The following is a 57671-nucleotide window of genomic DNA, read 5'->3' as shown; positions in this document are numbered from 1 at the left end:
GAACGAACAAGCCTACGGCCTGCTGATCAATTACGAGTTTTGCACAGGCTGCCATTCGTGCGAAGTCTCTTGCCAGATGGAGCACGATCTGCCGGTCGACCGTTGGGGCATCAAGATCCAGAAGATCGGCCCCTGGCATATCGGCGGTGACGATTACCAGTACGATTTCGTGCCGGTGCCGACCGACCAATGCAACCTTTGCGCCGAGCGCACGGCAAAAGGCAAAAAGCCGTTGTGCGTGAAGCATTGCCAGAGCCTGGTCATGCAGTACGGGCCGGTCGACGAACTGGTTGCCAATTTCGACGGCAAGAGCAAGTACGCGATTTTCGTACCGAAAGCGGGTACGGCGCAATAAGGTCGATGCGCATCGCGCGCTTTCGCGCCGGGGGCTTGCGGGCCCCCGGCGGACCTTGCGCAGAAAACCGAAAGGAGCGAGACGATGACGAGCTATGGGAAGACGGCAGTTGTCGAGTACGTTGGAAGGCTCGACGACGGTACGGTGTTCGACAGTACCGAGGGGATCGAGCCGCTCGAGTTCGTGGTGGGATCGGGTACGGTCATACACGGGTTCGACGAAGCGGTTCTGCATATGAACGTCGGCGACCGTACGACAGTGGTCGTACCCGCCCGCGAGGCGTACGGCGAATACGACGAAGGCAGGATCGAACACGGTCCCATGTATGCGATCCCGAACGCGAAGGATACCGAGGTCGGCAAACTGTTTTATTTCGTCGATGAGGGCGATATGCGTTTTCCTGCCAGGGTACTCGAGGTGAACGAAGGCATCGCGACCATCGATTTCAACCATCCCCTTGCCGGGAAGGATCTGACGTTCGACATAGCGCTCGTCGGCGAGAAGGGCTGATGCCCGGGCTATGGTTCTCAGCCGCTCTGGTCGGGCTTAGACGAAGGCGCGCGTGCGATTGAACCGCGCGCGGAGCAGATCGGTTATCTTGTAGTGGTTCGACGAGATTCCCTTTTCGTTCGACCAGGCAACCGATACGAGCGGCCGGATGATCTCCTCTTCGGGATGGAATCTGAGGATTGCGGCTCTCTCTCGATCGACGTGCTTGGCGTTGCACCTGTCGATGGGCATGGCGGCTTCGTCCGAATACACGTATGCCAGCGCAACGGCGGGGGACGCATCGTGGGGAACCAGCGATGCATCGAAGCCCCGTTGACGGCAAATCGATCCGATCATATCCCTCATGCGCGGCTCGCCTCGGGGAACAACGATGCGCTGGCCCCTCAGATCGCTCCACGAAACCGCCTCGCTTCGGGCGAGCGCGCTTGCGCGGGCGACGGCGAGATCGATACGGAGTTCGTGCAGCGTGATGCTGCAGCAGGTGGCAGGCACCTCGCCTGAGAAGACGCCCAAATCGAGCTCTTTCTCGCAGGTCATCTTACGAATGCGCTCGTTGGTGTCCTCGAAGATGTGGAGGGCGATCTCGGGGTGGTCGTTCTGGAATGCGATGAGCATCTCGGTCGACAGCGGCGCCTCGTCGCCGCCGAGAAACCCCTCGAAGAAACCGATTCTGATCGGCTGGGCGTCATGCCCTTCCCTGATCTTCGCTGCCGTGCGTTTGAGCTGGACGACCTCGTCTACCGCTTCGGCGGCAATGCACCGCATCGTTTCGCCGGCAGGGGTGAGCGCAACGCCTTTTCGGTCTCGGACGAACAGCGAGAACCCGAATTCCTTTTCAAGGGCGACGATCGATTTCGAAAGCGCTTGTTCGGTGATGAAGAGCTCTCGAGCCGCCGCCGAAAGATTTTTGTGTTCGCCCGCTTTGAGAAAATACTCGAGCTGCCTGATTTCCATGAGCGTCCTTTCCCCATGCCCTATCTTTGCCGAAGGGTGGGGCGGCGGCAAGTATGGTTTTCCTCATCTGCGATAAGTTAGTACTCAGAGTATGCAGCGGACTATATACCTTGGGATTGAAAGTTGGATCATACAGCCAATGGGTGTTGGCGTTTGCCGGCAATGCCGCGCTATCATAAGGCCGAGGAAAGGCTGGGGCGCAGACGACTCCGGCACGAAGGACGCGTTCATATTCCTACAATCGGGCATGTTTCAACCTACCGAAAAGGGGGATTGCGCGTCATGATTACGCGAGCTCAAGATATCGTACTCAATGTTCAGCCCATCTTCTTCGAAATCAAGCACCTGTACCGCTACGAGGGACCGTGTCGCAGCGGTGTCGGCGATCAGCTCGAGCCGGAGTTCGATCTTCTGCGAAACGAGGAATGGTGGAATACGTTTACGGAAGACATGGCGACGCGTCTTCCGTCTTGTGTCAACGTTATGGAGCCCCTGCGGTTTACCAGGACGGATAACTGGGATGACGAGGAGTCCATGTGGGAGGAGATCGGCAGGACCACAGCCGAAGCCGATTTCTACATCTTCCATTCGTTTTTAGGCCTCGACGGACTCGTCGTCGAGTTCGCCGAACGTTTCGGCAAGCCGTGCTGCGTCGAACCCGAATACATCAATCCCTGTTCAGCCACGTCGATCGGCGCAGCGCTTGCAGCCCGCGATAAAGACTACGAATTCTACGGGTTCAGGAATTGGGCCGATCTGTCCAAGCAGCTCGAAGTGCTTCGTGCGCGAAAGGTTATCGGGAACACGCGCATCCTCCTTCCTGTACGGTTCAGCTCATCGGTCTCGATGAGCTCGGTCGATGCGTTTCCCGATCAGACGGCGATCACCGAGAAACTCGGCATTCGCTTCAAACCCATCAATCTCCACGAACTGCTCGACCAGATGTCGCCTGCCGTTGCAGGCGGAAATCCAACCACGCCTGGTCGCGATACATGGGACATCACCGACGAGGACATGGCTGAGGCCGAAAGGCTCACCGACGGGCTTATCGCCGACGCTTGCGAAGTCGATGTCGAGCGACGGTGGGTGCTTAACTCCGTCATCGCCTACCTCACGGTGAAAAAGCAGATGTGCCGGCTCGATTGCAACGGGTTTACGGCTCCCTGCCCCGATTCGTGTTCGACGCGGAGGCTCCATGAACAGGGATTTACGTTCTGCTTTACCCATTCGCTCCTCATGCGCCAGGGCATTCCCTCTTCGTGCGAGTTCGATACGTGCACCGTCGCCTCGCAGCAGGCTCTTATCGCCATGACGGGAATGAATCCGTATATGGGCAATACGTTTCCCGTTATCAAGGAAGGCGGCGAGTGGGTTACGCCGCTCGGAGTCGAAGAAGAGGATATGCCGAAGCTCGAGGCCAACGAGGGTTCTCTTTACGTCATCCATCATTCGGTTCCCCACAACCGCATGAGGGATCCCGAAAAAGACGGTCCGTATGCGCTGCGCCACTTCTCGGAAGACAAGGGCTTCGGTGCCGTATTTCGGTATAACTTCAATGCCGATGAGGGCCAGCGGATAACGTTGTGCCGCATAGCGCCCGATGGAGAGCGCATGTTCATCGGTCGTGGAACGATCGTTTGCGACGGCGGTTACAATCTACACAACTGCAACGGGGAGGTCGTCTTCAAGGTAGATGATCAGAGGGATTTCTACGAAAAGCAACTGACGTTCGGAAACCACCTTGCCATGGTGTACGGCGACTATGTCGATGATATGACGGCCCTTGCCCATGCTCTGGGTATGGATGTTGTCGTTGCGTAAAGGACGGGACGGGACGCGCTCGAGCGGGCGCGTCCCGATTGGGGTGAACCATGGGCGAATCGCTGAAAGAAACGATAGCTCGTTCAAACGAGCTGGCGTACACATGCCTCGAGCAGATTGCACAAGCCGGGTGTGACCGAGATGCCGTTCATGCGCTGTTGAAAGCGTATATCGGCTACAAGTTCCTCCTTGCCGACGATGAGATGGGAAGCGAAGACATCGCCGCTCTTTCGAAAGCGAGTGTCGATAAGCTGCTTGCGAACCATCGGAAAGAGGCTTTGCAGGATGTTTCATCGGTGTGTGCCGGTGCGTCTTCGGCATCGACGAAAAAAGTACTGCTTATAATGGCTCTGCAGAAGGGCCTCGGCATCCGATTCGACGCAAGGGCATCGGGAGCCGTGAAGACCATCGACGATCTTGCCCGGGAGGTTTGCGCGCGGATTTGCGATCGATGACCTCGGTTCAGCGGTCTTGCAGGTTCTCGAGACCGTACAGGTCGATAAGCTTGAACGATATGTTCAAGAGCAGTCGCACGTCGGGGTCTTCCAAGTCCATGCCGAGAAGTCTCTTTATCTTTTCGAGGCGGTAGACGAAGCTGTTCCTCTGGAGGGAGAGCGCCTTGCTCGCCATGCTCGAATTGCAGTTCGCCTTGAGGTAGGCGTCGAGCGATCGGTACAGTTCTGGCTCGGATCGGGCGAGGGAGACCAGCGCCTTCGGGCAGAATCGTTCGGGGTTCATCTCGTTGAGGATATAGCTCATGCCGATTTCGAGCGTGTTGTCCTCGAAGCGGACGATGCGCTCGCTTTGCTCCGCGTAGCTTTTTTCGAGGGCGGCGATCGCTTGACGGTAGCTTCCGGGCAGGCTTTTTATTCCCGGGTACAACGAGCTTGCGCCGATGGCGAGACCGTACTCGTGCGCGAACTGCTCGGTCTGGTCGAGAAGGTCTTCTTCGGTCATATTCGAGCGAGTGCAGTTCACGACAACGACGATTCGGTTTTCGAGGATGAATGCCAAGCAGTCGAAGCAATCCTGGATACGGTTGCATACCGAAGCGAGGGGCTTCATGAGAATGCCGTCTTCGACGCGCATGGTGGGTATGAAATCGATGCAGAGGCAGAGGAATTCGTCGGTTTCCCTGCTCCAATCGAACGCGATAGCGCATTGGATGAGCATGGAATCGGGAACGTTTTTACCCTGTATGAACGATCGCATCGTCGCGCGCACGTCGACGTAGCGCTCGTTGCTGTCGAGTACCCCGTACGACGAATAGAGCTTTTTGATCGTAGCCGCAAAAACAAGGAGGGGGGCGCAATCGTAAGGGCCGATCTCTTGGTAATTCGAGTGGACCGAGAGGATGAGAGAGTATCCTTGCGAGACCTTGATGGTCGATCTCAGCACGGTGCAGCGAAATGCGTGCATCGTTGCGAACGTTGGCTCTTGGGAAGAGAAATCCATGCCCCCTTGCTCGTCGAGCACCCCATCGAACACCATGTTCTTCGGCAGGTACTTGCCCTCCTCGATCTGGTCGGTCTGTTCGCGCAGCAGCTGTCCGGTGCGGTAGACCCGATGGACGAGGACGCGGCTGAACTGATCGGTGATGCAGATGTCGTTCTTGAAGATGCCGAGGCTCGCATTGACGAGGTCGGATAGGCCCCCGCCGCCGTTGACGATCTCTTCGAGTCCCCGCTCCCATGAGGTAAAGCGCTGGAATATCTTCTGGATCGTATTGAACAGGCGGGTACGGCTCTGGCTCGAATCGACCCAGGCGATATCGCAGTTCGGTATCGCGCCCGTATAACTCGGCGGCGTGCCGATGCAGATGCAGGAGAAGGAAAGGTTCGGGTTCCGGCTGAGGTATCGCTGAACGCGGTCTTTCGCTTCCTCAAGATGTTTGTCGATGGTTACATACAGGACGTTGTTGTAGAAATGATACTCGTTTACGCTGAACAAGACGGGATATTCGATGCTCGGTTTGTTGGGGTCGGAACCGATGATCTCGCCGATAACGATATCGTCGAGTTCGTGGGCGATGGTGTGCAGATTGAGTTTCAAAGGCTACCCCCGAATACCGCAGAATGTATAGGATTCCATTTTAGTATATGAGGGAGTGGAAGTTCATGCGATCGTGCGTTTTGCCGGAGGCACGCTTTGGCTGCAATGAGCACGGGCCCACGTAATGGATGCCGTGGGCCCGTATTGTCGTTTGATGCTCGGTATCGAATCCTATCCCAGCATGCTCTTCGCAGCGTAGCGGCCGAAGGTGACGGCGCGTCCGCAGCTGGCGGCGCCGAGCCAGAGCGGGTAGTCGTTGCCGAAGAAGTTGCCCGATACGTTACCGGCGGCGTACAGTCCCTCGATCGGCTGCTCTTCGAGGTCGAGCACCTGCAGGTTCTGGTTCACGTGGAGGCCGCCTAAGATCGTGAGCACGCCCGGCACGCGTTTGATGGCGTAAAACGGCGCTTTCTCGATCTTCGAGATCTTGAGGTAATCGGGGTTCTTGCCGAAATCCTCGTCCTCGCCTTTGTCGACCAGCGCGTTGTAGCGCTCGACGGTCTTGAGGAAGTCGTCTTTCGGCACGCCCATCATATCGGCGAGCTCTTCGAGGGAATCGGCTTTCATGATGGCGCCGCGCTCGAGGGCGTCGTCCCATTCCGCCTGGTTGTCTCCCGAAACGGTCCAGCGCATGAAATCGCCGCCGAAATCGTTCCAGTGCTGGCTGCAATTGGCATCGGTGATCTGGAACCGGGTGCTTTCGGGTTGCAGGATGCACTGGTTGACGATGTAAGGGTAGTCGGTGTCTTCGTTCTGGAAACGCTGCCCCAGCTTGTTGACCGCAAGCCACGGGGTGCCGGAGAGCGGTGCGTCGCCTTCGGGCAACGGGCTCGGGTCGAAGTGGATCATCGGCGCATGGGCCGGCTTATCGATCGAGGCGCCTGCCCACATGGCCATCTTGTGCCCGCCGCCGGTATTGGAGGCGGGGAAGTAGGTGTTGGGGAGATCGACGCAGAACGGTGCGAACGCCTTGACCATCTCGGGGTCGTTGCCGTAGTCGCCCGTGGCGAGCAATACGCCCTTGCCTGCATTGAACTTGACGTATCCCTTGGGGTCTCCCTTGGTGCGGTTGCCGATGACGCCCGTCACGCGATCGCCTTCCTTGACGAGCTGTACGCCTTCGGTGTTGTAGTAAACCTGGGCGCCGCCTTCGACAGCCTTGTCGAGGATGGCTTCGAGCATGGCGGTCTGCTGGCCGACCCATGCGTGGGCGAACGGCGGCTCGCCCATCATGCCCGCGAACTCGACGGTGCCATCGGTCTCGGCCATAAGCCAGTCGACGGTTTCGCCGCTGTTGTCCATGAAAATCTTGAGCACGCGCTCATCGGCCTTGCCGCCGTTGAGCTTGGCGTAGTGCGCTTGCACTTCGGCCACGTCGTATTCGACGCCGATGGAAGCCTGGTACTTCGAGTTGATAGCTCCGGTACTCCAGCCATGGCCGATGAATACCGCCTCGTTTTGCAGGATGGCAACGCTGGCACCCTCCTGCACAGCCGTGAGCGCTGCGGTGATGCCTGCCGTGCCCGCCCCGACGATCACCACGTCTGCGTCGACCGTCTCGACGATGTCGGCGTCGGCGATGGGCGCGGGTGCGTTTTCGACCGTCCATGTTTTGACCAGCTCGCCGGCGGCATCAGTGGAGCCTGCTTGCGGCTGCTGGTCCGTGCCGGCTGGGGCGCTTTCACCCTGCGCTCCCGGGGCGCATCCGCCGAGCAGCCCCAGAGCGGCGAAGCTCGCCACACCGATGCCTGTACCCTGCAAGAAGCTGCGGCGCGAGATGGATGCACGCTGATTGGTATCCTTGTTTTCCATGATTCTTCCTCCCTTTTCCTCGGCCGAACCGTTCGGCCGGTGCATGGGAAGACCTTACGATGATCTCAATCCGAGAGCTAGTGGATCGAGCTCTGGTTTTATTTGTATGATCCTACAAAACAACTTCTTGAGCAGGAGATCCGGCAACCGGACGCCCCGATGCGGGCTGTTGGCGGCTAAGAGCTTTGCTGCTCGCTGTTCAACAGATCGTACAGCTTGACGATGATGAAGTAGTTTGCCCGCACGGCCTGTTCCGAGAAGTCGGAGTCGAGCAGTTCTGCAATCTTGTCCATGCGGTAGCGCAGCGTGTTCACGTGGATGAACAGAAGCTTCGAAACGTCGGTCCAGCGAAACGAATGGTCGAGCATGAGCCTGAGCGTGTTCATGAGCGGGGTGCCGTGCGCCGCTTCAAAGTCGATGACGGGTTTGAGAGCCTGTTCGCAGTGGCTTCTCAGCGCGTCGTGGTCGGTGTCGAGCAGAATGGCGAGGATGCCGAGCTGCGCGTAGCGGATGATGTCGTCCTCCTTGCCGAGCAGCCATCCGAGCTCGAGCGCTTCCTTCGCTTCCTTCAGACTCGTGCCGAGCTGGGCAAACGGATAGCTGCGACCGATGCCGATAGAGGTGACGATGCCGTTGTAGCGATCGTGAACCGCTTTGTGGTATGCGAGATCGTAGAAGTGGCGATGAGGCATCTTGCGGCCCTCGTCATCGACCGCGTAATCGCTCGGGAAGATATGAATGAACCCCTCGTCGATGCCGATGTCGATAACGTCGGAAGCGTGCTGTTCTCGCAGGTACTGTCGTACCGATTCGGAGGTTGACGCCCAATCGTAGCGCTGGTTGCCGCCTCCGATCCGCGTGATCGTGATGAAGTAGGAGCCGGTTTCGTCGATCTGCAGTTGGCGGGTCGCGAGGTAATCGGCCAGCCCTCGCGCGCCGTTCTCGAAAAGACGGGCCGAAGCATCGTCTTTCATGGCCCTGATCATGCGCTGCGATGAGAGGTAGCTTGCCAGATGGTAGGTGAGGGGAGCGCTCACTTCGTCGAGAATCGAGACGGTCTCTTCGACCGAGGCTTTCCTTACGGGAGCGAGCACGATGGACGCGGATGCGCGGCCGAGCGGAATGAAGTAGGTGAGGCGGCAGTGCGATGCGTCGAAGCGGTAGCGAGCCTCATCTGGCCCGGGATCGGCGATATCGGCCGGACTTCCAGTGGAGCCGTTCTCGATGACCACGGCGGGGTAGAGCAATTCGCGGTCGGGACCGACGATGAGCGCGCTGCATCGGCAAGCCTGCTCAAGGTATGCTCCCGCGTAGCCGAATCCCTGCTCGGCCAAACGCTCCATAAAACGAAACGATGCATCGCGCGTTCCCTGCGGCATGGTGTCCTCCTCGTTTGTCAGGCATGCCATCGCATACGACCGTTTCATCAGGGTAGCAGAATCCGCTTCGCAGATGCCGTCCGAATGGATTTTGAAACTGATTGCTTGATTTAGTACTGGATAATGTCTTATAGTGGCAATATACAAATAAGATACATGGTCTTATCAAATTAAAGGATCGACAGACGAGGATCGGTGAGCGCATGGAGCTGGACAAGAGGGTAGTGGAGATCATTGCTAAGGCGTATGCGGGGGATGCGGCAACCGAAGAGGAATGCGTATACCTGCTCGGGTTCGGCGCGGCTTCGCCGGAGGCGTTTTCCGTTCGGGCGGCTGCGGCAAGCATCGTGCGCGCCCGCACCGACAACACGGCCGTCATCTTCGGGCAGATCGGCGTCGAGTGCTCGCCGTGTCCCGCCGATTGCGATTTCTGCTCGTTTGCGGCGAGCACGACCGGCTTTGCTCCCATGCGCCTCACCGACGAGGAGATCGTCGAGAAGGTCGACGGTTTCTGCAAGGACGGCGATCTGTACGGGCTGTGGCTCATGGCCATGCATGAGTACGATCTCGAGTACTACCTCCATGTGCTCCGGCTCGCCCGCGAGCACGCACCCGCCGAAACGAATATCTACACCAACGTGGGCGATACGAGCTACGAGGATTTCTGCAGGATGAAAGAGGCGGGAGCCTCGGGCGTCTACCACATCTGCCGCCTGGGCGAGGGCACCCATACCAAACTCGATCCCGAAGCGCGCTACGCTACGATGGAAAACGCACGTCGCGCGGGCCTGGCGATACTCGATGCCGTCGAGCCGATCGGTCCCGAGCACACGCCTGCCGAGCTTGTCGAGAAGATGTTTCTCACCAAGCGCTTCCAGTCCATTCAAACCGGATCGATGAAGCGCATCGCCGTGCCGGGAACTCCGTTCGCCGACAAGGGCGAAATCAACCACTTCGAGCTTTCGCAGATCGTCTCGGTGCAGTGCCTTGCCCTGCTCGACATGGACGAGCTTCCGTGGATCGGCATCCATGAGCCGTGCGAGGCGGGCTACCTTTCGGGGGCGAACCTCATCTCGGCCGAGACCGGCGTGAACCCCCGCGATACCGAAGCGGACACCTCGGCTAGCCGCGGCCTCGATATGGATGCGAGCCGTCGGGTGCTCTACGAGGCGGGCTTCACGCAGCTGTGCAAGGGCGACGGCGCAAAGGTACCGCTTACCATGGACTACATCGAAAGCTGCAATCGGTAGCGACGGGAAGGCGAGGGCGCTTGGCGCCAGATAGGAGACGAATAATGGCAAAAGCGAGATTCATGGTGGTGAGCGGATTTCTCGGCGCAGGAAAAACGACTTCGATGATCGCGTTTTCCAGAGCAATCAACGAAAAGTACGGAAAATCGGCCATCATCGCGAACGACCTCGGCGCGAAGAACCTCGTCGATGCCGATTACACGGCGACGACCGACCTGTCCATCACCGAGATCGCCGGCGATTGCATCTGCTACCAGACCGAGAACCTCGTCGACAAGCTCAATCGCCTGGCCGCAGGCGGTGCCGACGTCATCATGTCCGACATCCCCGGGTGCGGCATCGGCGCGCTCGACCATGTGTATCTCAAACTCAAAGATCAGTATCCGGGCGAATTCGACCTCATGCCCTTCACCTGCGTGGTCGATCCCGAGCGCTTGCGCATGATCCTGCCCGAGCGCGCGACCATCAACCTGCCCGAGGAGATGCGCTTTCTGCTCGACGCGCAGATGGCCGAAGCCGACCTCATCGTGCTCAACAAGATCGACATGCTGAGCGAAGAGGAGATTGCGGCCGACGTCGAGTTCATCAGGACCGCCTATCCTGACACTCCGATCATGGCCATGTCGGCGAAGACGGGCGAGGGCGCAGGCGCGGTCGTCGATTACCTCATGAGCCACGCTGCCGCAGCCGAGCATCGCGAGATAGGCTACGGTTCATCCGAATTCATCGCCGCCGAGGAGAAGATGTGCTGGTACAACCGCCGCTTTTTCGCCAAACGCACCGACAACGCGAACATCGATTTCAACGAAGTCGTCGACGACTTCATGGAGGCCATTCGCGACGGACTCATCGAGGCGAAGCGCAACGTGCCGCACCTGAAGCTGTTCGCTGCAGGCGAGGGGGAGGATTTCGTCAAGGCGTCGCTTGTGGGCGTCGACTACGACATCGATTACGAGCGAAAGCTCGAGCACGACTACACGGCCATGTCCATCGTTGTGAACGCGCGTGCGGTATGCGAATCGGAGACGATGGCCGCCATCGTCGACGAAGCCCTGGCGGCGATCGGGGAGAAGCACGGCCTCGCCTGCCATGTGCTGTTCACCGAGTGCTTCGGCATGATGGACGAAGGCCGTGGCAACGGCGGGCGTGCAAGCAGGTAGACGAGACGAATGGGGGTACTGTGCCGATCGGGAAGACAACGACCCATGATCAGGTTCGCGAATACTACGGGCGCGTGCTCGGGAGCTCGGACGACCTGAAGACCAACGCGTGCTGCTGCGCCACCGAGGCGCCGCCGAAGTACGTGCTCGATGTCATGGGGCTCATCGCCGACGAGATCGTCGAGCGGTTCTACGGGTGCGGATCGCCCATCCCGCCCGCCCTCGAGGGCGCGACCGTGCTCGACCTGGGCTGCGGCACCGGACGCGACGTGTTCGTCATCTCTAAGCTCGTCGGCGAGACGGGCCGGGTGATCGGCGTCGATATGACGCCCGAGCAGCTTGCCGTAGCCGAGCGCTACCGCGAAGAACAGGCAAGGCGGTTCGGGTTCGCGGAGTCGAACGTCGGGCTTGCGTGCGGCTACATCGAAGACCTCGCCTCGCTCGGCATCGCCGACGAGAGCATCGATGTGGTCGTGTCGAACTGCGTGATCAACCTGTCCCCGTTCAAGGATCTCGTGTTCTCCGAGATATACCGGGTGCTCAAGCCCGGCGGTGAACTGTACTTCTCCGATGTGTTTTCCGACCGCCGCATACCCGTTGCGCTGCGCGACGATCCCGTCCTGCGCGGAGAATGCTTGGGCGGCGCGCTCTATCTCGAAGACTTCCGGCGCATGATGGCGAGACACGGCTGGGAGAGCTACGCGTTCACGGCTGTGGACGACATCCATGTGGGTGATTTCACGCTTGAGACCAAACTCGGCTTCATTGGTTTCACTTCGCGTACCGTGCGCGCTATCAAGGCGAGCGGCCTCGAGGACGGTGAAGAGGACTTCGGGCAGAGCGCAACCTACACGGGTGCGATACCCGAGGTGCCGCGCTACTTCGATTTTGACGTCGAGACGCGGTTCGTCAAAGGAAAACCACGTGCGATCAGTGGAAACACGGCGCGTATGCTTGAGCAGTCGCGCTACGGGGCGGCGTTTGAGATAACGCGGCCGGGCAGGCACCGCGGAAGGTTCGACGCAGCCCGAGCGCAGGAGGCGCTCGAGATACGCACTGGTGCGAAGAAGGTTGACCTTGCGCTGCTCGAGCGGGCGTGCGAGCGCTGCGGCATCATCCCGTTCGACGAGCGGGTGGGCGAGCCGACGCTGCTCGGAGCCCATGCGGCACCCTCGACCATGCAGGTCAATGTTTGCTATGCCTGCAACCTCGCTTGCCGGCACTGCTACCTCGAATGCGGCCCCTCGCGCGCCGAGCGTATGGGGCGATCGATCATGGAAGACTGCCTCGAGGCGTTTCGGACGGGCGGCTTTTCGGTGCTCGACATCACGGGGGGATCTCCCGAATACAACCCCGACTTCGAATGGTTTCTCCGCGAGGGGGCGAAGCTCGGCAGCACTATCGTCCGCACGAACGGCACGCTTCTGTGCGAGCCCGAGTACGAGCACCTCATGGAGGCATTCGCGGAAACGAGATCGCGCGTGGTCATATCGTTGCCGTTCTACAACGGCGACGGTGCCGACGCGCAGCGCGGGCGCGGCGTGTTCGCAAAAGCGGTAGCTTCTATCAGACGCCTCAACGAGCTCGGGTACGGGAGCGACGAGACGCTGCCGCTCGACATCGTGTACAACGTGGCCGGTCCGTTTCTGCCTCCGCCCCAAGAGCTCGTCGAGGAAGCGTACAAGCACGTGCTTGCCCAAGAACAGGGTATCGAGTTCGACAGCCTGCTCGCGTTCAACAACTACGCGCTCGGACGCTTCGCCGCCGACCTCATGGAGGCAGGTATGCTGGACGAGTACCTAAGGCTTCTGGCCGATAACTTCAACGCGCTTGCGGTGACGAGGATGATGTGCCTCGACCAGGTGAACGTCGATGTCGACGGCAGGCTTTACGACTGCGAGTGCAACCACGTGCTCGGGCTGCCTCTGATCATCGACGGCCGGGACGCCACCATAGCCGACATCACCGAGAAGCCTTTGGCGTCGCGCACGGTCAGGACGAACCCCGTCTGCTACAGCTGTGCCGCCGGCTCCGGGTCGAGCTGCGGCGGGAGTCTGGTGTAAAAGCCTGTCCGTGAACGCTTTCGCCCGCTTGCGCTAACGCGCCCTCGGATCGTATCCGGGGGCGTTCCTTTTTTGCCGTGCGCCATACGGTATTCCGACGTGATCGCTAACTTTCCTTTTTGGAATAGCCCATGTCTTTTGTGATACGCCATCGTATCCCGAGCGCCCATACAATGCTCGCAGCGGTAACGAACGAAAGCCGAGAAGTTCGGCCGAGCACCGATGCGGACGTTCCGCGCAGCGCGCAGCTTGGGGTAGGGCGCTGTTCGGGTGCTCCCGATGTACGCGATACAACCGGTATTGAGCTATGGGGGTGGTTTGGTGTCTATGCTTGCGCACGAAGCCGATCAGACGAAATCTGCTGCAACGCCGATCGACGGCCTTTCCTTGCCGAAGGAGAGCGACGGGGCGGCGGCTTCGACGGGTCATCTGCAACCGAAAGGGGCGTTTCCCCTCAAGCGCGTTATCGGCGCTGCGCTTGCGGTGGCGTTCATCGTCGCTTCGTATTGCATACCGGGATCGGAAAGCCTTTCCCGCGAGGGCATTATGGCCATCGGTGTACTGCTGGCGTCGGTTGCCATGTGGTTCTGCGGCACGATGCCGCAGGGCGTTGTCGGTCTGGTGGGCGTTGTGCTGCTCGTCTTTCTCGGCGTCGTCCCCTCGCTGACCGAAGCGCTTTCCGGATTCACTTCGGCAACCACCTGGTTCATTTTGTGCGTGTTCTGTATGACGGCGATCATGCAGAAGAGTACCCTGGGCCTCAGGCTCACGCGTGCGCTGATCGGGTGGGCGGGTGCCAATTCTCGCAAGCTCGTGTTCGCCTTCATGCTGGGAACCGCCGTCGCCTCGTTCTTCATGACCGATACCGGAGCGGTGGTTTTGGGCATGAGCATGGCCCTGCCGTTGCTGAAGGCCGTCGATGCGAAGCCGGGGGCTTCGAATTTGGGCAAGTGCCTCATGCTGGGCGTTGCGTTTGCCGGCGTGCTCGGCGGATTCGCATTGCCGTGCGGGCATTCGCTCAATATCCTCGGCATCGGGATCATGGAATCGACCGTGGGCGAAACGGTGAGCTTCCTCGGATGGATGCTTGTGGGCATTCCCATTTTCGCCGTAATGCTTCCCTTGACATGGTGGATCCTGACACGGGTGTTTCCGCCGGAGAGCATCGCCGACAAGCGCGACGTCATCGAGGCGAACACCGCTTCGTGCGGCGCGTGGAGCGCCAAGGACAAGAAGTCCATCTGCATCGTCATCCTGTTGCCGGTTCTGTGGATCGCGGGCAACTGGATCGGCGCTCTGAACACCACCATCGTCGCCATGGTGGGCGTGGCGCTGCTGTTTTTACCCGGCATGGATCTCATGTCGTGGCGCGAATTTCAGGACATCGCGGGATGGAACGTGTTTCTGTTCTTCGGTACCGTCATGTGCCTCGGCAACGCCGTATCGTCGACGGGCGGCACCGACTTCATTGCCACCTTGTTCCTGAACAGCGGGGTTCTGGACATCCATCCGTTCCTTGTGCTGCTCGTCGTGGGGTACGTGATGTACCTCATCCATACGTTCTGCCCGGTGGCGCCTGCGCTTTGCCTGTTGTTCTTGCCGCCGCTTTTGCTGTGGGCCCAGACGGTCGGGGTTCCGACGGTCATCCCGGTGTTCGTGGTCGCGTCCATTACTGCGGGCAGCTTCCTCGTGCCGCTGAATCCGACCATCGTGATCACCTACGACCAGGGCTATTACCGGTTCGGCGAAGTTGCCAAGGGCGGTTGGCTTTCCGCGGCTATCTTCGTGTTCGTAACGGTGTGCTGGTCGTTTTTCGTATGCGACGTCATGGGGCTGGTGCAGGCGATTCCGCTGTAGGCACAAGATCGAAAGGAGCTGTTGATGGAACAGAGCATTGCAACGTATGTCATCGGGCTTGCCGTGGTTATCGTTCTCGGCGTCAGCTATCTGCGCTTCAAGCGGCACGAGGGCGAAGACGAGCAGGAGCCGTCTGTGAGCATCAAGCAGACCATGGCCGAGGCGCGGGAGTATTTCGGCATGTCGCCACAAGGCGAAGACGATCGCTTCGCGCGAGCGTTGGACCTGACGCCGGTGAGGATGCTTTCGGGCATGTTCGCCTCGGCGGATAAGAAGAGGTCGGTTCGGCACGAGAAGAAGGGAAGAAGTGATTGAGAAAAGTGCTTCATCGATACTGTCGTTCATTGAGATTGAGGGGTGTGAAATATGAGTAAGGAAGCGGTTGCGCCGACGAGCGCAGCGAAGAAGGGTTTGACCAAGCGGCTCATCGGTTTCGTGCTTGGCGTCGTCGTGCTGATCGTTTCGATGATGATCCCCGGAAGCGAGGAGCTTTCCCATGAAGCCGTTATGTCGCTCGGCATCCTGTTGTTTGCCGTAGTGTTCTGGATATTCGATACGTTGCCGGTGGGCGTTACCGGCCTTTTGGGAGCCATTCTGCTTTCGGTGTTCGGAGTTGTTCCCGATTTCGCGACGGCGTGGAGCGGGTTTACCGCAACGACCGTGTGGTTCATTTTCGGCGTGTTCGTTATGACCGCCATCATGATCAAGACGACGCTCGGACGCCGCTTGGTGCGCGGACTCGTGGCGAAAGCCGGCACGAAATCGAAGTCCGTCGTCTTGGCCTACATGATAGCGACGGCCATCGTGTCGATGTTCATGACCGATACCGGCGCGGTAGCCGTGGGTATGGCGTTGGCCTTGCCGTTCCTCAACGCCATCAACGCGAAGGAAAAGAAGAAGAACCTCGGGCGCTGCTTGGCGATAGGCATTGCGTTTGCAGCCATTATCGGCGGTTTCATCACGCCGTTCGGCCATTCGCTCAACATCCTGTGCGCCGGATTGCTTACCTCCGCGTATGGCGTTACGATCGGGTTCTTCGAATGGGTCGTCCCTGGCCTCATCATCGCGCTCATCATGATACCCGTGCTGTGGGTCATCCTGTGCAAAGTCTTCCCGCCCGAGGATCTGACCGTCGAAGAGGCGGCACTCGTCGCCGACAAGGACGACGCGCCCATGACCGCGCTCGACAAGAAATCGCTCGTGTACATGATCGTGCTCATCGCCGGGTTCATCGCGGGCAACTGGGTTCCCATCCTCTCGAACGTGAACGTCATCATGGTCATGCTGGCGGTGGCGTTCGTTCCCGGCATCGATATCCTCAACTGGAAGGAATTCCAGGATGCCGAGGGATGGGGTGTTATCCTCATGGTCGGCGGCGTTATGTGCATGGCCAACGCAGCCGCTTCCACCGGTGCCGCAGCTTACATGGTCAACCTGTTCTTGAACAGCGGAATCATGGGAATCAACACGCTGCTCGCCCTTATCATCATCATGGCGGTCGCCTACCTGGTCCATACGGTCGTGCCTGCGGCACCCGCGCTCTGCGCCCTGTTCGTGCCGCCGGTTATGGGCTTCTGCGTTGCCTCCGGCATCTCCCCGGCCATCTTCGCCATGCTCATGGCATCGGTTACCGCGGGCAGCTTCCTGCTTCCGCTGAGCCCGCCCATGATGGTGTCGTACAGTGAGGGCTACTACACCACCGCCGAGCTGACGAAAGCCGGTTGGTTGAGTTCCATCGTCTACGTGCTCGTCGAAGTGCTCGTACTGTACTTCATCGGCGGCTTGCTGCTTCCGATCGTGCCGGCGTAACGGCGACGAGCGTTTCGCTTCCGTAGGTTTTGCGAAGGCTGCGGTCTGGTTCTCAGCCAGGCTGCAGCCTTTTCGGTTAGTATGATCGATGAAGGAGGTTGGTATGCTGGCATTCGTGGGAGCGAACCTCATCGACGGTACGGGCGCTGCCCCCGTTGTCGATGCTACCGTTTTGATTCAGGGAAAGGCCATCGTGGCGGTCGGATGCGGCATCGAGGTGCCCGAAGACGCGACGGTCGTAAACCTGCGCGGTAAAACGCTGCTCCCCGGTTTCATCGATGCCCATGTGCACCTCGGGGGATCGGATGCGCTTGACGACCGCATGGGCAACCGCGGGCGGCATGCTACGGGGGATTACGCGTACAACGTGAACCAACTGCTCTCGTGGGGCGTGACGGCCGTCCGCTCCGGCGGAGATTGGACGCCCGATATCCTCTCGTTTCGTGACGAGGCGGAGGCGGGGCTGGTTCGCGCTCCGCACATCGTCGCGTCGGGTCGGTTCGTACAGGCTTGCGGAGGCCACCCGCTCAGCACGGTGTACGGCGACGATGCCCTCGTCATGCAGAACGCCTGCGTGCTCATTCACAAGGAAGATGGGGCGGGTCGCATCGAAGCAGCGGTTCGGCGCGCCGTTGGCGAAGGCGTCGATGTCGTCAAGGTGTTTTGCGGAGACGACAACAAGCTCTTGTACCCCGAAGACACGACGGTGCCCACGATGACCGACGAGCAGCTTCGCCTTGTGGTCCGGTTCGCCCATGAATCGGGCAAGCGAGTTATGGCCCACATCGACGATCTGGACGACATGGACAGGGCGCTCGATGCGGGGGTCGATGCGATCGAACACGTCTGCAACGTGTGCACCGACCCCGATCAGGAGATCGGCGACGGACTCTTAGCCAAGCTCGTGAGCCGGGGCGCATACGTGACGCCCACCATCGTGGCCACCGCCGAGCACGAGGAGCACGGTTTCACGAACGGAGCGCCGCCCGTCGCGCCGGCTGCGCGCAGAGCCGTGGCGAAGATGGTGCGGGCGGGCGTTCGGATAGGCGTGGGTACCGACGCCGGCATACCGTTCGTCGCGTACGGCCGCTCGCTCCATCGTGAGATGCGCGAGCTCGTTCAGTGCGGCATGACGCCTTTGCAGGTGCTCGCAGCCTGCACGGGCGGCAACGCGGAATTGCTGCAACGCGAGGATTCTTTCGGCACCGTTGCGGTAGGCAAGGCGGCCGATCTGGTCGTATTGGGCAGCGATCCTCTCGAGAGCATCGAAAACACGCGCGATGTCGCCCTGGTGCTGCGCGATGGCAGCATCGTCGTCGACAAGGGGCTTCTGAGCGCATAGCGAAAACTATATAATGTAAGCAGGCACATGATGCGAACGCAGGGCGGCACGTACGGCTTAGGGGGCTCCTATGAACATCGACCATCTACGAGAATTCATCTATCTTGCCGAAACGCTGAGCTTCAGCGCCACGGCGAAGCGGTTCTACGTCAGTCAATCGGTTCTCAGCAAGCACGTAGCCTCGATGGAGGATGAAATCGGTGCCAAGCTCTTCGTGCGAGACAGCCATCACGTTCGCCTTACGAAGAGCGGGGATGCTTTCCTGGAAGAGGCTTGCACCATCGTGGGGAGCTACGAGCGCGCTCTGGCCCGCATCACGGCGATCAACCAATCGTACGAATCGGTGGTGCGCGTGGGATATCTGCGCAATGCTGCACGCCCGTTTCTCGCCATGTTCCTGAAATGGATGAACAGGGAACAGCCTGGCGTGAGGGTGTCTCTGTCGTGCATGGAGTACGGAGAGCTGTATTCTGCGCTGGCCATGCGCAAGATCGATTTGGCGCTCGCCATCGATCTGGACGTCGATATGAAGGCGCGCTGCAACTCGCAGTTCATCTACGAGGATTGCTTCGATGCGATCGTCAGCTACGATCACCCGCTCGCGTCCTTCCAGAACGAGGGAATCGATGCCGCCCAGCTCGAAGGGCAGCAGCTGCTTCTGCCCGACCCCTCCGCCTATCCCGGCTTGAGCAACTTCGTCGAGGCGCTTCTGCCGCCGAGCGGCTCGTCGCCGACGCGCCAGTACTACAGCGATGTGGATACGATGTACCTTGACGTGGAGATGGGGAAATGCGTGGCGTTCTCGTCCGAGCACAACATTCCCGTTTTCGGCGACAAGGCGTGTTTTCTGCGCATCAACGATCGGCCTTCGTGCTACAGCGTGAACGCCCTGTGGCTCAAGGAGACCAGCGAAGAGGTGGTCGCACCGTGCTTGGAGGCCCTCGAGTACTGTCGCAATCGGCTTGCATCCCGATCTCAGGGAACCTGCTCGTGAGAGAGGCTGTTCCGTTTGCCTCTCAATGTGATGCGCCCCGATTTCCTATCCGCACGGATGGGTGAATCGGGGCGCATGAACGCGGTTGGCCTGGATGGGGCCGATCGGCCCCTTATTTTTCCAGAGCGCTCGGGGCTCCGGGTACACCCGGTGCTTTCGGTGCGCTTGGCGCTCCGGGGGATCCAGGGGCTTTCGGAGCACCGGGAGCGCTTGGGGCACCGGGCGCTCCCGGGATGCCTGCGGCGGGCAGCTCTGCTCCGCATTGCGCGCACGAGGCGTCAAGGGGCCCGCACGTCGCCCCGCACGAGGGGCATTTTCTATCCGATTCGATCGCTGCTGGTCTGAAGCACATGGCCAATCTCCTGTCTCTCGGGGTTTGATACGGGGTTTTCGGGGGCGATCGACCGACCCGGGGGGAGCGGGAGGACGGTTCCGCACTGGGAGCATGAGAGGGCTTGGGCACCGTTCTCGTATCCGCACAGCGGACAGGTGCCGGGTTTGAGCGGCGGCTGTGTTTCGCCGGTGCATTTCCCGCATCCAATGCATGTCTGGCACATAGCAATCCTTCCCGTAGTCGTTCGGTTGCGCTGCCGCCTTGTGGGCGGCAGCGCGTTTTTTAGCCTTTGAGGCAGTACAGAACCTGCTTGGGCTTGGCTGCCAGATCCTTGGCGAGCTCTTCGACTTCGCCGAATTTCAAAACGTGCGCCTGGCAGTGCTTCACGCAGGTCGGTTCGGCACCGCCCTCGGCCATGCGCTTGGCGCACAGGTCGCACAGGTCGGTGAACACGGGCATGTTGATGTCGGTCCAGGCATCTTCGCCGATCTGGTAGATGCCCTCTTCGTGGATCTTGACTCCGCAGTGACCTTCGGGGAAGTCGGCGTGCGTGGTCTCGACGGCGCACGCCATTTCGCATGAATGGCACCCCGAGCACCATTCGTAGTCAACGAGGATTCCCTGTGGCATAGCTACTCACCAACCTTCTCATCGAAGCCGAGTGGATTTGCGAGCGTGTTGTGATCATCCTGTTCGCATTTGTACACGCGGCAGAGTACCGTCTTGTAGTTCGAACCGAATCCGGAGCGGCCGGGATCGTAGGCGAGCAGCTGGTTGATGTTGTAGTCGTACATGCCGCTGAAGCCGCCGTCTTCCCATCCGGCCTGTTCGGGCATCCACCAGCCGTGATCCGTCGAACAATAGCGCGGATCGAGGGCCTCGGTCAGCTGCACGCGGCGTTTCGCTCGTCCGCGATGGTTCTCGACCCAGACCCAGTCACCTTCGGCAACGCCGTACCGGGCGGCCGCTTCGGGGTGCATCTGCAAGATGGGATCGGGTCGCAGGGCGCGCAGGCGCGGTACCTGCCGGTGCTCCGAATGGAACAGCGACCAGGTGCGCGCTCCCGTGGTCAGGATGAGCGGATACTCCTCGTACATCTCAGGATCGGCAATGGGGCCGGGGGAGGGCTCGTCGAAGCTCGGCACGCACTCGATGCCGATCTGGTTGAAGTAGGAGGACCACAGCTCGATGCGCCCGGTTGCCGTCTGGAATCCCGGTTGGCCGTCGGCGCGCAGAAGGCCCTTCTCGTACTTCTTGTATTCGAAGTCGAGGTAGGTCGGAGCGGCTTCGCGCAGTTCCTCGAACGTCATGTCCATGCCCTCGAGGATATGGGAGAACATCTCCTCTTCGGTATCCCACGGGTAGAACTCGGGGCAGATGCGCTTGCCGATTTCGAGGTTGATGACCATGTCGGATTTCGCTTCGCCCACCTGGATGGCCTTGTTGATCGTCTCGCCGCGCTGTACGCCGTCGCCGATGCGGATGCCGTTGCGTTCGGCGAAGGTGCAAGCGGGTAGAAACACGTCGGCGAGGGCCTGCACCGTCGGGGTCATGTACAGATCGACCGAGACGATGAACTCGAGCTTCTTGAGCGCGTTGTAGGTGCGGCGCGTGTCGGGCGAGGAGTTGATGAGCGGGTTGGTGGTCTGCAGCCAACCCGCTTTCAGCGGGTAGTCGTTGCCCAGCTCGTCCTTGCCGGTCTCAAGGCACTCGATCGTCACGTCGGTCGAAGCGTTTTTGAAGCCGTAGCGGTACAGCGGGTACTTGTGGATGCCGAGGCGTTTCTCCTTCTGCTCGTCGGATAGGTTCTCGCCTCCCCAGCCGGCGTAGTAGGGAAGAATCGACGGGGGAGCGATCATGCCGCCGGGCACATCGACGTTGCCGGTGATCTGGAAGATGGCCGAAAGCGCTTGGCAGGCGGGCACGGCTTCCCTGCTCATGTCCACTGAGACCCCCCACTGCATGATCATGCCGTCGGCGTTCGCGATCATGCGCGCCGCTTCGACGATCTTCTCGGGGGCAACCCAGCAGATTTCGGCTGTTTTCTCGGCGGTGTAGGGTTCGCAGGCTTCTTTCAGCTGGTCGAAGCCGTAGCACCAGCAATCGACGAACTCCTTGTCGTAGATCTCCTCTTCGATCATGACATGCAGGATGCCCATCGCGAGTGCAGCGTCGGTTCCGGGACGCAGCGGCAGGAATATTTCGGCCTTCGTACCGAGCCAGGTCATCTTCGGGTCGATCGAAATGATCTTCGACCCGCGTTTCATGCAGTCGACGACCCAGTGGCCGTAAAGACCGTCGGAATTCGATACGATGGGGTTGTTTCCCCAGAGGATGATGCACTCGGGAATCTTCCAGCGCGGATCGTCGTAGCGCTTGGTGAACTGCTGCGAGTAATCGCCCACCCAAAACGAGCCCGACGTGCACATGGACGAGGCGATGCGTGGTACGAAGCATGCGCATCCGGAAAGGGCGAACACGACGTTGGGGCTTCCGAACGACCAGGCGAGGTGGCTGATCCACGGGGCGATATCGCGGCCCGTGCCCTTGAAGAACAGCACCGACTGGGCGCCGAACTCTTCCTTGTACGCCAGAAACTTCTCGGCGATCAAATCGTAGGCTTCGTCCCAGGTGATGCGCTCCCAAGCGTCTTTACCGCGATCCTCGGGCTTGCGCTTCATGGGGTAGACCACGCGGTTTTCGTTGTAGGCGGACTCCATCAGATCGAGGCACCGTACGCACAGGCGCCCCTCGTTGAAGGGGTTGTCCGGATCGCCCTCGACCTTGACGAGCTTGCCGTCCTTGTCGGTGTACATGAGAAGACCGCAGCCGAGATGGCAGCCGGGCCCCGACCAAGCGCTCCCGCGCGTTACCGTGTACTCGCCCTCCTGGTAGCGCCAAGGCTTATCGTGCTCGACGTATTCGTACCTGTCCGGGCGGCCGATTTTCTCCCCTGTATGTCTCTCATGGGAGACGTCTTTGAGATCAGCCAACTCTCTCTCCTTTCTCGTCCTGCCTTGCGTAAGCGAGCACGGCGATGTGGCGTCGTGCTCGTGCGGGGCGCTATCCCGTCTCGAATGAACCATCGGGATGGGATAGCGCCCAGGCTCTTGCTGCTAAGTGTAGAAAGGAAACGGGGTGGTTCGCGTTTCGTTAAATGAAAGGAGTATTCCAAAAAGGAAAGTGATTATTAAAAAGCACCTTGTCCGATATTCCACGGGCAATGCTCCAAAATATCCCTCTCATTTTTGGAGGATGCTCAGCCAAAGATTTTTTGCGTTCTTTATAGAATGGCAAGTATCTGCTTCCTGGCTATCTCGCGAAGACGTGGCGGTTGGTCGGAAAGGGAAGACGAGTGAAGAGGACGGGCAGTCGCGAGTGCCGCACGGGGCGGCGTCCACGTCTGTTCGCATCAGCGACAACGAGAGGAGATCGGATCATGAGTGACGAAATGAATGATCGCGAGGCGTTTGAAGAGGCTGCGTTTGCCCGATCGAACACCTTGGTTCAAATCACCGAGGCCGATGACCAGATAGGCGATTCCGTGCGCGAGCGGGGCATTGCATACGGCGTCGACTACAACAACCACTACAACTTCGACAAGTACCCCTTCAAGGCCCGTTACAAAGAAGGCGACCTCGATGCCACCCGCACCGTCATGTGGTCGGGCCCTGGCTGCCATCAGAGCTGCGGCATCATCTTTTACACCGACAAGGATGGTCGCCTGGTGAAGACCGAAGGCGACCCCAACAACCCCTACACGGCGGGCCGCCTGTGCATGCGCTGTCTCGAACTGCCCCAGATGGTCAACAACCCCCGTCGTCTGACCCATCCCGTGAAGCGCGTCGGCGAGCGCGGCGAGGGCAAATGGGAGCGCATCAGCTGGGACGAAGCGTACGACATGATCATTGAGAATGTCCATCGCATCCAGCGCGACTACGGTCCGGAAAGCATCGTATCCATGATCGGCACCGGCCGCAACGTCTCCCAGGCCATCGCCCACAATCAGTACGCCAACTTCGGCGGCGCCGACCTCACGCTGTGCTTCCTGTCCGGCGACTCCTGCATGCTGCCCCGCACGGCGCTGTGCTACGTCATCATGGGCAATCAGTGGGTTTCCGACTTTTCCCAGTTCCGATCCAAGCGCTACGAGCTGGATCCCGAATACGAAATCCCCGAAGTGGCCGTCATCTGGGGTACCAATCCGATGATCAACAATTCCGACGCTTTCCAGGGTCACTGGATCATCGAGGCCATGAAACGCGGCACGAAGGTCATCACCATAGATCCGCAGCTCACCTGGATCGGCGCTCGTTCCGAAAAATGGCTGCGCGTGCGTCCCGGCACCGACGCCGCCTTGGCGCTCGGCTTCATGAACGTCATCATCAACGAGGATCTGTACGACCACGAGTTCGTTGAAAAGTGGACGTACGGCTTCGAGGCCTTGGCTGAGCGCGTGCAGGAGTACCCGCCTTCGAAGGTTGCCGAGATCACCTGGATCCCCGAAGAGGAGATCGTGGCCGCCGCCCGCATGTACGCCGCCGCGAAGCCCGCGACCATCCATTGGGGCCTTGCCGTCGACATGTCGAAGAACGGCGTCATCACCGCCCATGCCCTCGCATGCTTGGTGGGTATCACCGGCAACATCGACGTCCCCGGCGGTAACGTCCTCATCGACCAAGCCGCAAGCCTCGAGTTCGGCTACAACTCCGGTATTTGGGAGCTTGAGGGCACGAACATGGTGGAGAACCGCCTTGGCGTGAAGCGCTACCCGTTGAAGCAGTACGGCTTCACCGCCTCCTCGCAGGCTGATTCTATCTTGCAGGCCGTTGAGACCGAGCAGCCCCATCCCGTGAAGATGCTCTGGATCGAATCCGCCAACCCGATCGCCAACATGGGCCAAGACGCCCCACGCCTGTATCGCGCCCTGAAGACCCTCGATTTCGTCGTGGTCGAGGACCTCTTCATCACGCCGACCGCCGTTGCGTTTGCCGACCTGGTTCTCCCCTGTGCGATGAGCCCCGAACGCGACTGCCTGCGCGTGTGGTTCGACCCGTTGCGCACCCTTACCAAGGCCTGCTCCGACTACGGCGAGTGCAAGTCCGATGAAACCATTATGATCGAGCTCGGCCACAGGATCCATCCCGAGGCCTGGCCGGAGCACGTGGTGGACGACCGCTCCTACATGAACTGGCGTCTCGAGCGCGACGGTGTCGTGGACGAGGACGGCTCGCCGATGACTATGGAGACGGTAGAAGAGAAGTACCATGGCATGTGGTACCACCATTACAACTACCGCAAATACGAAAAGGGCATGCTGCGCCCTGACGGGCAGGTCGGCTTCATGACCCCCACGGGCCGCTATGAACTGTACTGCACGTTGTTCGCCTCTTTCGGCGACGATCCGCTGCCGTACTACCAAGAGCCCCCGACGAGCCCCGTGTCCACGCCCGAGCTCGCCGAGAAGTACCCGCTGATCCTCACCACCGGCAAGCGCTCGTACGAGTTCTTCCACTCCGAGTGGCGTCAGCCCGAAACCATCAGCCGCCAGATACATCCCGATCCGATGTTCGACATCCATCCCGACACTGCGGCCGAGTACGGCATCGCCGACGGCGAATGGGTGTGGATCGAGAACCAGATGGGCAAGATGCGCCAGCGTGCCCGCTTGAACCCGTCTCTGGACCCCCGCGTCGTCTCCACCGAGCACGGATGGTGGTTTCCCGAACAGGAGCCTGCGGAACCCAGTCTCTTCGGCGTGTTCGACTGCAACCCCAACAACCTCATCCCGCAGTGCGAGAACGGCTCCAACGGCTATGGCGCTCCCATCAAGTGCGGCATGTGCACCGTCTACAAGTGCACGCCCGAGAACAGCAAGCCGGAAGACCAGCCCAGCTATCAGGTGTGCACCACCGGCTACACTCATGGCCAGACGCATACTACCGACAAGCCCAGCTTCTATGACGGCTGGACTCCCGACTACGAACCCGAAGGTTTCTTCGACATCGACGAGTATTGGAAGACCCACGAGCGCATGGCTCCCAATCCTATCGATCTCGACGACCCCGCAGCCCACAAGTACCGCTACTAGGAATTGCGACGATGCTCGATCCGGTTCCAGCCGCTGGGCTGGAACCGGGCGAGGAAGAAAGGTGGAGATTACATGTCTGACATCAAGGGCGAATACGGTCTGTTCATAGACTATGAGTACTGCTCTGGCTGCAATGCCTGTCTGACGGCCTGCAAGATGGAGCATAACATGCCCGAAAGCGACTTCGGCATCCGCATCTTCCAGGATGGACCGTGCCAGTCCAGCGACGGTTCTTGGCACTACGACTACCTGCCCATGCCCACCGACCTATGCGACCTGTGTGCCGATCGCGTGGCAGCGGGCAAACTGCCGACCTGCGTACACCACTGCCAGAACGCGGCAATGGTTTACGGCAAGGTGGAGGACCTGGCCGCTCGGGCCAAGGCCGCCCAGAAGGACAAGATCGTCATCTACGTGCGATAAGCCCTTCTTTGAATCATTCGGTCAAAGGCCTGACTGCTTTGGGTGCAGTTGGGCCTTTTTGACGTGGACTACCGAGAGAGCAGAAAGGGAGATGGCTGCCTATGGGACGTTGTCACTATTGTATAAACTGCGGTCTGTGCAGGGGAGAGAAACCAAAGGCCATCCTGGTGCCTGTATGCATTCGTTGCGGGCACAAGAACCCTCTCGGGTCGAAAACATGCGAGTCGTGCGGCGAGTCGTTGGAGCTTCAGCCCGGAGTCACTAACACGGCGAATTCGGGCGGCTTCAGCACGCGATAGACGCCTTCGTGCCGCGCAAATCCATGGATACGCCGCTAAGGTAGCGCTTGGCGCATTCGCGTATCCGGGCGCTGCCCCTCGCGCCGAAACGGCCGACGGGCTTCGGAAGGCCGAACTCGTGCCGCGTCGTCGTCGAGCGCTTCGTGTACCCGTCCGCGAAGCGCCGCCCGAACCCCCTGAATGCTCCTTTCCGAGCAATCCTGCCTCCGACCCGAAGAACCCCATGGCGGTCCGATTCATTGATTGTCCAACAGTGGGGCTCTTCGCGCTATCGGGGTTCGATTCATTTTGAACCAGGCCCCTTTCATTGCCCGCAGCATGCGGCAGAGCCATCGAGGTCGATCTGCAGATCCATCGAAATTGATCTGCATCCTATTGATCCAATGACCCTTCGCTTCCTTGATGTGCCTGCAAACAATGGTTGCTCTGGCGCTATGGCATGGTCTTCCTGTGGCCGAAACGAAAGAAAGCGTCGGGTCTCAGCTCCATGCGGGCTTTGGGCAGCATCGCCTTGCCCGGACGAGGGGTCATAAAAATGAAGGAACCGGTTCCGGATGGACTCCGGAACCGGTTCCTGTCAGCATGGCTCTGCTTCGGTTCGTTTGGGTTCGGTGATGCGGCTCTCAGGCCTCTTCCGTCCTGTCTCGCCCCGACCCTTGAGCGAGTGTACCGGGCGGGGCTCGACGCGCTAGGCCTGAGGCTTACCCGGAGCTGCAGGGGCGCCGGGAGCTGCAGGGGCGCCGGGAGCTGCAGGGGCGCCGGGAGCTGCAGGGGCGCCGGGAGCTGCAGGGGCGCCGGGCATGGCAGCTTCGGGCAGGTCGGCGCCGCATTGCTCGCATTTTTCCCGATCAGAGTCGTTAATAGCCCCGCACTCGGGGCATTTCTTTGGCAAGCTGATACCTGATGGTCTAAAACACATGAGAATACCTTTCTTTTTCAACTGACATCCAAAACGAAATTGTCTTGGCACCTACTATGATGACAAGAAGACAAACCGAACCAAGCGTTGCACCTGCCTTCTTGTATCCAGATGGTAAAGAATCGACATCTACGCCGATTCTCCGGCCCCTTTTTCAAGAGCCTCGTAGCGCTGGTCTATGTCCTCGGGCGAAATACCGAGGTTGTTGAGGAAATTGTTGAACACCGGTACTTCGGAAACGGGGCGGGTACTTGCCGTCCGTGCCATAGCGCCGTAGTTTGAGAGGGGTGTGCGGCGTGTCTTCTTCGGAAGGACTTCGGCGATCTTCAAGTCGTAGATCAGCGTTTTTCCGGCGAGCTTGTTGTTGAAGTCGAGGAAAACATAGCCGTCTTCGATTTTCTGAACTAGCGCGGAAACCTTCTGCCCCCCGGGGCCTGTGAAGGATATCCGCTGTCCAACGGGCAGTTCGTCCGCGTTGGGAACGTAGCGCAGATCGCGCTTCTGAACGTTGAATTCGCTGTAGCGCCCGAAAGCCTTTTCGCAGGGGATGGTGACTGTGCGCGTTTCGCCGACTTCCATTTCTGCAAGGGCTTCGTCGATGCCCTTGATCACCTGTCCGGCTCCAATGGTGATGTCCATCGGGCCGTTTTCCTCGCTTGAGTCGAAAACGGTGCCGTCTTCCAACATGCCCTTGTATTCGATGAGCACGCGTTGGCTATTATCATCCATGCGTTTCCTCCTATTCTGAATCGCGTTGTTTCCAGACGGTTTTTGCCCCATATCCCATCCCGCGAGGTGGGATATGGGCGGGGACGTCGCACCGCCCCTTTGCTGTCTGATTCGCCACGAGAAGAGACGAATCGGGCCGGCACGCGCCATGCGATGCCCTTGCGTGCCGGCCGAAATGGGTTTACTTGCTCTGGGACTCCACGGCGTACTTGCCGCAGCGCACCATGAAGACGATGGAGCACACCAGGCCGATGGCGCCCACGATGCCCAAAGGAGCGGCCACCATGGCCCAGCTGCCAGTGGATTCCACGATGGCGCCCGCGATGGGGGCCGCAGGGATGCCGCCGAAATTGGACCCGATGGGCAGCGCGGCCATGACCAGCGCCACGCCGGCAGGGGTCTTTGCGGCCCACTGCGCGTTGGAGAACAGCGCCGGCGGCACGATGTTGGTGAACAGGCCTACCAACACGGCGACGACGATAATCGCGGCCTGGCCGGTGAAGATGAACTGGATGATGCCGGCAACCGTGCATAGCACCATGGTTCCCACCAGTACGAGCGGCTGGTTCTTGACCTTGCTCAGTACCACGCCGATGATGAGCGAGCCCACGATGCCCGTGACGGTGGTGATGGACGACACCGAATTGGCGGCGGCCATGTCCATGCCTACGAGCGGGGTCTGCAGATAGGTGGGCGCCATGGCCGACCACACTGAGAAGATGAAGGCGAAGCAGGCGAACACGATGACGAGCAGCCACGAGTTCAAAGACGTGAGGCCCGCCCACGGCTTTACGTCGCCGCCGGCCGCCACCATGGCCATTTCCTCAGCATGGTCGATGCGGATGCAGAAGACGGTGAGCAAAAGGCCGATCACCACGATGGCCAGGCACACCCACCAGACGCCCTGCCAGCCGCCCGTTGCGCTCAAGATGAATGCGTAGGAGTTCAGCATGATCAGGGAGCCTGCAGCGGTCCAGCATGCCCAGATGGAGTTTGGGATGCCGCGCTTGCTGGGATCCTTGAACAGAAGCGTGATGAGCGTGGGGCCTGCCGTGGCCAAAAAGCCGTTGCCCAAGCCGCCGATGAAGCGCGAAATGATGAACACTTCCACATTCGGCGCCAGCACGCCGACGAGTGAGTCAAGCGCCATGCACACGAGCGCGGCGATCAGCATGCCCTTCGGGCCGATCTTGGTCTGGATGGCGCCGGTGACGAACGCGATGATGGTGCCGGCCACCGAACAAGCCGACATGAACCAGCCAGCCTCGCCCAGGCCGCACTGGAAGTACTCCATGAGGCTGCCCATGGCAGGCGGAACCTTGAAAAAGCCGATGGCGAAAATCGCTCCCATGATGAAGATGAGAATGAAATTCAACCAGGCATTGCCGGTCTTGCTTTTCTCTCCCATTGAACTCTCCTTTTGATCCTGTGTTTTCTGATTGGCAAAGCCAATTTTCAAAAGTATAGGAAACGGCTGAATTTGCCTTCTATGGAGATTGCTCCAAAAAAAGAACGGAGGTTTAGGGGCAATCTCCATAGAAGCCGCATGAGCGCGCTCCATACAATAAACGCGCTGGGCCAACGGCGCGTTTGCCGGGGGTTTTGCTAGGGTCTGCGCTGGCAAGAGCCTGCAAGCGCCCTCGAGGGGAAGGCTCGCCGCGAGCCGATTGCGAAGGAAATTTCGAAGAATTTCGAAGACAGGGGGTTCTATGCAAGAGGAAAAGCTCTATCCGTGGCGCTGGGCAATCTTGATAGGGATGACGATCCTGCTCATCGGCTTGCAGTTCGCGTTCATTCTGCCGGGTGGCGCGGCTGTTATGGTCATGCAGCAGTACCAGTGCGAGCCGATGATGTTCTCTATGATCATGTCCATTCCGTATTTTTCCGGCGTGCTGTTCTGCGTCGCCGGTGGTGTGCTGGCCGACCGCGTCGGCTTGAACAAGGTATTCCTTGTGGCGTTCGCCATCGCGGCCTTGGGCGCGTTGGCGCGTTGCTTCACCACTGAGTACTGGCCGCTGTTCATTTCCAGCTTTTTTATGGGTACGGGCGTCGCTGCGCTGAACGCCAATTCGGCGAAGCTTTTGCGCACGTGGTTTCCCGGCACGGCGAATTCGTTCGCCATGGGCGTGTACACCGCTGGCATGTCGGCTGGTGCCGCCTTGGCCATCTGGGTAGGCTCGCACTTGGAGAGCGTTCAAGAAGGCTGGTGGTTGAGCTTCGGACTCATCGTGTTCGGGCTCGTTGCTTGGTTTGCGGTGTATCGCAAGCATCCCGACGGGGAAGTGCGGTCCAGCGAGCCGGTGGGTCAGTACATGCGCGAGGTTGTCAAAGACAAGTACGTGTGGGCCATCGCCATCACGGCGTTTCTCGTGTTCGGCATGACCAACGTAAACGGCTCCTACATGGTGGCCGCTGTGACGACGCTTATGGGCGATCCGTCTCTGACGGGCATTGCGGGCGATATGTCCACTCTCAACACGGTTATTGCGTGCGTCGCCTCCATGGCGCTGCCGGTGGTCTTCGCTAAGCTGTTCAAAAACATGCGCGTACCGTTCATCATCTGCCTGGTGGGTACCGCCATCTGCTTCGCCATCGTGTTCTTCCTTCCGTACGGCTCGGCTACATGGATCATCTTCTGCGTGCAACCGCTGCTTATGGCATGCGTCATGCCGTTCACGAAGATGCTGCCGACGCTTCTGCCTTCGGTCAAGCCCGAGCATTACGGCGTTGTGGGCGGCATTCAGGCGACGTTCCAGAACTTCGGCATGTTCCTGCTTGCCTCCTACGTTATTTCGCCCATTGCCATCGCGGCGACGGGTGCGGTCGACGGCGTGGTGTACTACCAGGGAATCTACGTGGCCACCGCTGTGTTGTGCGTGGTCGCAGTGCTCTCGCTGTTCCTGTTCCCGAATGTGCGCTCCAGCGTTGCCGGCAAGATTGCTGATGACCGAGCTGCTGTCGAAGGCGAACAAGAGCAATAGCGCACGGTTTGCCGGCGGGCGCTCGCCGTCTGCGGGCGGCGTCGCAGCAAAAACGTTTTACATGGGTTGACGTGTTGCATGCCAGCCGCAGGGAGCCTCCGTACGCGGAGGCTCCCTGCGAGCTGAGGGAGAAAAGAACACTACGGGTACGGGAGGAAGGCTGAACATGGCACTGCCACACGTGGGAGAATGGCTCGTTGCCCCGCAACGGCGCTTGCGCATCGGCGGGCTCATGGCGCTTCTGGCTGTGTCGTCGTTCATGACGCCGCTTTCGCTTGACATGTACACGCCGGCTGTGCCCTACATGGCGGGTTACTTTTCCACTACGCCCGATATGGTGAACCTCACGCTTTCGGGATTCTTCGTCTGCTTCACGCTGGGTATGCTCGTGTTCGGGCCGATAAGCGATCGTTTCGGACGTAGGCCCGCGTTCGTCGCAAGCTATGCGCTCTATGTCGTCGGAAGTCTGCTATGTGCGCTTTCTCCCACTGTGGAGGTGTTCGTGTTCGCCCGTGTGCTGCAAGGGCTGGGAGCAGGGGGTGCGTCCTCAGTGAGCATGGCTGTGGTGAAAGACGCGTTCGACGCCGCCCATCGCGGCACCGTATTGGGTATCATGCAGGTGCTCTTTGTCATTGGCCCCGTGGTGGCGCCGCTGCTGGGCGCGGTCATTATCAGCTCGCTCGGTTGGCGTGCGTCATTCTGGGCGCTTACCGTTGTGGGTGTTGCGGCGTTTGCGGCCTCGCTTGCGTTCGAGGAGACCATTTCCGACGAGGGAAGGGTGCGCGGCGGTGCGGGTGTGGTCTTGGGCCGCTTGGCGGCAGTAGCGCGCAACAAGGGTTTCATGGTGTTCCTCGTTGCTGTGAGTTGTCTTGAAATGAGTTTCATGGCCTACATCGCCGTGGCATCGTATGTGTACATGGGTATCTATGGTTTAGGCGAGATGAGCTACAGCCTGTGCTTTTCCGCTGCGGCGCTTGTAGGCGTGGCGGGGCCGGCGCTCTATGCGGCCATTTCAAAGCGCACGGGCGTGAAGCTGTTCACTACGGGCGCCCTCGTGCTGGGTTTTGTGGGAGGCGTGCTGCTGGCCACGGTAGGCCGCTGTGGGTTTCTGGCGTTCTGCCTGGTGAGCATGGTGGTGCCTATCATGCAGGCGTGTGTGCGGCCGTATTCCACCAACATTCTGCTTGAACAGCAGAAAAGCGACACAGGTTCTGCGTCTGCTCTCATCAGCTTCATTCGCGGCGTCATAGGCTCTATGGGCATGCTCATGCCGCTCTTGCCGTGGCCCGACTACATCACGGCTTTGAGCGTCACCACTATGGTCGCCCTTGCGGTGGGCATCGTGCTGTGGGTGCTCCTGATGCGCTCGTGCATTCCGCTGGCCACCGTGAAGGGTGACCAGCCCGCGAAACCGTGGTAGGAATCCATTCCCAAATACCTTTCGCCGCCGCGCTTACGCCTTGTTTCCGCCTGCGTCGTCTTGGACATCGATGAATATCTTCTCGATGGACTCGTGGCTCATGGTCAGGAAGAACACCTTGAAATCGAGCATCATGCGGTCGCGCGCCGTGCGCCAGGAGAGGTCGAAGTCAAAGCGCTTCTGCAGCTTCTCAATGTGGTACAGCACAGTGTTGCGATGCATGTACAGCCGCTGTGCCACCGCCGTGGCGTTTCGCCCGTAATACAGGTAGAACCAGAACAAAGCCAGGTAGTTCGTATCGTTTTGTTGGTCTTCCTCGTAGATTTTCTCCAGAATGGTGTGCTGGAAGCAGAAGCTCATAAAGCGTGCGTCTTTGTCGCTTGGGTCGACGAGAAAATAGAGCAGGGCGTCACCGAACAGATAGACACCCTTGCTCGCTTCATGCTCCGAGGCGAACTGCTCGCTGCTGATGGTGTTTTTGAGCCCCAGCGCAATTTTCGCCTGGCGGTAAGCCAGATCAAGGTTGGTGATACCGGTGAACACCTCTGAGACGCCGCTTATGATGCCCAGTGGCTGGTAGATGCGTTTGCTCAGGTCTTCTATGGTTTTGATGTGGGAGAGCATGCTGTCGCTCGGCGGCGTGTGGCACAGCACGAGCGTGGCGTTCTGGTAGGGGAAGCAAAACACGTCACCTTTGTTGATGCCGATTGCCGCGCGTATCGCCCGCGCGGCGTGGTCGGGTTCTGTTTCCCCGTCCACTTCCATGACGATGAGTTTGAACTCCGTGTCATCGGCGAGGTGGGCGAGGTCCATCTGCGAGCGTACGTATTCGTCGGTCACCTCTGCGTGTTCGAGCATCTTAGAGAAGAAGAAATAATGCGGGACGTTCAGCTTCACCTGCGTGCGCCACAGCATTTCGCACAGAGGCATGATGTGCCGGGCCAATATGCCGAACAGGTCTTTAAGCCCTTCGGTCAACGGTGTGGCGTTGCACGACATGGACAGGGATCCAAAGTAGGTGTGGTTCAGATACAAGGGGCGCGACAGGCGCGCGTAGGGCGTCAGGTCGGACGGGGGTTTGATGTAATAATCTTTTTCGGAAAGGCGATGTCGCTTCTCTTCGATCATTTGCGGCGTCAGACAACCTGTTTCGATGATTAGGCGGTGCAGGTTATCGGGCGGTTCGATGTTGGAAGTTCGGGCGATAACGTTAAAGCTATTATCGGAAACGAACATGAAGTTCTTGATCACCGTGGTGCTTGCATCGAGCATTTCGGTGAGCGTTCCACGGCAGGCGACTATGCGATCAAGCTCGTTTTGCCAGATGAGCAACTGGGTGAAATACGACTGCAGCTTGAAGATGAAATAGGCGAACCGACTTTGCTGCCGGATAACTATCATGCGGTCGCGATAGGGTTTCGAGGAAAAACCTTTTTCAGCTCGGCAGTCCTCGGGGGGGGGTGCTTCAGTGCCCTGCTCCTTTTTTCCGGCAAGGACGAGTACGAATGCGGTGGGCTTTTCCCGAAGCAGTGCCTCGGCCTCGTCTTCGCCGCACACGAACAGCAGGTGGGCATCTGCAATGTTCGAGGGTGCCGCGCAATCGACGTTTTCGCGAGAAACCGCGGCAAACCATCGAAAGCTTTTTCGGGGTAGGGGGGCCGGCTTATAGAGGATATCCGATTGTGTAAGTAGATCGAGCAGCATATTCATGGTGACCGATGGAAGGTTGGCCCCCGTCGCTGGAGAAAAGTCGATATCTTGTGTGGACGAATCTGTCACAGGACCCCCGCTCTGTGTTGCAAGATATGGCGCGATGCCTCGAATTGCAGGCAGTAAGTATACCATGTGCTGATGGGGGTTTATCGATGAGGATTTAGCCTGTTCGCTCTCGAGCCGATAGAGCCCGTTAAAGCAAGGGGGCGATCGCGCTGCGATCGCCCCCTTGCGTACGTCTTGAGGAAAACGCAAGCCTTTGTCCGGTATGCTCAGCAGCTGAGCATACCGGACGATTTTAGTCCTTTTCCCCTGGAGCAAACAGTACGCACTTCTTGATGTAGGTCATCTTCTTCGCGAGCTCTTCAACGTCGCCGTATTCCATGACTTTCGCTTGGCAGTTGTGCACGCAGGCGGGTAGCTTGCCCATGCTTGTACGGTCGGCGCATAGGTCGCACAGGTCGGTTGGTACGGGGATGAAGAAGTAGTCCCAACGCCCATCGGGCTTCTTTGCCGGGCCGTATTCCATTACCTTGATGCCGAACTCGCCTTTGTCGAGTCCGCGCTCCTTTTTGCAGGCTACTTCGCAGGCATGGCAGCCGGTGCAGAAATCGTACTGTACGATGAGGCCCTGATTAGAATTCGAGATGGTTGCGCTCATAGCTCCAGCCCCCTTTCTCTGTTACTTGTTCGGTAGGAAGAACTTCGCTGTTGGATTCGGTGCATTTGTATATCTTGCATAGGAGGCCGTTGTAGGGCGCCCCGTATCCCGATTGCCCGATGTTGCTTTGCGTGGTCAGATTGTTGATGTTCGAGTCGAATACGCCGAACAGACGCTCGCGGTCGCCTTCGGGGAACCACCAGCCATGCTCGCTCATGACGTAGCGCGGGTTGAGGCCCGGAGTGATTTTCGCCCGCTGACGACACCTGCCGCGATGGTTCTCGATCCATACCCAGTCGCCGTCTTGAACTTCTTGCTCCTCGGCCAGTTCAGGCGAGATTTCAACGATGGGGTCAGGATGGAATTCACGCATGGTTTCGAGGTTGCGATGCTCGGAATGGAAGAACTCCCACGAGCGGCGTCCGGTCATAAGGATGAGCGGGTACTCTTCGGCCAGATCGGGTGTGGATACCGGGCTTTCGCGCGGCTCCTCGTAATAGGGGGCGAGCGGCAGGTTGAACTGCTGGAACAGCACGGGTGTAAATTCGAAGCGACCCGTGTAGGTGTTGAAGCCGGGTTGGCCATCGTAGCGCACTTCGCCGGTTTCGTATTTCTTGTAATGCCAATCGGGCCATACGATAACCTTCTTTGTAAGTTCGTCGAAGGTGAGATCGGTGTTCGATTCGGAGAGGATCTGGTTCATCCAGTCGATGTCGTTGCTGGGTATGGGGCTATCGGGATTCAGGCGGTTGCAGAGCTCGGCAACCAGCTCCTCGTCGGTTTTGCATTCGTAGTAGCGATCGGACGCTTTGCGGATGACTCGCAGGGGCCACCACCATGCGCGCAGCGAGTTGCGCTCCGGACCCATGGCGATAGGCAGAACGAGTTCGCAGTATGCCATGGCCGAAGGCGTAAGCACGTAGTTGATGTCGACGTTGAACTCGGAATGATTCACCATGGCGTCGTAGATACGAGGAGCCTCGGTTGCCATGTTACTGATGGGATTGGTGGAGTAAAGTACGAACATTTTCAAGGGGAAGTCTTTTCCGACGTCGTTGAGCTTGCCATCGGATTCGAGCGTCTCCAAAACCACATCTTCTTGCGCCATATTGCCGACATCGCCTTGCGCGTGCATGGGATAGCGGTTGTTCCCGAGGATCATCTTGCGTTGGTCTTCGGGAACGAAGCGCCAGTTGCTTCCCGTGGAAAGCGCAAGATTGAAGGCGTGATCGACCATGAGCAGATTGCCGCCGGGCACATCGATGTTGCCCGTCATGCCGACGATCCCCATAATGGCTTGACCGGCGGGAGTAGCGGAAACCTGTTGGTCGAGTTTGAGCCCCCATTGCAGAGAACATGGCTTGGCGGACCCGATGAACCGTGCGGCAGCGCGAATGTCTTCGGCGTCGAGGCAGCAGATTTCAGCTGCCTGCTCAACGCTCATGGTACGGCATCCCTCGATGAAGGTTTCGTAGCCGTAGCTCCAGCAATCGATGAACTCGTGGTCTATCAAATCTTCCTCATCGATGACGTTTGCAATAGCCATGGCTAAAGCGGCGTCGGTTGCGGGGCGCAGGGGCAGCCAGTACTTGGCTTTTGCTGCCAGCCACGTAAGGCGCGGATCTACGACAACAAGCTCGCTGCCGCGTTTCATGGCCTCGACGATCCAATGGCCCAAAAAGCCGTCGGGGTTCGATACGAGTGGGCTGTTGCCCCAAATGAGGATGCATTCGGGGAGTACGTAGTCGGGAGAATCGAAGCGCTCGGGCAGGGCTTGCGACATGTCGGATATGATAAAGCACCCAGCCATGAGGGCCATAACCGAAGCGCGCGGTCCATAGCAGGAGCTGCCCGAAAGGAATCCTCCCGTGTCGGATGGGCTGTTGAAGCCGACGTAGCACAGAGCGGTGGAGTGGAAGAACGTGGTATTGCGTCCGGTTCCCTGCTGCACGACGATCGATCCGCTTCCGTACGTTTCCTGGAAATACCGAACCTTTTCCTCGATGAGATCGAATGCCTCGTCCCAGCTGATGCGCTCCCACTTGTCTTTCCCGCGGTCTTCGTAGGCGCGCTTCATGGGATACTTCAGGCGGTCTTCTGCATACATGGCCTCAACGATATCGAGGCATCGCATGCACAGGGCTCCGCGGCTGTACCCGTTGGCGGGGTCGCCTTCGATCTTCTCGAGCTTGCCCTCTTTGTTTACGTAGGCCAATATGCCGCAGCCGTCATGGCATCCCGGCGCCGTCCACTGCGTAGTGCGGTAGACGGTATAGTCGCCCTCTTGCCAATGGTCGAGATCGCTGCGGTAGATGTCGGGGTTGTATTGGTTCCCCTCCAAATACTTCTTAGTCATCGTCTCACTTCCTTCTCCTCTTGTTCGTCGCTTAGCTATGCAAGCCCCAAACGCATGCTCTGAGACGCGTTTGGAAGCCGTCTGCCTATTTGCTGCCAGGAGCCTTAGGGGCTTGGGGGCTTCCTGGGGCCTTCGGGGCTCCTGGGGCTCCGGGAGCGCTGGGGGTGCCGGGTGCGCCCGGAGCGCCAACGTTCGGGACGGGCATTGCGCTTGCCGGGAGTTCTGCCCCGCATTCGGGGCATACTGTTTCATTGGGCTGGCATGTTGCTCCGCATGCGGGGCATGTCTTGTCGGCGGATATCGCGGCAGGTCTGAAGCACATGGCATTCTCCTTTCGGTAGGCATGGATTACGTGCGAGATAACCGGATTCGGTTTCTGGCTGCATCGTATCAACGGCGCTTGATGCTGTCCCTCGTCCGGTGGTTTGCACGTTCGAAAGGAGCCTCATACCAATGGTATGAAATGGACTTGGGGGCGGAATGCATACTCCCCGATAATGGTTCGGGTTCTGAGATTTTGAGAAGGTAGGGTGCAGCGGCGAGGCTGGAATGCGGACAATCCTCAAACTGGATTAAACGGTACTTTGAACAGGTGAAACTCCGAGTTTTTAGCGCATTTCGCTTTGGGATGGGCAGCTGCTCTGCAGATGCGGGGGCGAAGCGGATGCGAGTGGTTTCGCATTCGATTGATCTGAACTGATGGTGGAAATCGTACAAGGGGGTATCGATGGACTACGCTCGCAAGCAAGATGAATCACAGTGGGGCAAAGGCCGGAAATCGAAAGTGGGTGCCAAGCTCTCGCTGCTGCTCAGCGGCGATGACGGAATGGTGCAAACGGCCCTCATATCTCCCTTGTTGGCAAGTATTGCGGTGGCGTATCCCGATGCGACCGAGCTTATGCTCGATCAGGCGATGTCGGTGACGGCGATGACCATGTTGCCCGCCATGCTGTGCTCGAGCGTTCTTGCCCGCTACTTCAATAAAAAGAAGCTCATCATGTTCGGCACGTTGCTGTTCATGCTCGCCGGCCTCTCGGCGATGTTTGCGCCGAACATGGGTGTCTTGGTGCTAACCCGAGCGATTCTCGGTATAGGGGCGGGCATCGCATTCCCGCTTGTGCCGTCATCGATTGCATACCTATTCAGCGAGCACGAGAAGAACCAGATGCTCGGCTGGATGAACGCCTGCGGGTCGCTCCTGTCGTTTACTTTGAGTATGGCGGCTGGTTGGGTGGCGCTTGTCAACTGGAAGCTCGCCTTCCTGTTCTATCTGATCTTTGCCCCCATCTTGGTGCTTCAGGCGATCTATCTGCCCAACTTCAAGCCCGAAAAGAAGGAGGCGGCCGACAAGGGTCTCAGCAAGGAGCCTCTGAATTGGAAAATGTGGTTTGTCGGCATAAGCATGCTTCTTTTCATGGTGCTTGCGATGGTGGCCACCTTCAAGCTGTCCTTGTTCGTTGAGCTCAACGGCCTTGGAACCTCTGCCGACAGCGGAACGGGTGTGTCGTGCATGACCTGCGCCTCGTTTCTTATCAGCCTCTTTTTCGCGGCGTATCTCGAAAAACTGAAGCGGTTTGCGCCGGTTGTCTCCTTTTGCTTCGCGGGTGCTGCGTTCATTACGCTTTCGGTGGCCGAGAGCATACCGGCCGTATTCGCCGGCATGGTTTTGCTGGGATTCTGCATGGGCACCATCAATCCGTATTTCATGTCGGCGATGTCGATCGTTGCCCCCGACACGCGAAAAACGCTTGGGATGACCATGATGTGCATCTTCCAGCTCGGGGGGCAGATCTTTACCCCGTACTACATGATGCTGGTCGGTGCTTTGGGTTTTTCATCCGAGCGCGCCTTATTCGGCTTTACGGCAGGGATATTCATTGTTGCAGCCGTTGCCGTGGCCCTATTCGCTCTTCTCAAGACGGTGCAAGAAAGGAGGAAATCGACAACAGAGTAGCTGGTACGCGTAATGCGACCTGATGTCGCAAAAAATGATTGCAAACAGCTAAGGAGGGTTATATGTCAAGTATAGTTAAGGCCCTGAACATGAAAGAGGCCTGGGGTGTCTACGCTCTCTATATCATGGTTGCGGGTGCTGGTGCGGTTACACCCGCTCTGGCAGCGTTCGGTGCGGCGTTTCCCGATGCCGATCCGGTCACGATCAGCTTGATTCAGAGCTTACCGTCTCTTACGACCATCATCGGCACGTTGTTCATCGGTGCCGTGGCGGGCAAAAAGATCCCCTTCAAGGTTGCCGGCATTGCCGCGCTGTTGGTTTACCTTGTTTTCGGTTGTCTTCCTGCAATATGGAACGACTCGCTTACTTCGATTCTCATCGCCCGAGCTCTCGTGGGCTTCGGCATGGGTATGGTGTCTCCTCTCGGCGCAGCCGTTTTCCTTCGTATCGTCAACAACAAGGAAGAGCGCTCGAAGTACCTCGGCCGCGGTGGGGCCATGCAGCAGGCTGGCTGCGTCGTCCTGACGTTGCTCGGCGGATTCTTGTGCGCTATCGATTGGCGTCTGACGTTTTGGGCCTACGGCCTCGCGCTCGTCGCTCTTCTTATCTTCGTCATCTGCTTCAAGGAGCCTCCGACGCTTGCCGAGGAAGCGGCTGCTGAAGGTACTACGGAAGAGAAGTCCCATATTCCCGGAACGGCTTGGTTCTTCATCATCGTCTTCCTGCTTGCTCAGGTGGTCTGCAGTCCGACTATGATGAACTTCTCTACCTTGATGGCGACGAACGTACCCGGGGAAGATCCGACAACCGTTGCCGGTATAGCGGGCACATTGCTCTCGGTGTTCGTGCTAGCCGGTGTCGTGTCCTCGGTTCTCATGGATAAGCTCGTGCGCCTTTTCGGAAGGTATACCGGTGCGGCGGCTCTGGTCATCACGCTTATCGGCAACGTGATCATCGCGAATGCGAATTCGGTTGCCCTGTTCACCATCGGCATTCTCGTATTCGGGTTCGGCTGGTGCCTGGTTATACCCGTTGTCAACCTCGAATGCGGAAACGTCACCAACAAGGCGGGTCTTGCCATGGTGGCATCGCTTGTCATGGTAGCGATGAACCTCGGTAACTTCGCCGCATCCTACTACATGGGCGCCGTCTTCTCGATCGTCGGCAACAACCCGTCGATGTGCCTGATCGTCGATTCCGTCGCATTTGCGATCCTTGCTATAGCGTGGGCGGTTTTCAACATGAGGAACAAGGCCTGGTCCAAAGGCGGGGTATCGGAGAAGTAGAGGTTTGCTTTCAGGCGCGCTCAGCGCGCCTTGCAGACGAAAGATCGGGCGGTGCCGCAAGACGCGCCGCCCGGCAAACGAGAGATGGGAGGAACAGTGGCATTCGGAACATTTACAACGCCGATAACGTGGCAAGAGGGGGAGTACACCGTAACGCGAACCAATTCCTGGTCTCCTCCGGGAGACCATCCGACCGGCGCAGGCATGCTTTTGTACGTGAAGGACGGGATTCTGGAGAAGGTCGAAGGCGATCCCGAACAGTCCATTACCAAGGGGGCCATGCCCATTCGCATGCTGTCCTTGCCGGAATACGTATACAGTCCTTACAGGATTCTGCATCCGATGAAGCGCGCGCGGGACAAGCGCGGTGATGATTCCGCGTGGGAGCAGGTATCGTGGGACGAGGCTTACGACCTTATCGTCGAGAACGTCAGGCGCTGCACCGAGCAGTACGGCTCGAACTCCATTGCGACGTTCGTGGGTACCGGTCGCGAGGCAGGGAACTGGGGTCCCACCATGTCATGCCGAGTTTTCAACAGCCCCAATATCGTGTACATGCAGTCAGGCTGGTCGTGCTACGGCCCTCGTATGGCCTGCACGTCGTATGTGCTCGGAGCGCCGTATCCTGAGCTCGACTACGCCTCCCAGTACCCGACGAGCTACGATGATCCTCGCTGGCAGCGGCCTGAGGTGATTCTCATTTGGGGCAAGGAGCCCCTGAAATCGAATCCCGATGGTTTCTGGGGCCATTCGATTGTCGATATGTACGCGATGGGTACGAAATTCATTGTCGTCGATCCCCGTCTTACCTGGGAAGCGGCTCGTGCCGAAATCTGGCTGCAGGTGCGTCCCGGCACCGATGCGGCGCTCGGTATGGCATTCTGCAACGTTATTATCTCGGAAGATCTGTACGACCATGATTTCGTCGAGAAGTGGTGTTTCGGTTTCGATCAGTTTGCCGAGCGCGTGCAGACCATGAGCCCAGCTGAAGCTGCGGAAATCTGCGAAGTGCCCGAGGAGAAGATCATCGAGGCTGCGCGCATGTATGCCAAGGCGAAGCCGGCGGCGCTTCAATGGGGGCTTGCCGTCGATCAAAAGCCCAACGGCATCCAGATGGGTTTCTGCTGCTTGGCGATGATGGCCATCACGGGCAACATCGATAATCCTGGCGGCAATATCATGGGAGCGATCGATATCGGCGGTTTGGGTTCGGGTTACACGGATCTCGACCCGCAAAGCAAGATCAACGAGATGATAGGCGTCGACGAGTACCCGGCCATGGTGCGCACGCAGCAGTTCACGCACCCCGACACGGTGCTCGACGAGTTGGAAAAAGAGGATTCGATATTCCATATGGGCTTCTTTACGAGCGCGAACGCCATTGCGAATCCCTGCAACCTGCCCAAGCGATGGGAAAAGGCTCTGGATAAACTCGAGTTCAACGTGGTGATGGATATCGTTATGACGCCGACGGCCGAGGCCGTATGCGATCTGTTCTTGCCAGTCAACACCTATGCCGAGCGTGATATGTACGTAGCTACCCATTATGGTGCTTGCGGCACGTGGATCGGGGCCATCAAGAAGGCGATCACGGTAGGGGAGGCGAAGTCCGATATCACCATTATGCGCGAGTTGGGTACTCGCCTGCGTCCTGAGCTGTGGGAGAGGTACAAGACCGACATCGAGTACATCGACGATCAGAAGCTCTGTACGCTGAAGACGCCCGACGGGCGGCCGTTGACCATGCAGGATCTGTTCGACCATGGGAGCTACCATGTCGATTACGAGTACAGAAAATACGAAAAGGGACTGCTGCGCCCCGATGGTCAGCCGGGCTTCATGACGCCGACTGGGCGCATTGAGCTGTATTCTACAATGCTTGAGGCTTGGGGCGACGAGCCCTTGCCCTATTACGAGGAGCCGCCGACATCGCCGCGTTCCACGCCGGAATACGCCGAGGAATATCCGATGGTGCTATCCACCGGTGCACGTACGTGGTCGTACTTCCATTCGGAGCAGCGCCATGTACCGTTGTTGCGCGAAGTGGAGCCGTGGCCGCTTGTGGATATCAACCCCAAAGATGCCGACAGATACGGTTTGCATGACGGGGATTGGGTGTGGCTTGAAAACGACAACGGTCGCTGCAAGATGAAGCTTTCGGTGCAGCCTGGGCAGAAAGAAGGAGCTCTGGCTTCTCAGCACGGGTGGTGGTACCCCGAGCGCGACGCCTCATCGCCCTCGCTGTTCGACGTGTACGAAGTAAATGTCAACAATCTCGTGCCGTACAAGACCATCGGCAAACTGGGCTGGGGCGCGCCGTTCAAATGTCTCATGTGCAAGATATACAAGGCAGAGCCTTCCGCGGATATCGATAGAATCGAGGAGGTCTACCATGGCTAAAAAAGGACTCATGATCGACTACCTGCTGTGCACGGGTTGCCACTCTTGCGAAGTGTCATGCAAGTTGGAAAAAAACCTTCCGACCGGCGAGTTCGGTATCAAGCTCGCCGAAGATAAGCCTTGGCAGATCGACGATGACACGTGGGAGTACAAGTGGATTCCCGTTCCCACGCAACTGTGCGACCTCTGCGAGGATCGAACAGCCGAGGGTAAGGTACCGAGCTGCGTGCTCCACTGCTGCTCCCATTGCATGCATTACGGGGAAATCGAAGATCTTGCGAAGGAGATGTCCGAGCTCGATCGTAAGGCTGTGCTGTTTACGGTATAGGTCGGGTGCTCGATGCAAATGGTTTGCGAGAAGTCGCGGAAGGAACATCGAATCGGCGCGATCTCTCGCTCGATGAGAAAGGGGTTTGCTCATGACGAAGGATGAGTTTCTTGCGCTAGCGGAGGAAGAGCAGCTTTCTTGGCTGACCGAACAAACCGACGAAGGTCGGGAGGTGTCTGCCATCTGCGAAGAGATGGGCTGCACTCGGGCCGATCTTCAGGGTTTCGGCTATACCTGGGCTCTTGGCCAATGGCGCTATCTGTCTATGAAGGATCGCGCTTCGGTCGTTGCGCAGAACTAGCCTTGTTGTCCGTACGTACCCGAAGGCGACCTTATCGATCGCCTTCGGGTACTCAGCTTCGCTTGCGAAGGGAAAGGAGGGGCTTATGCATGGGGGTGTTGTGATGCTCAAGCCTCCTGTTCGCGCCGATGCGCCGTCTCTCGTCTGACGAAACTATCTGACGAGAGAGGAACGGTTCAATGGAGGACGTACGGGAAATCAAGCAAGACGGAATGGACGACTGGGTGGTGGGCAAAGACGGGTCCGCTGCAGTGGTTGCGGCGACGGGACGAGGTCTCCCTTGGCGTTGGCAAGAGGGCGATCTGACCGTTACGCGTACGGCGGCGTGGTCGGCTCCGGGTTGCCATCTGGGGTGCGGCGTGAAGGTGTATACCGATGCGAACGGGAATTTCGTCAAGCTCGAAGGAGACGAATGCAACCCGTTCAACCAGGGTAGGCTTTGCGTTCGCTGCCTATCCTTCGATCAGGTTATAACGAATGAGCAGCGTTTGACGCACCCCATGAAGCGCGCTCGCGCCGATCGCGGGAAAGACGCATGGGAAGAAATCACGTGGGATGAAGCTTATGATCTGATCTGCGATACGTTCGGCGAGATCAAGGAGAAATACGGGCCCGAATCCATCTTGTTCGCTTCGGGGACGGGTCGGGACATTGCGAACGGCATGTATCGTATGGCGTATTCGTTCGGATCTCCGAACATAGCCTACCAGCAAACGGGCGTTGCCTGTTACGGGCCGCGCATTACCGCTACTTCGATAATGATGGGCAATTACTGCGTTCCCGATTGCTCGATGTACTTCGCCGATCGCTACGACAATCCCCAATGGAAGCCGCCTGGCGTAATCTTCATATGGGGCAATAATCCGCTTGTCAGCAATGCTGACGGCAATGTCGGCCATTGGATGGTGGACTGCATGAAGCGGGGAAGCAAGATCGTTGTCGTTGATCCGCGGCTTACGTGGATCGCTTCGAAAGCCGACCTGTTCATGCGTCTTCGTCCGGGTACCGACGCTGCTTTGGCTTTGGCGATCATCAACGTCATGATCGAAGAGGATGCCTACGATCACGAGTTCGTCGAGAACTGGACGTATGGGTTCGAGGATCTTGCGCGGGTCGCGAAGGAATATACCCCCGAAAAGGCAGAGGAGATCACCTGGGTTTCGGCGGAGAAGATACGAGAGGCGGCACGCATGGCGGTTGAGTGCTCGCCTATGACCATGCAATGGGGTTTGGCGCTCGATCAGACGCGCGAGTGCATATCGGGTTCGATGGCGCTTGTTGCGCTATGGGCGCTTACGGGATGTATCGATGTGCCGGGCGGCATGGTGACCACCCATCAGCCCTTTGGGGCCGAAATATGGCAGCCTCCTGCGGCGGAGACGTTCTTAGACGAAGAGGTCGTTCAGCGTCGGATCGGCTACTACGAGTATCCGCTCTACAAATATAGCGGGTGCGTTGTCGCCCAGCCCGACATGCTCTACGATGCGTGCATAACCGGCAAGCCCTATGCCATCAAGGCGGGGTGGTGGCAAAGCACCAACCCCCTTTCCTGCTGCTCCCAGTCTCCCGAAAGCAAAGCGTACAAGGCGATCATGAACCTCGATTTCAACGTGGTTGTCGATATCTTCATGACGCCGACGGCTATGGCATGCGCCGAAGTGGTTCTGCCCGTTGCAACATGGGCGGAGAAGACGGGCATGAGAAGCATATGGTATTACATGCAGCCGATCAACGCGGCCGTTGAAGTGGCGGATAACGATGTGAGATCGGACCTTCAGATCAACCTTGATCTCGGAAAGCGGTGGGCGCCCGAAAAATGGCCATGGAATTCGGTCGAGGAATTCTTTACCGATCAGATGGGCGATTCCGGCTACGACTACGATCAGCTGCGTGAGGTCAACTGGATGTATCCGAAATTCGAGTACCATAAGTACCGAACAGGTAAGCAACGAGCTGATGGCGCGTACGGCTTCAACACGCCGACGGGCCGACTTGAGTTCAGGTCGACGCTGTGCGAGCAGTGGGGGTTCGAATCGGTGCCGAGCTATCACGAGACCGACAGGGGGCCGAGATCAACGCCGGAGCTTATGGACGAGTATCCGCTTATTCTGACGACGGGCGCGCGTAACTGGTCGTATTTTCATTCCGAAGGCCGCCAGGTCGCTCGCTTGCGAGCCCTTCGCCCCGACCCGATTATCGAGGTGAACCCCCTTGCAGCTGAAAAATACGGCGTTGCTGATGGAGATTGGGTATGGGTGGAGAACGAGTACGGAAAGATCAAGATGAAGGCTCAGGTGACGATAGCCGTACCCGAATCCGTAGTCAACGTCGACCATGCCTGGTGGTTCCCCGAGCGAAACCCCGAGACTCTATACGATACGTTTTCCTCGAACGCAAACCAGCTGGTTCCGCCCGAGTTCGGCTCGACAGGGTTCGGGGCGAATTGCAAGTCGTTGATATGCAAGATTTATAAGCTGTCGGAAGGGGAGCGATAATCATGGGGCGAAAGGGAATCCTTATCAACTACGACTTCTGTACTGGTTGCCATTCGTGCGAGGTGTCTTGTCGGGTTGAGCATGGCTACCCCGACGATCAGGGCGGTGTTATCGTGGTGCAGGTCGGTCCGTGGGAGTACGGTCCTGATCGATACCAGTATTCGTTCGTTCCCGTCATTACGGATCAATGCGATCAGTGCTTCGAACGCGTTGATGCGGGCAAAGATCCGGCATGCGTCCACCACTGTCAGGCTTTTGCGATGAAGTACGGGAGGATTGACGACTTGTCGAAGGAGGTTGACGAGGGCTCGAAATTCATCCTGTATTACCTATAAAAGCTGAGAAGTATGATAGGCTGCAAAGCCTAGATCGTTTCCCGCCGCGCTCACGCCCTCTGCGCGGGAGCGCGGCGGAACCTCGTGCTGGTTGCCTGTTCGCGAATCGAAGGCCAAACGCGACGGACCCTTGCGAGGGGCGCGGAGCTATCAAAGCGGTGCATGCATGCGGCTAAGTCGAACCAGGGGGTGGCTTCAGTGATGGAGCGAGCAACGAAGCAAGGCGTAGAACCTGCCGCTACGGGAAAGAAGAAACAGACGGGAGCCGATCTCGATGGCGGGCTCCTCCTCCTTCCTTTGTGCGATGTTGCGGGCTATTCATGTTTTGTGACATGGGCTTTCGCGGTTGGTTGGGACAAGGGGGTTTCGCCGGTCGGGCAAGGCGGCGAACTTGATTTTCTTATTCTTCGGTGTGCTTTGTTCGGGGGAGTTGCTTTGGCAACGTGTTTTCTCCTTCTTACGGGCGGTTCGGCTCTTGCCGGGATTCGGGGCAAAATCTGGGAGGCTTTAGCCCCGGCTCTCTGCATGGGATTGGCCGCAACGTTGTTTGTGCCGCTTCCCTTCGAGCTGGTTGCGGCTCTTTGGTTTTTTGCGGGTGCCGGTCAGGCGGCAACGTTCTTTCTTTGGGGGGCGAGGTTCAGGGTTCTGTCTCGCAGACAGCAGCTCTATACCGTTTGCGGAGCTTTTGGCGTCGGCGGCTTGATGCTCTCTTTGTTTCCTTTCGTGGATCAATCGGTTGTGTCTCCAACGGTTTCGTTGCTTCCGATAGCGTCGTACGTCTTGCTCTTGTTCGCCTATCGTCAATACGCTGGCAGGGAGGAAGAGACCGCGGAATGGAAAACAACCGCTCCTCTTTCGGGCGGACTGAGGAAGCTGAGGGCGCAAATACCCTTTGAGGAGGATCGTCGGTTCATTATTCTCAAAGGCCTGTTTACGCTGTTGTATTCGATTTCGCTCGGATTTGCGGCTTGCGCAGCGCTCGCCGATTGGCTCTATCCCGCAAACGGCGTAGTGATCGGCTTCGGAAACGCGATAGCGGCTCTGATCATGGTGATGGTGCTGCGCGATCGCGAACGCGCTGTATGCAATATACTGCCGAAGCTCTTTTTGCCGGTGACGAGCTTCTGCTATCTGTTTTTAGGGGTGCTTTGGCCAACGGAGTGGGTGCTCGTTTGCGCCGTTGTTCTCTTCGTCCTGTTCGGTTGCTATGAGATATTGAACGCCCATACGGCATACGCGTACTCGTCGTACGACTCCGTGCGGTGCCTGTGGGAGCTGTATGCGTCGAAAGCGGGAAACTCGGTCGGTTTCTTTTTCGGGTGGGGTTTTGCGACGGCGAGCTTGTTCGTCTTCGAGGCGGACACCACGACGCTTCTTGCACTGTGCTTCTTCATGGTGTCGCTTGCCGTCGTTGTCGATACGGCGCTATTCAAGGAGATGAAACTTGAGTTTCGAGAAGTTGTTGTCGATAACGAGCCGACTTTGGAGGTTCTCGACCCCAAGGCCATCGAATCGGTTATTCAGGGTAAGGGCAGGTGGAGCCGTACGTGCGATGAGCTCGCCGAGCAGTACAAGCTATCTCCGCGTCAAAAGGAGATTTTTCTTTTGCTGGCTCGAGGAAGGAATGTCCAATTCATTCGAGAAGAGCTTGTCTTGTCTACTCCCACGGTGAAAAGTCATATCTACAACATTTATCAAAAAATGGGCGTCCATTCCCATCAGGAGCTCATCGATCTTGTGGAGAACAAGGTGAGGGAGTCGTAGAATGCGCGTTGAAGCCGGTGTCGATGAATGAAGGAGACGAAGGATCCGATTTTTCCCTCGGTGCCGAGAGACTCGTTTTTCGGGACCTTCAACCTGAGGAGCCTCGGCATGGCGATGGCCATCGCGTGGTTCGGGGCGATGCTTTGGTCGCCTGCTGTCGTTTCCCCTTGCTACCGAGAGCAGGGGCTCGACATGCATATGCATGTGCTGAGGTTTGTGATGCTTGTCGCCTTATGCATCGTTTACGCATTGGCGCGGATGCGCCCTGCTGGCCTGCTCGAAGGTCCTTTGAAGCGCCGAATCGTCGTCTGCGGTTTTATCGTTTCCCCGCTTCCCCTGATGAGCGCTCTCTTTCCTGATATAGCGAGGGCCTGTTCGCACTTTTTTGCGATTGACGTCTTGCTGTGGGCTTGCGGGGGATTTTCTGCATCGACGATCATGCTTGTGTGGGGCTATCGGATGGGAACGAAAAAAGACTATGGGCAGAGTACCGTTGATGTCGCGGGGGGCGCGGTTTTTTCGGGTGTGCTTTTTCTTTCTCTCTCGTTTCTCCAGTATCCGGTGTCGGTTATCCTGGTGGCGTCCCTTCCTTATTTCATGTTGGTCATCTGGCTTGTTTGCTCGAAATCCGATTGCTCTGGCTGCGCCGGTGCAGTCGAGAAAAGCAAGGAAGGCGCCTCTTCGGTTCGAACGGGCATTCGATCGGCTTTAGGCGCAAACGCTCCTTCGTTCGTGTTCATCTATGGCTTCGTCATGGGTATGGCGGGTGCAATCGGAACCCAATTCGCCATCGATCGCTATTCGCCTTTGTACGTTGGCGCAGCGTTGTTGGTAGCGGGGGCCGGTATGCTGTATGTGGCGAGAATGGGCCGCCTGAAGATAAGCGGGCGGATTTTCTATATGCTTTTGCCTTCAGCGGTCGCATGCATGCTTCTTTTTGCGGTTGTCGATGGGGTGGGCGAGGCGGTACTGCTCTTTGCCGTGTTTGCCGCCGTCAGCATCTGCAACGTTCTGAATACCGCCTACGAGGATAAAGGACGGCTTCTCGACGATGCGTTACCTGTTTCGTATGAAAACGGATACGCCCGCTTCGTCGGCGAGTCGAGGATGGCGGATATGCTCGGCGGAGCGCTTGGATGGGGGGCGGGCGCCGTTGCCCTGTTTGCCGTGAGCGAACGATGGGAGCCGTACTGGTATTTTCTCATGGCGCTTGGCATGGTGGCCGTTGCGACCGGGGTGTTCGCATTCGGGGGCAACGATCCGATGACGAGAACCGACGTCTCCTGCTCGTTCGAGTCTCTTGCGCGGCAGTGGGAGATGGGGTGCACTCGCCTTGCGCGAGCGCATGATCTATCGGCGCGAGAGGAAGAAGTCTTCTTATTGCTTTCGCGCGGGCGCGACCGGCAGTACATCCACGAGGCGCTTGGGATATCGCCAAACACGGTGCGTACCCATGCGTACAATCTGTACCGGAAGCTCGGCGTACATGACCAACAGCAGCTTATCGATCTCGTAGAAGCCGAATTGTCCCGTCGAGGCGAGTGAGGGCAGTCGTTCGAGGTAGCGCAGAAAGTCGGGGACTGCCACTTTTCCCGAGTTCGCAACCGGGGTGAATCTCTCTTATATTTCCTGATCAAATGATATAAAAAACACTGCTAATACTTTTTTGCGATGCCGTTTTCCGGTGTTTGGTACTGTTCGCATCTTCATGATCGCTTCGTTTCAGATGGAGAATTCAAGTCAGGGATTCCCGCATCCGAAGAGGTGTTCGAATGCTGCAGGCTTGCAGGGTGTTTTGCGAGAAGACGCCGTCCGAAGCTTGCGACCAAAGGCATGTGCTCGCTTCCTCTGACGTTGGAATAGCTGCAGTTTTTAGTAACCGGATCATGTAAGGGGGAAGCAGATGAAAAACGTTGAGACTCATTACAAAACGCTCGGGTTCGGCAGCTTTGGCATGAGCGCGCTGTCTGCCGAAATCGATGTCAAGGACGGCAAGATCATCCGTACGCGCGGTATGCATTTCGATCGAGCGTACAGTGCTGATTATCTCAAGCCGTGGACGCTCGAAGTGAGAGGGAAGAAGCTCGAGGGGCTGTTGAAGAACGATATTCCGCCGTTCGCCCTGGTGTACAAGAAACGTGCGTATTCCGATAACCGCATCCTGTATCCGATGAAACGCATCGATTGGGATCCGGAAGGCGAGCGCAATCCGCAGAATCGCGGTAAATCGAAGTTCGAGCGCATCAGCTGGGACGAGGCTACCGATATCATTGCGAAGGAACTCAGGCGTATCGAGAAGGAATACGGTCTGTTTGCCGTGTTCTGCCAAGGTGACGGCCATGGTGAGACCAAGACCGTGCATGCGACGCACGGTTGCCAGATGCGACTCATGTCGATACTGGGAGGTTTCACCTTCCAGGCGCGCAATCCCGACAGCTGGGAGGGCTGGTATTGGGGCGCCAAGCACGTATGGGGCTGCGATCCGGTGGGCGAAGGAGATATCGGCAACCTACTACTCGACATAGCTGAGAACTCGAAGTACCTGTTGCATTGGGGTTGCGATGAGGAGACGACGCCGTGGGGCTGGTGCGGGCAGCTTCCCTCAAGGTGGGCTTTCTGGCTTACGGAGGTCGGCGTCAAGCAGATCTACGTCTGTCCCGACGTGAACTACGGCGCTGCGGTTCATGCGGACAAGTGGATTCCGGTCAATCCGAACACCGATGTTGCGCTGCACATGGCCATTGCCTACACGTGGATCGCAAACGGCTGGTTCGACGAGGAGTACATCGATACGCATGCGGTTGGATTCGACTGGATCAAGTACTACGTTATGGGCGGTGAAGACGGCGTACCGAAGACGCCCGAGTGGGCTTCCCCCATCTGCGGCGTTCCCTCGCGACAGATAAAAGCCCTCGCCAAAGCATGGTACAAGCAGGCCACCTCGATATCGCACGTCAATGGCGGTTCCCTTATTCGCTCGCAGTTTTCGGCAGAGCCCGGGCGCATGGAGGTCGTGCTTATGGGTATGCAGGGCCTCGGCAAGCCTGGCCGAAATGTGATCAAGCTGATTGAATGGGGCCTCTACGGATTGCCTTCGCAGTGCCCGAATCCGCGCAGCGATCTGTACATGATGCCCGCTGCGGCGTACCGTTCGCTCGACTACAACAACCCCGAGGTGTGGGATATTCGCCAGTCCTTCATCCCCAAGACCATGGTTCCGAAGGCGATCCTCGGCGATTACACGGTGGATAATCCGCTTACCTGGTACGGCACGGGCATCGCGGGATGGCCGAAGGAAGATCAATTCGTCAAGTACCAGTATCCGAGCAAGCAAGCGGGTACCCGAATCCATATGATCTGGTCGGATACGCCCTGCTGGTCGACGTGCTGGAACGGAGGCTATACGCTTGCTAAAGCCGTCCAATCCGAGGAAATCGAATTCGTGCTCATTCAGCATCCATGGATGGAAAACGATTGCATCTACGCCGACATCCTGCTGCCCATCAACACGAAGTTCGAAGAACGCGATATCGCGGTCGACTCTTCTAACGGCTACACCAATGTCATGATGATCGAGCCTCAGTGCATCGAGCCACGCGGCGAATCGAAGTCCGATTACGAAGCGGTCGGCGAGGTTGCCAAAAAAATGGGCGTGTACGACGAGTTTACCGGCGGCAAGTCCGAGGAGGAGTGGATTCGCGAGGGATTCGAGAACTCCGGTTGCCAGGAGCGCGTGAGTTGGGAGGAGTTCAAGGAGAAAGGGTATTACGCCGCCCCGACATCCGTTGGCTGGGAGAACAACCCGCGTGGGTTCGCGCCGTTCTGCGAAGATCCCGAGGCCAATCCGCTCGGTACGCCCTCGGGCAAGCTCGAGTTCTACTCGACGGCCCTGGCCCACCATTTCCCTGACGACGAATCGCGCCCGCCGTTCCCGAAGTTCATCGCATCGGACGACCGTTTGTCGGAGTCGCTGCTTACCGAGCGGGGCGAGGCGTATCCGTACCTCATCGTGTCGAATCACCCGCGTTGGCGCGTGCATGCGAACATGGACGATATCACCTGGTTCCGCGAGATCGAGACGTGCAAGGTAAAAGGCCCCGACGGCTACCTGTACGAGCCTGTGTGGATTAATCCGGTCGACGCCGAAGGGCAAGGCATTGCAACGGGAGATGTCGTCAAGATCTTCAACGATCGCGGGTGGGTTCTCGGGGGCGCATACGTAACCGAGCGCATCAAGCCCGGGGTCATCTATCAGGATCATGGTGCCCGGCTCGATCCCATTAATGTGGGCGAGGCGGATCGCGGGGGAGCGAACAACCTTATAGCGCCGTCGGAAGTGGCTATGAAGAACACGAATGCAGAGGTAACGAGCGGCTATCTGGTTGATTTTGAAAAGGTTGACGTATTCGAGCTTGCCGAGCGGTATCCCGAGGCGTTTGGACGGGACTTCAATGCAGCGGGTGTGAAAATCGACAACTGGCTGGTTTAGGGGGAAGATCATGAAAGTTTTTGTATTCGATTCGTCCAAATGCAACGGATGCTACGGCTGTCAGCTGGCTTGCAAGGACGAGCACTGGAACAACGAGTGGCTGCCCTATGCGCTGCCCCAGCCCGACACCGGTCACTTCTGGTGCAAGATGACCCAGACCGACCACGGGCAGGTACCGAAGGTCCGCGTGGAGTATGCGCCTCGTTTCTGCAACCACTGCGACAACGCGCCCTGCATCGAGGAGGCACCCGATGCGGTGTATAAGCGCGATGACGGCCTCGTTATCATCGATCCGATCAAGGCGAAGGGCGATAAAGCGCTCGTTGACGCGTGCCCGTACGGTGCCATCTACTGGAACGAGGAGCTCGAAGTGCCGCAGAAGTGCACGGGTTGCGCCCACTTGGTCGACGAGGGGGAATTGCCCCACTGCGTGGATGTGTGCGCTACGGGCGCCCTGCGCTTCGGCGAAGAGTCCGAGTTCGCCGACGAGCTTGTCCATGCCGAGGTTTTGGCATCCGAGGAGCATGGGCCGCGTGTGTACTACCTCAATATGCCTCATTTGTTTATCGGTGGAGAAGTGTGGGATCCGGCTATCGACGAAGTCATCGAGGGTGCGAAGGTTACGTTATCCGGCGATGCCGAAATAACGGTCGAGTCCGACGAGTTCGGCGATTTCTGGTTCAAGCGCATCGATGAGGGATCCTATGTGGTCACCGTCGAAGCGGAAGGATACGAAACCGAAACGAGGGAAATCTCTCTCGAGAAGAGCTTGAACATGGGAGATATTCCGATGCGGCGCGCTGCCGGCAACGAGGTTGTCGATGCCGGCGAGTCCGTTGCCGAACTCGATATCGAAGCGCCTGTCGGCGAACCCGATGTGGAGGTTGTCGAAGTCGGCGACGTTACGGCAGCGATGTCGGTCATGTCGCAAGCGCCCGATGAAGACGGTGGCGTTATGAGCAAGAGCGGAATTTCAAAAAACTAATGCGGTGAGGCGATCCATCGAATTCGGTTGATCGTACGAACATGGGAACAACAGGGTGCCAGCGAAAGAGAGGACGCAATGATTACAAAAGCAGATGACGTCAGGCTCGTTGTACAGCCCATCTTCCTCGAGATGGAGCATCTGTACAAATACGAGGGACCGTGCCGTGTCGGTCAAGGCGAGGCCCTCGAGGTCGGTTTCGATGCCATCAGAAACGCCGAATGGTGCAAGCGGTTCCAAAAGAAGCTTGTCGACAATATTCCCGACGAAGTCGCCGAGGTGCGCGATATCATTCGAATAAAACGTACCGATAATTGGGATCAGGAAGAAGAATGGTGGGATCGCATCGCCCAAACAACGGGTGATACCGATTTCTATATCATCCATTCGTTTTTAGGACTTGACGATATCGCTGTCGAATTCGGTGAACGCTTCAACAAGCCTTTTAGCTTGGAGCCCGAATACGAGAACCCCTGCTCGACCACTTCGGTCGGCGCGGCGCTCAATGCTCGCGGTCGCGGGTACGAATTCTACGGGTTCAGGACATGGGGCGAACTGGTGTGGCAGCTGCGTATTCTGCGCGCCCGCAAGGTGGTGAGGACGTCTCGTATCCTTATGGCTCCCCGCAACGGAGCGGCTCTTTCTTTCAGTGGAGTCGACGGTGCCTACGACGTAGAGGAGCTCACTCACAACCTCGGGTGCCGTTTCCGCTATATCAGCATTCACGAGCTGCTCGATCAAACCTCGCTCGCATCGCCTGAAGGCAATCATACGACGCCCGGACGCGATACATGGGATATCACCGATGATGACATGCGGGAGATCGAAGCCATGGCCGACGATCTTATCGCCCATGCCGAGGAGGTGGAAGTCGAGAGGCGCTATGTGATCAACTCCCTCAAGTTTTTCAAGACGGTGCGCAAACACATGGACCGCCTCGATTGCAACGGGTTCACGGCACCATGCCCCGACAGCTGTTCGACGCGGCGCCTGAACGAAGAGCAGTTCACTTTCTGTCTTGCTCATTCGCTTAATATGAGGGCTGGCCTTCCCTCTGCATGCGAGTACGATGCTTGCTCCGTTATCACCCAGCAAGCGCTTATCGCCGTGTCCGGACAACGCTGCTTCATGGGCAACACCATGCCGATCGTCAAGGAGTCGGATGGTCGTTGGGCAACGTTCGGTCTCGGCGGCATCGAGGAAGAAGACATGCCGTTGCTCGACGAGCACGAGGGGCACCTGTACATGATGGTCCATTCGGTGCCCAATCCGCGCATGAACGATCCCGAGCAGGATGCTCCGTATTCGTTACGTCATTTTGCCGAAGAAAAAGGCTTCGGGGCCGTATACCGCTACGATTTCAATCGCGATAAAGGCAAGGTCATCACGGTCGCGCGCTTTTCGCCCGACGGGAGCAAGCTGCTCGTTACGAAGGGCACGATCGTATGCGGAAACGGGTTCCGCCAGCATAGCTGCAATACCGCTATCGTCTTTGCGGTAAACGATCAAGAGGATTTGTTCCAGAAGCAGATGCAGGTCGGCAATCATCTGGCTACGGTATACGGCGATTACACCAAAGAGATGGAGGCGCTCGGCCGCTCTCTCGGTATAGAGGTGATCACGGCGTAAGCACGTTGCATGCGGTTTGCGATGGGCGCGATCGGCGCCCATCGCATGCGTCAGAAAGGATGTCGAATGGGTGACGGTATGTGCGGTTCGATCAAGGAGCAGATCGTTGCCTCGAGCGAAAAGTCGCTCGAGTTTCTTGCCGCGATACGCGGACGTCCGAACGATGTGCGTTTCGTTTCCGAAAACCTTAAGGCGTTCGTGCTCCATCGGTTTTTTCTCGTCGATGAAAACCCCTCAACCGAAGACATTGCGGAGCTATCCCGGCTGAGCATAGAAAAGCTTCTCGAGGTCAATCGCCAAGGCGCGCTGCAGGATCTGTCGAACAATTGCGCAGGAGTCAGCTCGGAGACCATGAAGAAGGCCCTTCTGATCATGACGCTCCAAAAGAAGCTCGATGTATCAATCCCCGCCGAAGAGAACGATACCGTATCGCAGATTGCCGCAGCGATCGTGCGCCAGCTTGCGCAACCGGGCAGGTAGTGCTCTTTCGTACTGCCGGTATGAGGCCGTCTTGCGAACGGTGCTGCTTTACCGTTGGGGCGCCGTAATTAATCCGAAAAGACGATTTTCCGTACATGGGCGCAAGGGTACGGTATGCAGAAGCGGCATTCGTTTGCCGTGCGGCCGATCGGTTGGCCGTACGACTTCGTTCTGAAATGAGAGAAGGTGTATATGTGCGGGTATTTGTGCACTGGTTGCGGAAGATGCAGAGGCGAAAGGAAGGGCACGAAACCATACGGGACATGCCTTGCTTGCGGAGCGGAAAACAGTCCGCAAGCAAAGGTGTGCTCGACATGCGGTGCGGCTCTCGTTCCTCCTCCGGGGGCGGTACTCGAAATCAATGCGAACAAGGACTCCGCTTGATCCACCGGCTCCGTATGCGAGGAGGTTTCTCGGAACCGACCGTATTGGGCTTGACCGGAAGGAAGGCGGCTTTCTCGAATGCGGCGTCTGTCGTAGGCACGCTCATTTCCCTGCAATAATCGCAAGCGCCTCGCTTTGGGGGCTGGGTTTCGCATACAGGAAGCCCTGAATCAAGCTGCAGCCGCAGGATTCGATGAAGGCACGCTGGGCTTGCGTTTCGACGCCCTCGGCCAGGACGGCGCTTCCCATGGCTTTGAACGAGGCCACGAGGTGACCGAGGAAATCGCTGCCTTCGAAGTCTCTTTCCGAGGCCATCCATACGATGCTCTTATCGAGCTTGACGACGTCGAACGGCAGGTCGAGGATGTTCGAGAGATTCGAGTACCCGGTGCCGAAGTCGTCGAGGCAGAACTGGATACCTACTTCGTGCATCGCCATAATGAGCTGCTTGACGGTGTCGGGGTTCGAGATGAGAACGCTTTCGGTCACCTCTATCTTTATCGAAGAGGGTTCGATGCCGTTGGCTTTTACGATGGCGAGCGTCCGTTCGGCCAAATCGCTCTGCACGAATTGGATGGCCGAGAAGTTCACCGATACGCTCTCGAGCGGAGCGTCGGGGTGCTCGTCGCGTGCGCTCTTCACGAATTTGCACACCTTGTCGAGCACCTGGTATGTCATGTCGACGATGAGGCCGGTCTCTTCGGCGATGGGGATGAACTCGGCGGGCGGGATCGGGCCAAGCTCGGTGCTGGTCAGGCGGCAGAGCGCCTCGGCGGCAACGAAGCGTTGGCGGGGGATGGACCAGATCGGTTGGTAGTGGATCTGGAATCCGTCTTCGGCGATCGTGCTGCGCAGGATATCGGCAATGCGGTGTTTGCGCTTGATGGCCTGCACCATGTCTTCGGTACAGCGACAGGGTTCGTTGGAGCCGAGGCGTTTTGATTCCGCCGCGCAGTACTCGAGCGCATTGATGACGGTTGCGCTGTCTTCAGCTACATCGGGGTAGTCGACGATCCCGATCGAGCACGAGATGACGAAATGGGTGTCCTCGATCTGCCACGGCTTTTCCGTGCGCTCGCGCAGCGCCGACGGGAAGTCGGCCGCCTTCGGTTTCCTGTCTCCCTCGAACAGGGCGACGAACTGGTCGCCGCCGTATCGGTACAGCCAAGGCGTGTGCGCGGCCGTTTGCAGGTAGGAAGAAAACGATGCGAGGAATCCGTCGCCGTTGTCCGATCCGAACTTGTCGTTGATGAACTTGAAGTTATCGACCGATACGAGCACGGCGGTAAACGGCGTCTGCCGCTTCTGCACGAGCGCAAGCATCTTCGAGAATTCCTGGCGGTTGGGGATGCGGGTGAGGAAATCGATCGATATCTGCTTGTTTTGCAGGTAGAGATACACGATGAGCAGCGAGCAGACCGCAGCCGAACCGGAGAGGATATAGGTGGGGAAGAACTGCTGGATCACGATTACCACGACGGCGAGCAGGGGAAAGAACGTCAGGATCCTCGTAATGGCCGGATCGATGTCGTGCCGCGAGACGAAGGCGAGCGCGAA

At 58.4% G+C, this 57671-nt stretch carries 42 protein-coding genes (2 of these 42 only partly in view); 30 read left to right on the top strand and 12 right to left on the bottom strand.

Annotated elements, in window-relative coordinates; genetic code table 11:
* Both MWL89_RS10930 and MWL89_RS10925 read left to right on the top strand, forming a co-directional pair.
* On the top strand, positions 1-355 hold the 3' portion of the coding sequence (locus MWL89_RS10930; protein ID WP_102377661.1) for a 4Fe-4S dicluster domain-containing protein. The gene continues 5 nt to the left of window position 1, outside the view; the window shows 355 of its 360 coding nt (coding positions 6-360); the start codon falls outside the window, past its left edge; it ends in the stop codon at positions 353-355.
* 84 nt (positions 356-439) lie between these two features.
* Entirely contained in the window at positions 440-865 is a 426-nt protein-coding gene (locus MWL89_RS10925; protein ID WP_244386018.1) for an FKBP-type peptidyl-prolyl cis-trans isomerase, read from the top strand.
* Between the two features lie 36 nt (positions 866-901).
* Here MWL89_RS10925 and MWL89_RS10920 read toward each other — a convergent pair whose 3' ends face one another.
* On the bottom strand, positions 902-1819 hold the full coding sequence (locus tag MWL89_RS10920) for a LysR family transcriptional regulator (protein WP_244386017.1): 918 nt from the start codon (positions 1817-1819) through the stop codon (positions 902-904).
* Positions 1820-2101: 282 nt separating this feature from the next.
* Here MWL89_RS10920 and MWL89_RS10915 point away from each other — a divergent pair, with 282 nt between their 5' ends.
* Positions 2102-3640, top strand: a complete 1539-nt coding sequence (locus MWL89_RS10915; RefSeq protein ID WP_244386016.1) for a hypothetical protein — start codon at positions 2102-2104, stop codon at positions 3638-3640.
* 50 nt (positions 3641-3690) lie between these two features.
* Positions 3691-4095 carry a hypothetical protein gene (locus MWL89_RS10910; RefSeq protein WP_244386015.1) on the top strand — a complete coding sequence of 135 codons (405 nt, stop codon included), beginning with the start codon at positions 3691-3693 and terminating at the stop codon, positions 4093-4095.
* Between the two features lie 7 nt (positions 4096-4102).
* Here MWL89_RS10910 and MWL89_RS10905 read toward each other — a convergent pair whose 3' ends face one another.
* From MWL89_RS10905 to MWL89_RS10895, 3 genes are all read right to left on the bottom strand, one after another.
* Positions 4103-5692, bottom strand: coding sequence for a PucR family transcriptional regulator (locus MWL89_RS10905; protein ID WP_244386014.1), 1590 nt, complete (start codon positions 5690-5692; stop codon positions 4103-4105).
* A 171-nt stretch (positions 5693-5863) separates the two neighbouring features.
* Positions 5864-7504, bottom strand: coding sequence for an FAD-dependent oxidoreductase (locus tag MWL89_RS10900; protein WP_244386013.1), 1641 nt, complete (start codon positions 7502-7504; stop codon positions 5864-5866).
* Positions 7505-7680: 176 nt separating this feature from the next.
* The gene (locus MWL89_RS10895; RefSeq protein ID WP_244386012.1) at positions 7681-8883 is read right to left on the bottom strand and encodes a PucR family transcriptional regulator; all 1203 of its coding nucleotides are present in this window, start codon (positions 8881-8883) and stop codon (positions 7681-7683) included.
* Between the two features lie 203 nt (positions 8884-9086).
* On the opposite strand from MWL89_RS10895, the gene MWL89_RS10890 reads away from it, so the two are divergent.
* The 8 genes from MWL89_RS10890 to MWL89_RS10855 all read left to right on the top strand — a co-directional run bounded on the left by MWL89_RS10890 (position 9087) and on the right by MWL89_RS10855 (position 19358).
* Positions 9087-10133, top strand: coding sequence for a radical SAM protein (locus MWL89_RS10890; protein WP_102377670.1), 1047 nt, complete (start codon positions 9087-9089; stop codon positions 10131-10133).
* A 44-nt stretch (positions 10134-10177) separates the two neighbouring features.
* The gene (locus tag MWL89_RS10885) at positions 10178-11293 is read left to right on the top strand and encodes a GTP-binding protein (protein ID WP_244386011.1); all 1116 of its coding nucleotides are present in this window, start codon (positions 10178-10180) and stop codon (positions 11291-11293) included.
* A 20-nt stretch (positions 11294-11313) separates the two neighbouring features.
* Positions 11314-13356 carry an arsenosugar biosynthesis radical SAM (seleno)protein ArsS gene (gene arsS, locus MWL89_RS10880; protein WP_244386010.1) on the top strand — a complete coding sequence of 681 codons (2043 nt, stop codon included), beginning with the start codon at positions 11314-11316 and terminating at the stop codon, positions 13354-13356.
* Positions 13357-13683: 327 nt separating this feature from the next.
* Positions 13684-15213: an SLC13 family permease gene (locus MWL89_RS10875; RefSeq protein WP_244412603.1), complete on the top strand. Its 1530-nt coding sequence runs from the start codon at positions 13684-13686 to the stop codon at positions 15211-15213.
* A 24-nt stretch (positions 15214-15237) separates the two neighbouring features.
* Positions 15238-15528: a hypothetical protein gene (locus tag MWL89_RS10870; RefSeq protein WP_102377677.1), complete on the top strand. Its 291-nt coding sequence runs from the start codon at positions 15238-15240 to the stop codon at positions 15526-15528.
* Between the two features lie 51 nt (positions 15529-15579).
* Positions 15580-17022, top strand: coding sequence for an SLC13 family permease (locus MWL89_RS10865; RefSeq protein ID WP_102377678.1), 1443 nt, complete (start codon positions 15580-15582; stop codon positions 17020-17022).
* 103 nt (positions 17023-17125) lie between these two features.
* Positions 17126-18364, top strand: a complete 1239-nt coding sequence (locus MWL89_RS10860) for an amidohydrolase family protein (RefSeq protein WP_244386009.1) — start codon at positions 17126-17128, stop codon at positions 18362-18364.
* 70 nt (positions 18365-18434) lie between these two features.
* The gene (locus MWL89_RS10855) at positions 18435-19358 is read left to right on the top strand and encodes a LysR family transcriptional regulator (RefSeq protein WP_102377680.1); all 924 of its coding nucleotides are present in this window, start codon (positions 18435-18437) and stop codon (positions 19356-19358) included.
* Between the two features lie 616 nt (positions 19359-19974).
* Here the strand turns inward: MWL89_RS10855 and MWL89_RS10850 are convergent.
* Together MWL89_RS10850 and MWL89_RS10845 are read right to left on the bottom strand one after the other, a co-directional pair.
* The gene (locus MWL89_RS10850) at positions 19975-20322 is read right to left on the bottom strand and encodes a 4Fe-4S dicluster domain-containing protein (RefSeq protein WP_102377681.1); all 348 of its coding nucleotides are present in this window, start codon (positions 20320-20322) and stop codon (positions 19975-19977) included.
* A gap of 2 nt (positions 20323-20324) precedes the next feature.
* Positions 20325-22685: a molybdopterin-dependent oxidoreductase gene (locus MWL89_RS10845; protein WP_244386008.1), complete on the bottom strand. Its 2361-nt coding sequence runs from the start codon at positions 22683-22685 to the stop codon at positions 20325-20327.
* A 446-nt stretch (positions 22686-23131) separates the two neighbouring features.
* On the opposite strand from MWL89_RS10845, the gene MWL89_RS10840 reads away from it, so the two are divergent.
* The 3 genes from MWL89_RS10840 (at position 23132) to MWL89_RS16410 (ending at position 26505) form a co-directional block, all read left to right on the top strand.
* On the top strand, positions 23132-25783 hold the full coding sequence (locus MWL89_RS10840; RefSeq protein WP_244386007.1) for a molybdopterin-dependent oxidoreductase: 2652 nt from the start codon (positions 23132-23134) through the stop codon (positions 25781-25783).
* A gap of 72 nt (positions 25784-25855) precedes the next feature.
* On the top strand, positions 25856-26206 hold the full coding sequence (locus tag MWL89_RS10835) for an oxidoreductase (RefSeq protein WP_102377683.1): 351 nt from the start codon (positions 25856-25858) through the stop codon (positions 26204-26206).
* Positions 26207-26307: 101 nt separating this feature from the next.
* The gene (locus MWL89_RS16410; protein ID WP_425226270.1) at positions 26308-26505 is read left to right on the top strand and encodes a zinc-ribbon domain-containing protein; all 198 of its coding nucleotides are present in this window, start codon (positions 26308-26310) and stop codon (positions 26503-26505) included.
* A gap of 1048 nt (positions 26506-27553) precedes the next feature.
* On the opposite strand, the gene MWL89_RS10830 is transcribed toward MWL89_RS16410, so the two are convergent.
* Both MWL89_RS10830 and MWL89_RS10825 read right to left on the bottom strand, forming a co-directional pair.
* Positions 27554-28153: an FKBP-type peptidyl-prolyl cis-trans isomerase gene (locus MWL89_RS10830; protein WP_180994982.1), complete on the bottom strand. Its 600-nt coding sequence runs from the start codon at positions 28151-28153 to the stop codon at positions 27554-27556.
* Positions 28154-28334: 181 nt separating this feature from the next.
* Entirely contained in the window at positions 28335-29561 is a 1227-nt protein-coding gene (locus tag MWL89_RS10825) for an MFS transporter (RefSeq protein ID WP_180994983.1), read from the bottom strand.
* Positions 29562-29862: 301 nt separating this feature from the next.
* Between MWL89_RS10825 and MWL89_RS10820 the strand changes: the two genes are divergently transcribed.
* Together MWL89_RS10820 and MWL89_RS10815 are read left to right on the top strand one after the other, a co-directional pair.
* A complete protein-coding gene (locus tag MWL89_RS10820; protein ID WP_102377687.1) occupies positions 29863-31134 on the top strand; it encodes an MFS transporter in 1272 nt (423 codons plus the stop codon).
* A gap of 166 nt (positions 31135-31300) precedes the next feature.
* Complete coding sequence (locus MWL89_RS10815) at positions 31301-32554, top strand: Bcr/CflA family efflux MFS transporter (protein WP_102377688.1); 1254 nt, start codon at positions 31301-31303, stop codon at positions 32552-32554.
* 33 nt (positions 32555-32587) lie between these two features.
* Here MWL89_RS10815 and MWL89_RS10810 read toward each other — a convergent pair whose 3' ends face one another.
* The 3 genes from MWL89_RS10810 to MWL89_RS10800 all read right to left on the bottom strand — a co-directional run bounded on the left by MWL89_RS10810 (position 32588) and on the right by MWL89_RS10800 (position 37284).
* Positions 32588-34333 carry a PucR family transcriptional regulator gene (locus tag MWL89_RS10810; RefSeq protein ID WP_244386006.1) on the bottom strand — a complete coding sequence of 582 codons (1746 nt, stop codon included), beginning with the start codon at positions 34331-34333 and terminating at the stop codon, positions 32588-32590.
* Positions 34334-34565: 232 nt separating this feature from the next.
* Positions 34566-34928: a 4Fe-4S dicluster domain-containing protein gene (locus tag MWL89_RS10805; RefSeq protein WP_102377690.1), complete on the bottom strand. Its 363-nt coding sequence runs from the start codon at positions 34926-34928 to the stop codon at positions 34566-34568.
* Complete coding sequence (locus tag MWL89_RS10800; protein ID WP_102377691.1) at positions 34903-37284, bottom strand: molybdopterin-dependent oxidoreductase; 2382 nt, start codon at positions 37282-37284, stop codon at positions 34903-34905. The genes MWL89_RS10805 and MWL89_RS10800 overlap by 26 nt, the downstream gene beginning before the upstream one ends.
* 727 nt (positions 37285-38011) lie before the next feature.
* Between MWL89_RS10800 and MWL89_RS10795 the strand changes: the two genes are divergently transcribed.
* The 13 genes from MWL89_RS10795 (at position 38012) to MWL89_RS10735 (ending at position 55730) form a co-directional block, all read left to right on the top strand.
* Positions 38012-39238 (top strand): MFS transporter, encoded by a 1227-nt coding sequence (locus tag MWL89_RS10795; protein ID WP_244386005.1) that lies wholly within the window; start codon positions 38012-38014, stop codon positions 39236-39238.
* Between the two features lie 62 nt (positions 39239-39300).
* Positions 39301-40524 carry an MFS transporter gene (locus MWL89_RS10790; protein WP_244386004.1) on the top strand — a complete coding sequence of 408 codons (1224 nt, stop codon included), beginning with the start codon at positions 39301-39303 and terminating at the stop codon, positions 40522-40524.
* A gap of 96 nt (positions 40525-40620) precedes the next feature.
* Positions 40621-42924, top strand: coding sequence for a molybdopterin-dependent oxidoreductase (locus MWL89_RS10785; RefSeq protein WP_244386003.1), 2304 nt, complete (start codon positions 40621-40623; stop codon positions 42922-42924).
* Complete coding sequence (locus MWL89_RS10780; RefSeq protein ID WP_102377696.1) at positions 42917-43252, top strand: 4Fe-4S dicluster domain-containing protein; 336 nt, start codon at positions 42917-42919, stop codon at positions 43250-43252. Before MWL89_RS10785 ends, MWL89_RS10780 begins: the two co-directional genes overlap by 8 nt.
* Before the next feature lie 91 nt (positions 43253-43343).
* Positions 43344-43553, top strand: a complete 210-nt coding sequence (locus MWL89_RS10775) for a hypothetical protein (RefSeq protein WP_102377697.1) — start codon at positions 43344-43346, stop codon at positions 43551-43553.
* Between the two features lie 179 nt (positions 43554-43732).
* Positions 43733-46048, top strand: a complete 2316-nt coding sequence (locus MWL89_RS10770; protein WP_244386002.1) for a molybdopterin-dependent oxidoreductase — start codon at positions 43733-43735, stop codon at positions 46046-46048.
* 2 nt (positions 46049-46050) lie between these two features.
* Entirely contained in the window at positions 46051-46383 is a 333-nt protein-coding gene (locus MWL89_RS10765) for a 4Fe-4S dicluster domain-containing protein (RefSeq protein ID WP_244386001.1), read from the top strand.
* Between the two features lie 201 nt (positions 46384-46584).
* A complete protein-coding gene (locus MWL89_RS10760) occupies positions 46585-48147 on the top strand; it encodes a response regulator transcription factor (protein ID WP_244386000.1) in 1563 nt (520 codons plus the stop codon).
* 459 nt (positions 48148-48606) lie between these two features.
* On the top strand, positions 48607-49692 hold the full coding sequence (locus tag MWL89_RS10755; protein WP_244385999.1) for a helix-turn-helix transcriptional regulator: 1086 nt from the start codon (positions 48607-48609) through the stop codon (positions 49690-49692).
* 358 nt (positions 49693-50050) lie between these two features.
* Positions 50051-52636 carry a molybdopterin-dependent oxidoreductase gene (locus MWL89_RS10750; RefSeq protein ID WP_244385998.1) on the top strand — a complete coding sequence of 862 codons (2586 nt, stop codon included), beginning with the start codon at positions 50051-50053 and terminating at the stop codon, positions 52634-52636.
* A 10-nt stretch (positions 52637-52646) separates the two neighbouring features.
* Positions 52647-53621: a 4Fe-4S dicluster domain-containing protein gene (locus MWL89_RS10745; RefSeq protein WP_102377701.1), complete on the top strand. Its 975-nt coding sequence runs from the start codon at positions 52647-52649 to the stop codon at positions 53619-53621.
* A 78-nt stretch (positions 53622-53699) separates the two neighbouring features.
* Complete coding sequence (locus MWL89_RS10740; protein WP_244385997.1) at positions 53700-55250, top strand: hypothetical protein; 1551 nt, start codon at positions 53700-53702, stop codon at positions 55248-55250.
* 66 nt (positions 55251-55316) lie between these two features.
* A complete protein-coding gene (locus tag MWL89_RS10735; protein ID WP_244385996.1) occupies positions 55317-55730 on the top strand; it encodes a hypothetical protein in 414 nt (137 codons plus the stop codon).
* A gap of 486 nt (positions 55731-56216) precedes the next feature.
* On the opposite strand, the gene MWL89_RS10730 is transcribed toward MWL89_RS10735, so the two are convergent.
* Positions 56217-57671, bottom strand: the 3' portion of a protein-coding gene (locus MWL89_RS10730) for a GGDEF domain-containing phosphodiesterase (RefSeq protein ID WP_102377704.1). Its footprint extends 471 nt past the window's final position; the window shows 1455 of its 1926 coding nt (coding positions 472-1926); its start codon lies beyond the right edge, outside the window; its stop codon occupies positions 56217-56219.

This window comes from Raoultibacter timonensis, from assembly GCF_022845715.1.
GTDB lineage: Bacteria > Actinomycetota > Coriobacteriia > Coriobacteriales > Eggerthellaceae > Raoultibacter > Raoultibacter timonensis.
The sequence above is the reverse complement of the archived record's forward strand: the minus strand, read 5'-3'. Positions and strand labels throughout refer to the sequence as shown.

Bases quoted from the DNA above. Each gene is read 5' to 3' on its own strand.
- MWL89_RS10925 (WP_244386018.1), top strand. From the start codon at position 440: ATGACGAGCTATGGGAAGACGGCAGTTGTCGAGTACGTTGGAAGGCTC.
- MWL89_RS10745 (WP_102377701.1), top strand. From the start codon at position 52,647: ATGAAAGTTTTTGTATTCGATTCGTCCAAATGCAACGGATGCTACGGC.
- MWL89_RS10915 (WP_244386016.1), top strand. From the start codon at position 2,102: ATGATTACGCGAGCTCAAGATATCGTACTCAATGTTCAGCCCATCTTC.
- MWL89_RS10775 (WP_102377697.1), top strand. From the start codon at position 43,344: ATGACGAAGGATGAGTTTCTTGCGCTAGCGGAGGAAGAGCAGCTTTCT.
- MWL89_RS10790 (WP_244386004.1), top strand. From the start codon at position 39,301: ATGTCAAGTATAGTTAAGGCCCTGAACATGAAAGAGGCCTGGGGTGTC.
- MWL89_RS10840 (WP_244386007.1), top strand. From the start codon at position 23,132: ATGAGTGACGAAATGAATGATCGCGAGGCGTTTGAAGAGGCTGCGTTT.
- MWL89_RS10815 (WP_102377688.1), top strand. From the start codon at position 31,301: ATGGCACTGCCACACGTGGGAGAATGGCTCGTTGCCCCGCAACGGCGC.
- MWL89_RS10855 (WP_102377680.1), top strand. From the start codon at position 18,435: ATGAACATCGACCATCTACGAGAATTCATCTATCTTGCCGAAACGCTG.
- MWL89_RS10780 (WP_102377696.1), top strand. From the start codon at position 42,917: ATGGCTAAAAAAGGACTCATGATCGACTACCTGCTGTGCACGGGTTGC.
- MWL89_RS10760 (WP_244386000.1), top strand. From the start codon at position 46,585: ATGGAGCGAGCAACGAAGCAAGGCGTAGAACCTGCCGCTACGGGAAAG.
- MWL89_RS10740 (WP_244385997.1), top strand. From the start codon at position 53,700: ATGATTACAAAAGCAGATGACGTCAGGCTCGTTGTACAGCCCATCTTC.
- MWL89_RS10920 (WP_244386017.1), bottom strand. From the start codon at position 1,819: ATGGAAATCAGGCAGCTCGAGTATTTTCTCAAAGCGGGCGAACACAAA.
- MWL89_RS16410 (WP_425226270.1), top strand. From the start codon at position 26,308: ATGGGACGTTGTCACTATTGTATAAACTGCGGTCTGTGCAGGGGAGAG.
- MWL89_RS10820 (WP_102377687.1), top strand. From the start codon at position 29,863: ATGCAAGAGGAAAAGCTCTATCCGTGGCGCTGGGCAATCTTGATAGGG.
- MWL89_RS10800 (WP_102377691.1), bottom strand. From the start codon at position 37,284: ATGACTAAGAAGTATTTGGAGGGGAACCAATACAACCCCGACATCTAC.
- MWL89_RS10735 (WP_244385996.1), top strand. From the start codon at position 55,317: ATGGGTGACGGTATGTGCGGTTCGATCAAGGAGCAGATCGTTGCCTCG.
- MWL89_RS10750 (WP_244385998.1), top strand. From the start codon at position 50,051: ATGAAAAACGTTGAGACTCATTACAAAACGCTCGGGTTCGGCAGCTTT.
- MWL89_RS10890 (WP_102377670.1), top strand. From the start codon at position 9,087: ATGGAGCTGGACAAGAGGGTAGTGGAGATCATTGCTAAGGCGTATGCG.
- MWL89_RS10825 (WP_180994983.1), bottom strand. From the start codon at position 29,561: ATGGGAGAGAAAAGCAAGACCGGCAATGCCTGGTTGAATTTCATTCTC.
- MWL89_RS10865 (WP_102377678.1), top strand. From the start codon at position 15,580: ATGAGTAAGGAAGCGGTTGCGCCGACGAGCGCAGCGAAGAAGGGTTTG.
- MWL89_RS10755 (WP_244385999.1), top strand. From the start codon at position 48,607: ATGGGAACGAAAAAAGACTATGGGCAGAGTACCGTTGATGTCGCGGGG.
- MWL89_RS10885 (WP_244386011.1), top strand. From the start codon at position 10,178: ATGGCAAAAGCGAGATTCATGGTGGTGAGCGGATTTCTCGGCGCAGGA.
- MWL89_RS10795 (WP_244386005.1), top strand. From the start codon at position 38,012: ATGGACTACGCTCGCAAGCAAGATGAATCACAGTGGGGCAAAGGCCGG.
- MWL89_RS10770 (WP_244386002.1), top strand. From the start codon at position 43,733: ATGGAGGACGTACGGGAAATCAAGCAAGACGGAATGGACGACTGGGTG.
- MWL89_RS10805 (WP_102377690.1), bottom strand. From the start codon at position 34,928: ATGAGCGCAACCATCTCGAATTCTAATCAGGGCCTCATCGTACAGTAC.
- MWL89_RS10900 (WP_244386013.1), bottom strand. From the start codon at position 7,504: ATGGAAAACAAGGATACCAATCAGCGTGCATCCATCTCGCGCCGCAGC.
- MWL89_RS10860 (WP_244386009.1), top strand. From the start codon at position 17,126: ATGCTGGCATTCGTGGGAGCGAACCTCATCGACGGTACGGGCGCTGCC.
- MWL89_RS10850 (WP_102377681.1), bottom strand. From the start codon at position 20,322: ATGCCACAGGGAATCCTCGTTGACTACGAATGGTGCTCGGGGTGCCAT.
- MWL89_RS10895 (WP_244386012.1), bottom strand. From the start codon at position 8,883: ATGCCGCAGGGAACGCGCGATGCATCGTTTCGTTTTATGGAGCGTTTG.
- MWL89_RS10765 (WP_244386001.1), top strand. From the start codon at position 46,051: ATGGGGCGAAAGGGAATCCTTATCAACTACGACTTCTGTACTGGTTGC.
- MWL89_RS10910 (WP_244386015.1), top strand. From the start codon at position 3,691: ATGGGCGAATCGCTGAAAGAAACGATAGCTCGTTCAAACGAGCTGGCG.
- MWL89_RS10875 (WP_244412603.1), top strand. From the start codon at position 13,684: ATGCTTGCGCACGAAGCCGATCAGACGAAATCTGCTGCAACGCCGATC.
- MWL89_RS10835 (WP_102377683.1), top strand. From the start codon at position 25,856: ATGTCTGACATCAAGGGCGAATACGGTCTGTTCATAGACTATGAGTAC.
- MWL89_RS10870 (WP_102377677.1), top strand. From the start codon at position 15,238: ATGGAACAGAGCATTGCAACGTATGTCATCGGGCTTGCCGTGGTTATC.
- MWL89_RS10830 (WP_180994982.1), bottom strand. From the start codon at position 28,153: ATGGATGATAATAGCCAACGCGTGCTCATCGAATACAAGGGCATGTTG.